Origin of the sequence: Pararhodobacter sp. (assembly GCF_034676075.1) — a bacterium.
In the GTDB taxonomy this organism is placed as follows: Bacteria; Pseudomonadota; Alphaproteobacteria; order Rhodobacterales; family Rhodobacteraceae; genus Pararhodobacter.
Map to the genome: position 1 here is coordinate 1 of NZ_JAUCCQ010000026.1, position 42,837 is coordinate 42,837.

The following is a 42,837-nucleotide window of genomic DNA, read 5'->3' on the forward strand; positions in this document are numbered from 1 at the left end:
CCGAACTTCACCCCGAGATCACCGCCTGGCGCCACGATCTGCACGAGAACCCCGAACTGATGTACGACCTGCCGCGCACCTCGGGCGTGGTGGCGGCGAAGCTTACGCAGTTCGGCTGCGACGAGGTGGTGCCGGGGATCGGCGTGTCGGGCGTGGTCGGTGTGATCCGGGGCCGCAAGACCGGCTCGGGCAAGGTGATCGGGTTCCGCGCCGACATGGATGCGCTGCCCATCACCGAGGCGACGGGGCTCGATTTCGCCTCGAAGACCCCGGGCAAGATGCATGCCTGCGGCCATGACGGGCACACGGCGATCCTGCTGGGCGCCGCCAAGTATCTGGCCGAGACGCGGAATTTCGACGGCACCGTGGTGCTGGCCTTCCAGCCCGCCGAAGAGGGCGGGGCAGGGGGCAAGGCCATGGTCGACGACGGGCTGATGGACCGCTGGAACGTGCAGGAGATCTATGGCCTGCACAACATGCCTGGCGAGCCGGTCGGCAAATTCGCGATCCGCGAGGGGGCGCTGCTGGCCTCGGCGGATGAATTCGAGATCAAGGTGACGGGGCGGGGCGGCCATGCGGCGATGCCCCATGCGGCGATCGACACCACGCTGGTCGCCAGCCATATCGTCATCGGCCTGCAATCCATCGTCGCCCGCAACATCGACCCGCTGGGCTCGGTCGTGGTGACGGTGGGCAGTTTCCACACCGATTCGGTGGTCTCGAACGTCATTGCGCACGAGGTCACGCTCAAGGGCACGGTCCGCACGCTGGATCCCGAGCTGCGGAAACTGGCGCACGAGCGGATCATTGCGCTGGTGCCGATGACCGCCCAGGCCTATGGCGCGACGGCCGAGGTGGATTTCCGCTGGGGCTATCCGGTGACGATGAACCACCCAGACCAGACGAAGTTCGCCGCCGATTGCGCCGCCGAAGTGGTGGGCGAGGCCAATGTCGACCGCGACACCAAGCCGGTGATGCCCGCCGAGGATTTCGCCTTCATGCTCGAGGCTCGGCCCGGCGCCTATATCTTTCTCGGCAACGGCGACACGCCGATGTGCCACCACCCTGCCTATCGCTTCGAGGACGAGGCCATCCCGGTGGGATGCTCGTGGTTCGTAACCCTTGCCGAACGCCGGATGCCCCTGGAGTAACGCTCATGCCCGTGAAGAACCGCTTCGCCGACTGGCTGCCTGAGATCGCCGCCTGGCGGCAAGATTTCCACGCCCATCCGGAATTGCGCTTCGATCTGCCCCGCACCGCCGGGCGGGTCGCGGAACTTTTACGCAGCTTCGGGGTGGACGAGATCACCGAGGGCGTCGGTCAGTCCGGCGTCGTCGCGGTCATCAAGGGGCGCCAGACCGGCTCGGGCCGGGTGCTGGGTTTCCGGGCCGACATGGACGCGCTGCCGATCCATGAGGCGACGGGCCTGCCCCATGCCTCGACCGAGGCGGGTAAGATGCACGCCTGCGGTCATGACGGCCACACCGCGATCCTGCTGGGCGCCGCCAAGTATCTGGCCGAGACGCGGAATTTCGATGGCACGGTGGTGCTGGCCTTCCAGCCGGCCGAGGAAATGGGCGGCGGCGCCAAGGCCATGGTCGAGGATGGCTTGATGGAGCGCTGGGGCATCCAGGAGGTCTACGGCCTGCACAACCGCCCCAACCAGCCGCTGGGCTCCTTCGCGGTGAAGCCGGGGCCGGTGCTGGCCGCGGCCGATTTCTTCGAGATCGCGGTGCGCGGCAAGGGCGGGCACGGGGCGATGCCGCATCTGGCGGCGGACACCACGCTTGCCGCGGCCGCCGTGGTCATGGCCCTGCAACAGGTCGTGGCGCGCAATGTCCCGGCGCTGCAACCGGCGGTGCTGTCGGTCACCGGCATGGCGACCGATACGATGGCGCATAACGTGATCCCCGATGCGGTCAGGCTGACCGGCACGGTGCGGACCTTCGACGTGCCCACCAAGCAGCTGATCAAGGAGCGCATCGCGCGCATTGCCGCGTCGACCGCCGAGGCCTATGGCGCCACCGCCACGCTCACCTATCAGGACGGCGTGCTGCCGACGATCAACTCGGGCCCCGAGGCCGAGGTGGCGCTGGCCGCCGCGCAGGCCGTCTCGGCCGAGATCGACACGGCCTTCGAACCCTCGATGGGCGGCGAGGATTTCGCCGATATGCTGGCCGTGCGCCCGGGCGCCTTCGTCTTCCTCGGCATCGGCCCCTCGGCCGACCTGCACCACCCGGAATATGAATTCAACGACGAGGCGATCCCGGCCGGCTGTTCCTGGTTTGCCACGCTTGCCGAACAGCGCATGCCGCTTTCGGCCTGAAAGGAGAGAGAGATGCCCGTCAAAAACCGTTTCGCCGAATTGCTGCCCGAAATCACCGCCTGGCGCCGCGATTTCCACGAGAACCCCGAACTGCTGTTCGACACCCACCGCACTGCCGGAATCGTTGCCGAGAAGCTGCGCGACTTCGGCTGCGACGAGGTGACCGAGGGGATCGGGCGCACCGGCGTGGTCGGGGTGATCAAGGGCATGGCCCAGGGCTCGGGCAAGGTGATCGGGCTGCGCGCCGATATGGACGCGCTGCCGATCTTTGAGGCGACGGGAGCGGAACACGCCTCGAAAACGCCGGGCAAGATGCATGCCTGCGGCCATGACGGGCATACGGCGATGCTGCTGGGCGCCGCCAAATACCTGGCCGAGACGCGGAATTTCGACGGCACCGTGGTGGTGATCTTCCAGCCCGCCGAAGAGGGCGGCGGCGGCGGCAAGGTGATGTGCGACGAGGGGCTGATGGAGCGCTGGGGCATCCAGGAGGTCTATGGCATGCACAACATGCCGGGCCTGCCGCTGGGCAGTTTCGCGATCCGCGAGGGCGCCTTCTTCGCCGCCACCGACACGTTCCGCATCGAGGTCGAGGGGCTGGGCGGCCATGCCGCGAAACCGCATGAGACGATCGACACGACCGTGGTCGCGGCGCAGATGGTGACGGCGCTGCAGACCGTGGCCAGCCGCAACCATGATCCGGTGAAGAACCTCGTCGTCTCGGTCACCTCGTTCCGCACTGAATCCGAGGCGTTCAACGTCATCCCTCAGCATGTCGAGCTGAAGGGGACGGTGCGGACCATGGATGCCGAGACCCGCGCCATGGCCGAAAAGCGTATCACCGCGCTCTGCACCGGCGTCGCCGAGGCCTTCGGCGCGGTGGCGCGGGTCGAGTATATCAAGGGCTATCCGGTGATGGTGAACAGCCCCGAACAGACCGAATTCGCGGCGCGCGTGGCGACCAAGATCGCGGGCGACTGCGCGCCCGCGCCGCTGGTCATGGGCGGCGAGGATTTCGCCTTCATGCTCGAGGAACGGCCGGGCGCCTATATCCTGGTCGGCAACGGCGACACGGCGATGGTGCACCACCCGAAATACGATTTCGACGACAATGCGATCCCGGCGGGCTGCTCGTGGTGGGCGGAGATCGTCGAGCAGCGGATGCCCGCCTGAGGCCGCGGGAGGGGGCGGGCTGGCGCGCGCGCCCAGAGAAACTAAAAGGGCGGGGGGCCAGCCCCCTCGGCCCCCTGCCGCGCCACGGGCGCGGCGTTCGCGGCTGAAACGCGCCACTGGCGCGTTTCCGAGACGCCGCTCACCCCCCGCCAAAGGGGACCCTCGGGCCCCCTTTGGAAACCCCCGAGGATATTTTCAGAACAAAGATGAAGATTAAGAGGGCGTTAACCTGCCATCTTTGTTCTTCAAATATCCTCGGGGGTGAGGGCCGCCCGGACGAGGCGCCGGTGGCGCGTCGTCAGGCCCGAACGCCCGGAGCGCAAGCGCAGGGCCGGACCAGCCCGCAGGGCAGAGGGGGCAGAAAGCCCCCCTTCCTTTTCCTCAGCGTCCGACGAATTCGAACGAGAATTGCCGTTGCGCGCCCTGGGGCGGGGCGGGGAAGGGCGCGGCGCGGCGGATGTGGTCGAGCGCCGCCTGATCGAGCGCCGCGCTGCCCGAGGCGCGGGCGATCTGCACCCCCGCCAGCCCGCCACCCGGCGCGATGGTGAAGGCCACGACCGCGGTGCCGCGCGCATTGACCCGGGCACGACGGACCCTCTGGATGCGCTGCATCACCTGGCCCGGGTAGTTCGAAGCCGCGGCATTGCCGGGGGCGGCGGCGGCCGCCTGCCGGGGCGCGGCTCGGGCGGCCGTGGCCTGTTGCTGGCCCTGGTCCGAGCCGCGCCTCGCGTCGCGGTCGGAATCGCCCGCGGCCTGGGCGGCGCTGGATTGTTGTGGCGGGCGCCGGGTCTCGGGGTCGGGGCGGCGCTGCGGGCGGGGGGTGTCGGCGGCGGCCATCTGGACCTCGACCTCGGGCGTGGGGGCGGTGGTCGGCGGGGTGACGGGCGCGGCGGCGGCGAGGGGAGTGGCTTGGGTCGCGGCGGGCGGTGTGGCGGACGTGCTTGCCACCGGCGTCGCGGCGGGGGCGGCGGTCAAGGTGGGGGTCTCGCTGGCCGGGGGGACGGCCTCGGGCGCGGTTTCGGTCAGGGTCCGGGGCGCGGCGACCGGGGGCGTCGTCGGGGCCTCGGCCGCCTCGGTCGCGGCCGGGGGCGTGTCGCTGGCCGTGGCGCGCGGCGCCACCGGCGACGGTGTCGGGGCGGCTTCGGTCGGGGTTTCCGGCACGGCCTCGGCCGCCTGCGAGGGCAGGGCGCCGCGGGTGAAGTCGCGGAAATCATTGCCGAGCGCGGCGATCTCGGCCACGCCGCCGCCTTCGATCATCAGCGACTCGCCGCGCCCGGCGAAGCCCGCCAGCACCGCGGCATGGGCGGCGAGCGACAGGGCTCCGGCGACGATCAGCGCCGGCCAGGCGGGTTCGGTGCGGGCAAAGCTCATTCGAGGGCCCTTTCTCCCAACAGGACCACCCGTTCCGCCCCGGCGCCGCGCAGCCCCTCGGCGAGGGACACGACCAGCGCCGCGGGCGCCGCCCGGTCGACCAGCAGGCGGGCGACGCGCGGCTCGGGCAGGGTTTCCAGATAGGCCAGCGCGCCCGCTTCGGGCGTGTCCGGCCAGTCGATGCCGTCGATGCGCAGCCCGCCCTCGGCGGTGATGACCAGCGCCTCGGGCGGGGCGCGGGTTTCCAGCTCGGCGATGCTGACCAGCGTCACCGACGGATCGGGCGAGGGGGCGATGGTCCCGGCGATCAGGAAGAAGATCAGCATCAGGAAGACGATGTTGATCAGGCCGATGGTCGGCTCGCCCTTGCTGCGAGTGGGCGTGGCGGCTCTCATCCCAGCACCCGCACGGCGAAGGGCGCCCCGCGCAGCGCGGCCAGGATATCGACCAGGCGCTGTGCCTCGACCCCCTCGGCCAGCGCGATGAGCGCCGTGCCCTCGGGTCCGGCAAGCTCGGTCAGCGCGGCGCGGAGGTCCTCGAGCGGAATGTCGCGGGCATTGAGGCGCAGCGACTCGGGGCCGAGCTGGACGAAGGCGGGCGGTGTGTCGGCGCTGCCCGCGCCTTGCGGCGCGGCGGTCAGTTCCAGCTCGCCCAGCTTGGTGAAGGTCGAGGTCAGCATGAAGAACAAGAGAAGCAGGAAGATCACGTCGATCAGCGAGGTGAGCGACAGACCGCGCCGTCGCGGCGCGGGCGTCAGGCGGCTGTCAGCCATGGCCGAGGCCGGCGCAGAGGGCGGTGTCGATGATCCGCTCGGACATCGCCGCCTCACGGGCGATGCGGGCGTCGAACCAGGCCAGCACCAGCGAGGCGGGCATGGCGACGGCCAGGCCCACGGCGGTGGTCAGGAGCGCGACCCAGATCCCGCCTGCCAAGGCCGAGGGGTCGACGGCGGCGCCCGCCGATTGCAGGCCCTGGAAGGCCTCGATCATGCCCAGAACCGTGCCGAAGAGCCCCAGCAGCGGCGCCACCTGCGCCACGGAATCGAGCAGCCTGAGCCCGGCCGAGAGCCGCGCCAGACGGGCCGCGGCCTCGCCCGTGAGGCGGGCGCGGAGCGCGGCCTCGTCGTGCTGGCCATCGCCCGCGGCATCGAGCGCGAGCAGGGTCACCGGCCCCAGATGGCTGGGCGCGGCCTTGGCCTGCTGGCGCGCCTCGGTGGCGGCGCCGCGGTCCCAGGCGGTCAGCGCCCGGTCCAGCGCGCCGTGGCGTCCGACGCCGAGGCGCAGGAATTGCCAGATCTTGGCCAGGATCAGGGCCAGCGCCACCAGCGACATGGCCAGCAGCACCATGACCACCGGGCCGCCCAGTTCCGCGACATTGGCGACGGCCTCGAACAGCGCGTTCATTGCAGCACCTCGATCGGGGTGACGGAGCGGGCTTCGATCGCCGCGCCGCAGCCCTCGGGCTCACAGCTGCTGACGCCGTTGATCAGGAGCCGCGAGACGCCCTCGCAGGTGATCCCGCCGATCTCGAAACTGCGGACCCGCATGCGGCCCGCGGGCAGGTCCTGCAGGTCCAGCAGCGTCATCGTCGCGACCCGCCCCTCGGTGTCGAAAAGCACCGCCTCCAGCACCAGCCGGTCGATATCGGCTTCGGTCCCGTTCTGGCCGACCAGCACGAACTGGCAGGCGCCGTCCCGGGGGTGGATGGCGTTCAGCTCGACGCTGACCGCCGGGGCGGCTTGATCGGGGGTGGATTGGGCGAGGGCGCTCTGCGCGGCGAGCATCAGCGCGCCGCAGAGGGCGGGGAATCGGACAGCCATCATGACCTCGGCTTGCAGGGTAAAGATCTGGCTGGCGCGATGGCTGGCGGGGACCGCGGAAACGAATTTTCCGCTTGCATGTTTCGGCTAGGATACCTAACAGATTTTGTCAAGTAACCGCGCCCTCTTCGGCGCGACCGCGCAATCCAGCCTTTCGCCAGACGCGCCTGCCCCCGCTGCCTTGGTCATGAAAGGGATTGCCATGTCCAGCCTTACCGCCCCCGACCTCACCTCCGAGGTGACCGCGCTCGACCGCTCGCCGCAGGGCCTGCGCGATGCCCGCGCCGGGAATCCGAAAAGCCGCATCCGCGATCTGGCCGAGCAGCTGGGCGTGAGCGAGGCGCATCTGGTGGCCTCGGGCGTCGACGGCAAGGGTGTGGTGCGCCTGACCTGTGACATCGACCGGCTGTTCCCGGCGCTGGGGAATCTGGGCCCTGTCATGGCGCTTACCCGCAACGAGCATTGCGTGCACGAGAAGGACGGCGCCTATCTGGACTATCACCCCGGGCCGCATGCGGCGATGGTGCTGGGTCCGGATATCGACCTGCGGATCTTCCCGCGCCATTGGGTGCACGCTTTCGCGCTGAGCGACGGCGACAAGCGCTCGATCCAGATCTTCGATGCGGCGGGGGATGCGGTGCACAAGGTGCATCTGCGTCCGGCCACGAATGTCGCGGCCTTCGAGGCGCTGGTTGCCGATCTGCGGGCCGAGGACCAGTCGGACGGGATCGAGACCCAGCCGCGTTCCCCGGTCGAGGCGGCGAAATCCAACGCCGAGAAGCGCGACATCCTGCTGAAGGAATGGGACGCGCTGACCGATACGCACCAGTTCCTGCGCCTCACCTCGAAGCTGAAGATGAACCGCCTTGGCGCCTATCGCATCGCCGGGGCACCCTATGCCGTGGCGCTGAAGCCCGAGGCGGTCGATGCCGCGCTGCGCGGTGCGGCCGAGGGGCAGGTTCCGGTGATGATCTTCGTCGGCAACATGGGCTGCATCCAGATCCATGGCGGCCTCGTCCACCGGATCGAGCAGATGGGCCCCTGGCTGAACGTGCTGGACCCGGGCTTCAACCTGCACCTGCGCTCGGACAAGATCGCCGAGGTCTGGCTGGTGCGCAAACCGACCAAGCACGGCATGGCAGTGTCGATCGAGTTCTTCGACGCCGACGGCATGGTCATCGCCCAGATCTTCGGCCAGCGGGCGCCGGGCAACGAACGCTCGGAACCCGCGCCCGAGGACAACAGCGGCCCGCTCCCCGGGACCGAGGGCTGGGTGGCGCTGACCGATGCGCTCGCCCAGACGCACGGGATCTGAGCCATGCGTGGATTGTTGGTTGTGGCGGCTCTGGCCGCCACGCCCACCCTGGCGCAGGACCGCGTCGTGGTGGCGGGCTCGGCGCTGTGCGAGGTGGTCGCGGCTTTGGGGCAGGTGGATCGGGTGGTCGGTCGGGATACGACCTGCCTCTACCCCGAGGTTTTCGCGGAACTGCCCGATGTGGGCTATCTGCGGGCGCTGTCGCCCGAGGGGCTGCTGTCGCTGGATCCCGATCTGATCCTCGCCGATGTCGATGCGGGCCCGCCCGCGACGATGGATCTGGTCGCGGCCAGCGCCGTGCCGGTGGTGCGGATCGCGGCCGATTTCACCGAGGCCGGTGTCATCGCCCGAATCGAGGGGGTGGCGGGGGCGCTCGGCGTCGATCCGGCGCCGCTGGTGGGGTCGGTGACCGAGGGTTTCGCCACCCTGGCCGAGGCCCGCGCGGCGGCTGAAAGTCCCCGGGTGCTGTTCATCCTGTCGGCGGCTGGCGGCCGGGTGATGGCGGCGGGGCAGGGCACCGCGGCGCAAGGCATCCTGACGCTGGCCGGGGCGCAGAACGTGCTCGACGGGTTCGAGGGCTATCGCCCCCTAACCGACGAGGCCATCGCCGCCGCTGCGCCCGACGCGATCCTGATGATGGACCGCTCGGGCGATCATGCGCTGGACGATGCGGCGATCCTGGCCCATCCGGCGCTGGGGCTGACGCCCGCGGCGCAGAACGGGCGGATCGTGCGGATGGACGGCGCGCTGCTGCTGGGCTTCGGCCCGCGCACGCCCGAGGCGGCGCTGGCGCTCATCCGGGCGCTGGAGGGCTGAGCCGATGGTGGCGCTGACCCCTCCGGTCCCGTCCGGCGACCGCGCGCCCCGGGCGCAGAAGGTGACGCTGGCGCTGGTGGCTCTGCTGCTGGCGGCGGGCGTGGCCTCGCTGGCGGTGGGCGCGGCGGGGGTCTCGCCCTGGGCGGTGCTGGGCGACTGGCTGGCGGGTGAGGCCATCGGGCTGCGTGAGCGGGTGATCCTGTTCGACATCCGCTTGCCGCGGCTGGTCACCGGGGCGCTGGTCGGCGCCTCGCTGGCGGTGGCCGGGGCGGTGATGCAGGGCCTGTTCCGCAACCCGCTGGCCGATCCCGGCATCGTCGGGGTCAGCGCGGGCGCGAGCCTCGGTGCGGTGCTGGTCATCGTGCTGGGCGGTCTGCTGCCCGCCGGGCTGCTGGCGCTGGCGGGGTCGCATCTGGTGCCGATCGGCGCCTTCCTCGGCGGTTGGGCCAGCACGCTGCTGCTCTACCGGATCAGCACCCGGGCCGGGCGTACTTCGGTGGCGACGATGCTGCTGGCCGGGATCGCCATGGCGGCGCTGGCGGGTGCGGGAATGGGCGTGCTGATCTTCCTCGCGGACGACGCGCAGCTCAGGGACCTGACCTTCTGGAACATGGGCTCGCTGGCCGGGTCCAGCTGGACCCGCCTTGCCGCCGCGGCGCCGGTGATGATCCTGGGGCTGCTGGCGGTGCCCTTCATGGCCCGGGCGCTGAACGCGCTGTCGCTGGGCGAGGCGACGGCCATGCATCTGGGGATCCGGGTGGAGCGCGCCAAGCGCCTCGCCATCCTCGCCGTTGCGGCGATGACCGGGGCGGCGGTGGCGGTCTCGGGCGGGATCGGCTTCGTCGGCATCGTCGTGCCGCACCTCTTGCGCCTCGCCATGGGGCCGGATCACCGCTTCCTGCTGCCCGCCGCGGGCCTGCTGGGCGCGGCGCTGCTGATCGGCGCCGATATGGTCGCGCGCACCATCGCCGCGCCTGCCGAACTGCCCATCGGCATCGTCACGGCGCTGGCGGGCGGGCCGTTCTTCCTGTGGATCCTGCTGCGCAAGCGCGGGCTCGTGGACCTCTGACATGCTGGACGCCGAAACCCTTTCCGTCACGCTGGGCCGCAAGCCGATCCTGAAGGGCATCGACCTTGAGGCAAGGGCCGGGACGCTGACCTGCATCGTCGGGCCGAACGGCTCGGGCAAGACGACGCTGCTGCGCGCGCTGACGGGCGAGGTGGCCTCCTCCGGGCGGCTGTGCCTTGACGGGCAGGACCTGCGCAGCCTCAAGCCCGAGGCGCTGGCGCTGCGCCGGGCCGTGCTGCCGCAATCGGTGCCGCTGGCCTTCCCCTTCACCGTGCTGGAAATCGTGCGGCTGGGCCTGACCGGCGTGCCGGGGGCCGAGGCCCGGGCGCTGCCCTCGCAGGCCTTGCACCGGGTGGGGCTTGGCGGCTACGAGGGGCGGCTTTTCCAGGAGCTGTCGGGCGGCGAACAGCAAAGGGTGCATCTGGCGCGGGTCCTGTTGCAGGTCTGGACGCCGGTGGTCCATGGCCTGCCGCGCTGGCTGTTCCTCGATGAACCTGTGGCTGCACTCGATATCGGGCACCAGCTGCAGGTGATGCGCATCGCCCGGGATTTCGCCGAAGCGGGCGGCGGGGTGATCGCCGTCATGCATGACTTGAACCTCACCGCCATGGTCGCCGATCAGGTCTGGCTGATGACCGCGGGCCGCATCGCCGCGCGCGGCAGCCCGGCCGAGGTCTTCACCGATGCCACTCTTGCCGCCGCCTATGGCTGCGCGATCCGCGTGTCCACGCCGCCGTCCGACGGCACCCCCTTCATCCTGCCGCAAGCCGCGGCCTGATCCATCCAACTGCCAGCCCCTCGCCAGCATCAACAACAACAACCAAACGAGGGACCCATGTCACCCACCATCCGCCGCCTCGGTGCGGTCTCGACGCTGGCGCTTGCCACCGCGCTTTCCACCCCCGCCGCCGCGCAGGCCACCGGCGAGGGCGTCTTCACGCTGCTGGGCCGGATCATCCTGTCTGCGGGCCGTGCCCGGGTCGCCATCGACACGCCGCAGGCCGTGACCGCGCTGGAACAGGAAGACCTGGACCGCGAACAGGCCACCACGCCCGGTGAATTGCTGCGCGCCGTGCCCGGCGTTCAGGCCTTCGGCGGCGAGGCGATGACCGGCCAGTTCCTGAACATCCGCGGCGTCGGCACGCAATCGGCCTCGGATGAGAATCGCATCGTCGTCACCATCGACGGCGTGCAGAAGTACTTCGAGCAATACCGCGTGGGCTCGCATTTCGGCGAGCCGGACCTCTATCGCCGCGTGGAAGTGCTGCGGGGGCCGGGCGCGTCCCTGCTCTATGGTTCGGGCGCCATCGGCGGCGTCGTCGCCTTCGAGACGCGCGAGGCCTCGGACTTCCTGACCGGGGACGAGAACACCGCGCTGCGCTTCCGCCTCTCGGGGCAGTCGAACGCGGGCTTTTCGGGCTCGGCCATCCTCGCCCATCGCTTCAACGAGCGTTTCGAGATCCTGGCCGCGCTGACCACCCGGCAGGAGCAGGATTACGAGGCGGGCGGCGGCGTGCCGGTCGCCGGCTCGAACCTGTCCAGCCAGTCCGGGCTGGTCAACGCCACCTGGCGGCCCTTCGACGACAGCGAGCAGAGCCTGCGCTTCACGCTGTCGCGCTGGACCACCTCGGGCGTGCAGGTGCCCTATTCGGCCTATGGCAACTTCTCGGTCTTCGGCAATGTCGACCGGGTGGTGACCGATGACACGGCGCAGATCACCTGGGAGAACCCGGCTTCGGACAATCCCTGGCTCGATGCCCGGGTGCAGCTGAGCTATTCGCGTTCCGAGGTCGACCAGTCGAACGCCACCGGCTATCCCGGCTGGCCCTTCTCGCCGCCCTATTCGATCTTCCAGGATTCGGTCTATGCCTACGAGACCCTGTCGCTGAACGCGCGCAACACCATCACCATGGAAGGCGCCAACTGGCAGAACTACCTGACCTTCGGCGCCGAGGCGGCGCAGCGCGAGCGGGTGCAGATCTCGGGCGCCTCGACCCTGACCTCGCACCCGGCCGGGCAGAGCGATACCTGGGGCGTCTTCGTGCAGAACGAATTCGTGCTGAACCAGGACTTCACGCTGCTGGCCTCGCTGCGGCATGACCGCTCGCGCATGGTGGCGACGGCCGGGGTCGATCCGGCCTATCTGAACGTGCCGGTCACGCATTCGGGCACCGCCGCCTCGCTGTCCGCGCAATACCGGATCAACGAGGCCTGGTCGGTCTTCGGCACCCTGGCCGAGACGACGCGGCTGCCGTCCCTGGACGAGGTCTTCGACAGCGGCACCTCGGGCGGCGTCTCGTCGATGGGGCTGCGGCCGGAACACGCGCGCACCGTCGAGCTGGGCGTCGCCTGGCAGGGGCGGGGCCTGATCACCGAGGGCGACGGGCTGGACCTGAAGCTCACCGCGTTCAACAACCAGTTCCGCGACCGGATCGAGCGGGTCGGCATCGTCGGCCAGCCCAGCTTCCAGAACATCGGCCGGGCCCGGATCCGTGGCATCGAGCTTGAGGCCTCCTACCAGTCCGACCTGTGGTTCGGCCGCAGCGCCGCCAGCTGGATCGAGGGCATCGACCAGAGCACGGGCGACCGCCTGGCCTCGACCCCGGCGCCGGAGCTGATGCTGGAGATCGGCCGCCGCCTGCCGCAGCAGAACCTGGAAATCGGCTGGCGCGGCACCTTCGCGGGGCCGGTGACGCTGGCTTCGGGCGACCGGTTCCCGGGCTATGCGGTGCATGACCTGTTCCTGACCTGGCGGCCGCAGAGCGGGGCGCTGCGCGGGATCGATGTGCAATTCGCCGTCAACAACGTCTTCGACCTCAACTATTACAACGCGCTCGACGGCTCCTATGCCACCTCGCTGCCGCGCCGGGGCCGGGATTTCCGCCTGACGCTGGGCCGCACGATCACCTTCTGAACCGTCGTCACCCTGTTTGATGGCAAAATGGCCGGGCGCATCCCTTGCGCCCGGCTTTTGCGTCTTGCGGCTGAAAGCACTGACTTTTTGCCGAATGTATACATTCAGAGGTTTGCGTTGGTTGCGACACTCGGGCGCCGAGCTAGTCGCTGGATGCAAGGCTGCGTCCTAGGCATCTGAAAAAAATATAGGCTTCTCCCGTGGTGGCGCGGTTTCTTGCTGCTTTGCAGCATCAGAAAACCGTCTTTCGCGGTGTCAAATCTCTTGAAATGTATCCGGGGCAATGCATCATGGCGCTGCCTTGTCGTCTGGGGAGGTTGGGCAGACAGGGTCCGTTGCGCGGGGCCGGCATCCATCTGGATGCCCGGCATTCCGGGGAGGAGGCCGGCGGCGACGCCGGGTCGGAGCGAACGGCGGCCACAGGGCCGACAACGATGACAAAGGGGAGATGTCACATGTATCGCAGAACGTTCACGCAGCTTGCGGCTGCCGCCGTCGCGCTGGCGGCCGGGGCCGGGATGTCCCTGGCGCAGGATACCATTCGCATGGGCGCCGCCGCGCCGCAGACCGGCCCGCTGGCCGGGGGCGCGACCGTCACCCACTGGCCGGCGGTGCGGCTCTGGGTGCATCAGACCAACGAGGCGGGCGGGCTACAGGTGGGCGATCGCCGCATGACCATCGAGCTGGTGGAATACGACGACCAGACCAACCCGCAGCAGGCCATCCAGGCCGCGCAGCGTCTGGCGACGCAGGATCAGGTCGATTTCATGGTCGCGCCCTATTCCACGGGCATGAACCTGGCCGCAGCGCCGATCTTCGCCCAGCTCGGCTATCCGATGATCACCGGCACCGCGGTCACCGACCAGCAGCCGGCGCTGGCGCAGCAGTTCCCGAACATGTTCTTCGTGCTGGGCCGGACCTCGATCATGGCCGAGGATACGGCGCATGTGCTGGTCGGCATGCGCGACCGGGGCGAGATCGGCAACCGCGTGGCGCTGGTCAACGTGGCCGACGCCTTCGGGATCGAGATGGCGGGCATCTCGCGCGGGGTGCTGGAATCGAACGGGTTCGAGATCGTCTACGAAAGCTCGTATCCCCTGGGCACGCAGGATCTGGCGCCGGTCATCGACGGGGCCAAGGCCGCGAACCCCGATGCCTTCATCGCCTGGTCCTATCCCGGTGACACCTTCGCGCTGACCGATCAGGCCATCGTGCAGAACTTCGCGCCGCATGTGTTCTTCACCGCCGTCGCCACCGCCTTCCCGGGCTATGCCGCCCGTTTCGGCGACCAGATCGAGGGGGTGATGGGCATGGGTGGCGTCAATGCCGATGACCCGGCCTTCCAGGCCTTCGCCGAGGCGCATATGGAATTCGCCGGTCAGGCGCCCGATTACTGGGCCTCGGCCGCGACCTATGCCACGCTGGAAATCCTGGGTCAGGCGATCGAGGCCACCGGCTCCATCGACCGCGCCACGGTGCTTGCCTATCTGCAGGACCGCTCGCACGAGTATTCGACGATCCTCGGCCCGGTGAACTTCAACGAAAACAACGACAACGAGCGGTACTGGACCGTCGGCCAATGGCAGGGCGGCGTGTTCCGGGGCATCGCCGCGCGGGGTCGTGACGGCGCCGTGGCCGCCGAGCTGTTCGACGGCTGGAACTGATCCCGGCGGGCGGCGCGTGTCCTTGCGCGCCGCCCCCACCGGCAAGACGGCGGATCTGACCCGATGTTCATCCTGATAACCGGCCTGTTGCTGGGCGGGACCTATGCGCTGATCGCGCTGGGGCTCAACCTGCAATACGGCGTCGCGCGGATCATGAACCTGGCGAATGGCGAGATGCTGGTCGCGGGCGGGTTCGCCGCTTTCTGGCTCTATACCGCGGGGCAGATCAACCCGGTGGCGGCGCTGATCGTCATCGCGCCGGTGGCCTTCGTGGTCAACTGGCTGGTCTACCGCTTCATGCTGCAACCGCTTGTGAAACGGGCCAAAAGCCGCGGCGCGCTGGAGGTCGATTCGATCCTGGCGACGTTCGGGATGTCCTTCGCTTTCGTCGGCATCATGACCTGGGCCTTCGGCGGCGGCTATTTCAACTATGCCTTCCTCGCCCAGCCGCTGGAGATGTTCGGCAGCTCCTACGCCCAGAACCGCGTCGTCGCCTTCGTGCTGGCGGTGGTGATCGGCGGGGCGCTGTGGCTGTGGCTGACCTATTCCCGCGTCGGCCTGAACCTGCGGGCGGTGGCGGTAAACCCGGCCTCGGCCTCGCTGGTGGGTGTCGACGTGCGCCGTGCTTCGGCGCTGGCCTTTGCTTTGGGCGGGGCCGTGACGGCCACGGGCGGCGCGCTGGTGTCGATGTTCTTCACGCTCGATGCCTCGGTCGGCGTCCTCTTCACCATGAAGGCGCTGATCATCATCATCATGGGCGGGGTGGGCGACATCCGGGGGACCATCGTCGCTGCCGTGATCCTCGGCATCGCCGAGACGGCGGTGGCGCGGCTGGTTGATCCGGGCCTGACGCTGGCCGCGGCCTATCTGCTCTTCCTGCTGGTGCTGCTCTTCAAGCCCGCGGGACTTTTCGGAAAGGCCCGGGGATGAGCGGCACCGACTGGCGCAATCTGGCCATCTCGGCCGCCCTGCTGGGTCTGGCGGCGCTGCTGCCGGTCTATGGCAGCCCCTATTGGCTGACCATGGGCACAACCATGGCGATGTTCGTGGTGCTGGCGACCAGCTGGGCGCTGTTTTCGGGCCCCACGCATTACATCTCGCTCGCCACTGCCGCCTTCTTCGGCATCGGCACCTTCGTCACGGGCCTCGGGTTCCAGAGCCTGCCGTTCTGGGTGCTGCCGCCCTTGGCCGCGATCATCGGCGCGGTGCTGGCGGCGCTGGTCGGGCTGGTGACGCTGCGCCTGTCGGGCGTCTATTTCGTCATCTTCACCCTCGGCCTGGCCGAGATGGTGCGGCAGGTCGTGACCTGGGTGCAGAACCAGACCGGCCATCGCGGCATGTATGTCCTGACCTCGATCACTGAGCGCGAGATCTACTGGATGCTGGTGGGTCTGGGGGCGCTGGTCTTCCTCGCGGGCTGGCTGATCGGTCGCTCGCGGCTGGGTTTCGCGCTGCGCATCATCGGCAATGATGAGACGGTCGCGAAACACGCCGGCATCGACACGGCTCTGGCCAAGGTCGCGCTTTTCATGGTGCCGGGCGCCGTGGCCGCCGCGACCGGGGCGATCCTCGCGCCGCGTTACATCTACATCGAACCCGCCACCGCCTTCGCACCTCTGCTGTCATTTCAGGTCGTCATCATGGCGCTTCTGGGCGGGACCGGGCGGCTCTGGGGGCCGATTGCGGGTGTGATCCCCTTCAGCCTGCTGTGGGAGGCCATCACGCGGCAGGCGCCGAACCAGACGCTGCTGCTGCTGGGCATCGCCTTCCTGGTTATCGTCTACCTGCTGCCCGGCGGTTTCGTCGGCCTCTGGGACCGCTTCCGCCGCCGCTTCGGAGGCCGCTCATGAGCCGGATTGTCCTGCAGGTGAGGAACGTGACCAAGCGCTTCGGCGGGCTGGTCGCGGTCCATGACGTGAGTTTCGACGTGACCGAGCATTCGGTCATGGGGCTGATCGGGCCGAATGGCTCGGGTAAATCCACCATGATCAACATGATCTCGGGCAGTTTCGCGCCGACCGCGGGCTCGATCCGGCTGGAGGGGCATGAACTGGCGGGCAAGCCCGCGCACAAGGTGGCGCGGCTGGGGGTGGGGCGGACGTTCCAGCTGGTGCGGCTGCTGCCGGAACTGAGCGTTCTGGACAACGTCATCGCCGGCGCCGCCTTCGGCCATCGCCGCCGCTGGGGGGCCGAGGCGAAGGCGCACGCCCTGACGCTGATCGAACGGCTGGGGCTGAGCGCCGTCATGGGGATGCCCGTCTCGGCGCTGACCTATATCGACACCAAGCGGGTGGAACTGGCGCGGGCGCTGGCGGGCGACCCGGAGGTGCTGCTTCTGGACGAATGGCTGGCGGGGCTGAACCCGACGGAACTGGGCACCGGGATCGCGCTGATCCGCTCCTTGCGCGACGAGGGGCGGACGATCATCCTTGTCGAACACGTCATGGACGCGATCCGCAGCCTCTGCGACCGCTGCGTGGTCATGTCCTCGGGTACCAAGATCGCCGAAGGGACCCCGGCCGAGGTCCTGTCCGACCCCGAAGTGATCCGCGCCTATCTGGGGGATGACGATGCTTGAGGTTCACGAACTCGCCGTCCGCTACGGCAAGCATATCGCGCTGGCGGGCCCGTCGCTGAAGGTCAGCCCGGGCGAGATCGTGGTCATTCTGGGGGCCAACGGCGCCGGGAAATCGACGCTGCTGAAGGCGATTGCCGGGGTCTGCGAGGGGCAGGTCTCGGGCGCGGTCAGCGTGAGCGGCGAGCCGGTGATCGGCCTGGCGCCGCACAAGGTGGTGGAACGCGGGATCGCGCTGGTGCCCGAGGGGCGCGGCATCTTCGGCGAGCTGACGGTGCGCGAGAACCTGATGCTGGGCGCCAATCCCCAGCGCGCCCGCGAAGAGGTCGAGGCGCGCTACGAGCAATTGACGCGGCTCTTCCCCAAGCTCAGCGACCGGGCGCGGCAGGTGGTGCGCACCATGTCGGGCGGCGAGCAGCAGATGGTCGCCATCGGCCGGGCGATGATGTCGAACCCGGAAATCCTGATGCTGGACGAGCCGAGCCTCGGCCTTTCGCCGCTGCTGGCCAAGGAATTGTTCCAGACGCTGAAGAAGGTGCGCGAGACGGGGCTGGGGATTCTGGTGGTCGAACAGAACGCCAAGCTGAGCCTCGCCATCGCCGACCGCGGCTATCTGCTGGAGAACGGCCGCATCCTGCGCGAGGACAAGGCCTCGGTCCTGTTGCACGATCCGGCGGTGCAGGCGGCCTATCTCGGCGGTGCGGCGGGGCATGCCACGGGACCGGCCAAGGCCCCGGCCGCGCCGGTGCTGCAAACCAGCGTGCCCGCGCCGCCGACGCCGCAGGTCCGCGCCAAGCCGATCCGCTCGGTCCCGTCCTCGGAAATCTCGGGCCTCGACATCGACGCCATCGTCGCCGGCGCTGCGCGCAAGGCGCCGGGGGTCACGGCGCCCCGGACCCTCAGCCCCGGGGCAATGCAGGCGGCGGTGAGCCAGCGCTCGGCCGCGCTGAAAGCCTCGCTCGACGCAATCGAGGCCGCCGCGCGGCAGGCCCGGTCGCGTCCCGCCGCCAGCAGCCTGCCGCCCTTGCGCCCGACCGCGCGGCCCGCGACCCCCGCGCCGACCGCCCCCGTCGCCGCCCCGGCGAGTGCGCCGGAGGCTCCGCCGATCCCGGCCTCGGGCGCCCGGGTCGAGGTCTATACCCGGCGCCCCGGCACCGCCCAGTTCAGCAGAAGCGAGGTCTGACATGCTCGATAGCCCCGTCACCAAGACGATCCGCGGCCAGTACATCAACGGCCAATGGGTGCGCGCCGCGCGGACCTTCCCCGATCTCAACCCCTCGACCGGCGCGCTGTTTGCCGAGGCCCCGGACGGCAGCCGCACCGATGCCGCCGCCGCCATCGAGGCCGCGCATGCCGCCTTCACGGCCTGGGCGGCGATGAAATTCACCGAGCGTGCGCATCTGATGCACCGGATCAGCGACATCTGGGAGCGCCGCGCGCCCGAATACATCGCCCTCAATCAGGCCGAGGGGGGCGGCTGGTTCGGCAAGGGTGCGTTTGAGGCGCATTACGTGACCGAGGTCTTCCGCTCGGCCGCCGCCATCTGCTACCAGCCGCTGGGGGAGATCATGCCGTCGGAATACGGCAAGATGTCCACCGCCGTCCGCTCGCCGATGGGCGTCATCTCGGTCATCAGCCCGTGGAACTTCCCCGGCATCCTGACCGCGCGGGGCTTTGCCTTCGCGATGGCCGCGGGCAACACCATCGTCCTGAAACCCTCGGAAGACACGCCCTTCATCGGCGGGCTCTATTTCGCCGAGATCATGGAAGAGGCGGGCGTGCCGCCGGGCGTCTTCAACGTCATCTCCTGCTCGCGCGAGAACGTGGCCGGGGTGGGCGACGAGATGATCGAGCATCCCTTCGTCAAGGGCATCTCCTTCACCGGCTCGACCCCGGTCGGCCGGGCCATTGCCGCCAAGGCCGGGGCGCATCTCAAGAAGGCCTGCGTCGAACTCGGCGGCAAGGACAGCCTGATCATCCTCGAAGACGCCGATCTGGAGCGCGCCTCGCAGGCGGCGAACTTCGGCAGCTTCATGCATCAGGGCCAGATCTGCATGTCGGTCGAAAAGGTGCTGGTGCACGAGAAGATCTACGCCGATTTCCTGCCGAAATTCGCGGCACGGGCGGCGAAGCTGAAGGTCGGCGATACGGCGGACAAGTCGAACGTGATCGGCCCCCTGATCAATGACCGGCAGGTCGCGCGGGTCAAGGCGCAGCTGGAGGATGCCATCGCCAAGGGCGCCAAGGTCGTCGTCGGCGGCGGCATCAACGGCCGCTTCGTCGAGCCGACGATCCTGACCGGCGTCACCCCCGACATGCTGATCTACCGCGACGAGACCTTCGGCCCGGTGGTTCCGGTGATCCCCTTCCGCACGGACGAGGAAGCCATCGCCATAAACAACGACACCGAATACGGGCTCTCGGCGGGCGTCTTCACCAAGGACGAGGCGCGGGCGCTCTCCATCGCCAAGCGGCTGGAAACCGGCATGTGCCACGTCAATTGCTCGTCGGTGAATGACGAGCCGCATGTGCCCTTCGGCGGCTCCAAGGCCTCGGGCCTCGGGCGGCACGGCGGGCGCTGGTCGATCGAGACCTTCACCGAAACCCGCTGGATCACGCTCGACCGTGGCGGCCGGCCCTATCCGCCGGTGTTCTGACCATGGCGCTGCCCCTCCTTGCCGGCAAACGCATCGCGGTTCTGGGCTCGGCCTCGGGGCTGGGGCTGGCCGTGGCCGCCGCGGCCGAGGCTGCCGGGGCCGAGGTGCTGGGCATCGACGGGGCGGCGCGGTTTGACCATCTGAGCGCGCTCTACCGGATCGAGCCGGGCGAGGCGGGGGCGGCCGAGGCCGTCGCCGCCGCGCTGCCCGAGGGGCTGGATGGCCTCGCGCTGCTGCCCGCGATGCCGGAGGGGCCGCCCGCACGGCAACTGGCGGAGGCGCTGGCGCTGCCGCGGCTGCTGGGCGACCTTCTGGGGCCGCGGATGGCGCCCGGCGGGGCGATCCTCGTGCGGGGCGCAGCCGATGACGGCCAGCGCGCCGCCGCGCTGGGGGCGATCCGGGCGGGCGTCAGCCTCAGGTCGGGGCAGGGGGCGGAATTCGCCACCCGCTGGGGGCTCGATACCGAACCCGGGACAACGCCCCGCATGATCGGCTGGGCGATGCAGGTCTGGGCCCTGGGCCGCGCCACCCGCTGGCCGCGCATCCGGGTCAACGCGCTGCTCCCCGCCGCGCCCGATGGCCGCCTGCCCACCGCGCAGGCCGCGGCCCTGGGCCTCGATCCTTCCGCGGGGCCGGCGCTTGCCGCCCGCGCCGCCGTTTTCCTTCTGTCGGACCTCGCCGCGGGTCTGACGGGGGCTTCGCTCGCCGCTGATGGCGGGGCCGGGGCCCAGATCAAAACCAGCCTCGAAGGGCTTTGAGGCATCCCGAAAGGACCCACGGATGAGCACCATCTTCTGGATCATCGCCTTGCTGGTCGTCCTCGCCGCGCTGATCGCGCTGGCGGCGGCCTTCTATCAGCGCGCGACCAACGCGGTCAGCCTGGTGCGGACCGGCATCGGCGGGCGCAAGGTCGTCATCGACGGCGGCGCGCTGGCCTTGCCCTGGTTCCACGAGGTGAGCCGGGTCAACATGCAGACGATCCGGCTGGAGGTGCACCGCAACGCCGAACGCGCGCTGATCACCCGCGACCGGCTCAGGGTCGATGTGGGGGCGGAATTCTACCTCTCGGTCCCGCCGACCGACGCCAGCGTCGCCCGCGCCGCGCAGGCGCTGGGGCGGCGCAGTTTCCAGCCGGACGAGCTGCGGGCGCTGATCGAGGGGATGCTGGTCGACGCCCTGCGCTCGGTCGCGGCGCGGCACACGATGGATGAGCTGCACGAGGGGCGGGCGGAGTTCGTGGCGGCGGTGAAGGCGGCGCTGGCGGAGCCGATTGCCCGCTATGGCCTGCAACTGGACGCGGTGTCGCTGTCGGCGCTGGACCAGACGCAGTTCACCGCCCTAGACGAGAACAACGCCTTCAACGCCGTCGGTCTTCGCAAGCTGGCCGAGGTGGTCGCGCAATCGAAGAAGGAGCGGGCGGAAATTGAATCCGACACCCAGGTCTCCGTCCGCCGTGCCGCGATGGAAGCCGCGCGCCGCAAGATGGAGATCGACCTGGAGGAACGCCGGGCCGAAATCTCTCAGGCCCAGCAGATCGAGGCCTTGATGGCCACGCAACTGGCCGAGGTGGCCCGCGCCAAGGCCGAGGCCGAGCAATCCGCCGCCGCCTCGCGCATCCGCATGGAGCAGCAGATCCAGGCGGCGGATATCGCCCGCGAACAGGCGATCCGCGAGGCCGAGATCCTGCGCGCCCGGGCGCTGGAAATCGCCGAGCAGGAGCGCGCGGTGCAGGTGCTGGCGAAAAGCCAGGAGGAAAGCCGCGCCCAGGCTGAGGCGGATCTCGCCCGCGCCGAAGCGGTCCGCGCCCATGAGGCGATCGAGACCGCCCGCGCCGGGGCCGAGGCCGAGCGCCGCCGCGATCTGGGGCTGATCGCCGCCGAGGCCGAGGCCATCGCCGCCGGTCGCCGGGCCGAGATCGCCGCCGAAACGGCGCGCAAGGTGGCGGGCGAGAAGCTGGAACAGGCGAAGCTCGACGCCGAGGCGGGGCTGGCGATGCGCCGGGCCGATGCCGAGGCGCTGACGGCGCGGATCGCGGCCGAGAACACCCGCTCGGGCGCCGTTCTGGCGCATGAGGCGGAACTCGCGCGGCTGGAAGCGATGCCGAAGATTATGGGCGAGATGATGAAGCCCGTCGAAAAGATCAAGGAAATCAACATCAATCAGGTCGGCACGGTCGAGGGATCGCGCGGCGCGATCCTGCAGGCGCTGGAATCGGTGCTGGATCAGGCCGTGCAGGCGCCCAACCTGCACAAGGTGCTGGACCGGCTGACCGACGACATCCGCGACGGCGATCTGGACCGCAAGCGCCGCCGCGACCGGCGCGAGGATTAAGGCCCGACCATGACTCAGCCCCTCAAGGCCCCCGACAGTTTCTTCATCAACGGCGAATGGGTCCGGCCCCGGCACGGGCGGATGCTGGAGGTCGTCTCGCCGGTGACGGAGGAGGTGATCGTCCGCTATCCCGAGGCGCAGCCCGAGGATATGGACCGCGCCGTGGCGGCGGCCCGGGCGGCCTTCGACCACGGACCCTGGCCTCGGATGGCGCCTTCGGAGCGCGCGTCCTATCTGCGGCGGGTGGCGAGCCTGATCGAGGCGAGGCTTGAGGAAATCGCCTGGGCCTGGACCCGGCAGGTCGGGGCGCCGATCAGCCTGACCCGCAAGCTGGTGCCACAGAACGCGACGCTGTTCCGCTATTACGCCGAGCTGATCGAGAGCTATCCGTTCCGCGATGACCGCAAGCGCGACGATGGCGGGGCGGTGCGGGTCTTGCGCGAACCCGTGGGCGTCTGCGCGGCGATTTCGCCCTGGAACGCGCCGATGGTGCTGCTGACCTACAAGATCGCGGCCGGGCTGGCGGCGGGCTGCACGATGGTCGCCAAACCCTCGCCCGAGACGCCTTTGGAGGCCTATATCCTCGCCGAATGCATCGAGGCGGCGGGTCTGCCGCGCGGGGTGTTCAACCTCGTGCCGGCCGGGCGCGAGGCGGGGGATCATCTGATCCGTCACATGGACGTGGACAAGGTAGCCTTCACCGGCTCCACCGCCGTCGGCAAGCATATCATGAAGGTCTGTTCCGAGCGGCTGGCGCGGGTCTCGCTGGAACTGGGCGGCAAGTCGGCGGCGGTGCTGCTGCCGGATGCGGATTTCCAGAAGGCGCTGCCCTCGCTCATGGTCTATTCCATGCCGATCTCAGGACAGGTCTGTTTCTCGCTCACCCGGCTTCTGGTGCCTCACAGCCGCAAGGACGAGTTTCTGGACCTGTTCCTGCCCGCCGTGAAGGCGCTGAAGGTCGGCGATCCGGGCGATCCCGCCACGCAGATGGGGCCGCTCGCCATGGCCCGGCAGCGCGAGCGGGTCGAGGGTTATATCGCCGCCGGGCGGGCCGGAGGGGCGACCTTGGCGTGCGGCGGCAAACGGCCGGTGGGGCTGGACAAGGGGTTCTACGTCGAGCCCACGGTGTTCAGCGACGTGACGCCCGACATGAAGATCTTCCAGGAAGAGATCTTCGGCCCGGTCGTCTCGGTCATCGGCTATGACGACGAGGAGGACGCGGTCAGGAAGGCCAATGCCACGCGCTATGGCCTGAACGGCGCGGTCTATTCGCGCGACGTGGAACGCGCCTATCGCTTTGCGCAGCGGATGCGCACCGGGGGGCTGACCATCAACGGGCTGATCGTCGATCCCAAGCACCCGTTCGGTGGCTACCGCGAAAGCGGGATGGGTCGCGAGGGCGGGCCGGAGGGGCTGGACAATTACCTCGAGGTCAAGACGATCCACATCGCCTGAGGCGCTCTGCCGGGCGTTGCCGCTGCACTGCCGTCGCGCCATAGTCGCCCCGGCACGGCAGGGGGGAGGACGGCATGACGGGGCTTTATGCGGAACGGGGCGGGCAGGGTGCGCGGCTGATCGTGCTCTTGCACGGGTTGGGGGCGACCGGGGCCGTCTGGCAGGGCGTGGCGGCCGGGATCGAGGCGCGTGGCCACCGCTGGATCGCGCCCGATTTCCGGGGGCATGGCCACTCGCCTGCCGAGGGGCCCTTCGGTTTCGGTGTGCATGCCGCCGACCTGGCGCGGCTGCTGGCCGACGAGGACCCCTCGCAGATCACGGTTCTGGGGCATTCCTTCGGGGGCGTGGTCGGGGCGCTGCTGGCCGGAGGGCTTTTCGGTCCGGTCCCGTCCCGGCTGGTCACGCTGGGGGTCAAGCAGGTCTGGAGCGCCGACGAGATCGCCGGGGCGCAGGCCATGGCCACCCGCCCGGGCAAGATCTTCGCCACCGAGGCCGAGGCCTGGGACCGCTACGCCAAGGTTTCGGGCCTGCAGGGGCTGGTTTCGCCCGGCGAGTCGGCGCTGGCGCGGGGGGTGCGGGCGGTCGAGGGCGGCTTCGCGCTGGCCATGGCGCCCGGGGTCTTCGGGGCGGTCGGCCCCTCGATCGAGGCGATCCTGCGGGGCGTGCAGGTGCCCCTGCGGATGGCGGCGGGGTCGGGCGATCCGATGGTGACGCTGGAGCAGATGCGGGAAATCGACCCCGGGGCGCTGCTGCTCGACGCTCTGCCCCATAACGCGCATGTGGCGGCGCCCGAGAGGGTGCTGGCGCTTCTGGACTGAGTTTCAGGATTCCATCGGCGGGCGGATATGGCCATCCTCGGGCCGGGCCTCGACCGCCGGGTCGCGCACCAGATGGTAATGCAGGCGCAGCGGCACCGAGGGGTCGATCAGCGCGCGCAGACGCTCGGTCATCTGCGCCTCGGACACCGAGCGGCGCAGATGCATGCGCTGCATGTCGAGCCAGGTCGCGGTCTTGAAACGCTCGGTCCACAGCTCGGGGTCCAGCAGGTCGCGCGACAGCGTCCAGCGCCGGGCGCCGCGCCGCAGCCGGGCCTGCCGCCGCTCGGCCATGGCGGCCAGGAAGGCGTCCTCATTGGCGACGGGCACGCGGTATTGCGTCTCGCACAGGATCGGGCCGCTTTTCGGCAGGATGTCGAGCCGGGTCTCGGGCGCGGTCCAGGGGGCGTGGATATCGACGGTGGCGGCGTCGAAGTCGCGCAGTTTCAGGACCAGCCCGGCGACGGCGCCAAGGCCCATGACCACGGCCGAAACGGTCAGGCTGAGCCGGAGCGAGCCATGATCGGCGATCAGGCCCCACAGAAGCCCCCCGGCCGCGCTGCCGCCGAAGATCGAGGTCTGGTACAGCGCCAGACAGCGGCTGACGATCCAGCGCGGCGAGGACATCTGCACCGTGGTGTTGAGCGTCGACAGCGTGACCAGCCAGCAGGCCCCGGTCAGCATCGCCGAGAGGATCGAGAGCCAGAGCCACGGGCTTTCCCCCAGCCCGAAGGTGCCGAGCGCGAAGAGCGCGAAACCCAGCCGCACCCGCCATTCGGGGCTGAGGCGGCGCGACAGGCGGTTGGCGGCGAAGGCGCCGCCCACGGCGCCGAGGCCGAAGGCGCCCAGAAGCAGGCCATAGGTCCGCGAATCCCCGCCCAGAAGGTCGCGGGCAACCAGCGGCATCAGCGCCATGACCGAGATCCCGGCGAAGTTGAAGATCGCGCCGCGCGCCATGACCACCAGCATGTTGGGCGACAGCGCGACGAAGCGCAGCCCGGCCAGGATCGCGGCGCCCACGGGTTCCGGCGGCAGGCCCGCCTTGCGCTCACCCGCCGGCCAGCCGCGGGCCACGAACACCACCCAGAGGTTGGCGATGGCGTTGACCGCGAAGGCGGCGAAGGCGCCGACGGTCGCCACCAGCACACCCCCCAGCGCCGGGCCCATGGTCCGCGCCAGGTTGAAGCCCACCGAGTTCAGCGCGATGGCCTGGGGCAGTTGCGCCCGTTCGACGATCTCGGAGACCATGCTCTGCCAGCCCGGATGGCTCATCGCCTTGGCGCTGCCGATCAGGAAGGTGAAGGCCAGAAGCGACCAGGGCGAGAGCAGGTCTAGATAGGCGGCGACCGCCAGCACGGCCGAGACGAGGAACAGCGCCAGCTGTGCCCAGATGATGATGGTGCGCTTGCCGAAGGCGTCGGCGACGGCGCCCGCGGGCAGCGCGAACAGCATCATCGGCACGGCGATCGAGGTCTGGACCAGCCCGACCATCGACGGGCTGCCGCCGATCGTCGCCATCAGCCAGGCGGCGCCAACGCTCTGGATCAGCCAGCCGAAGTTCCCGGCCAGCCCGGTCAGCCAATAGCCGCGATAGCGGCGGTTGGCGAAGGGGGCGAAGGCGGAGGGTGGCGCCTCGGGACGCAGGGTATCGGGCATGGTGAGTCGGTGCAGATCGTCCGGCGGCCGCATCGTGCGCGGTCGGGGGCAGTCGATCACTTCGGGGCGGGGGATGCAATCGGCCCTGTGGTGGAATGCCGCAGGGCGCCCCGGTTTCGCGGTGGTCAGGCCGGGGCGATCTCGACCGTCAGGCGCTGGTGATAGGGGCGGTCCGGGCCGCAGAGGATGCTGGGGAAGCCGGGGATGTTCGGAGCGTTGGGATAGCCCGAGGGCTCGATGCAGAGCCCGGCGGCGGGCGCCAGCGGACGGCCGGGCAGGCCGCCCTCGGCGAGGCCCATGCCGTGCCCGGTATAGAGCTGGGCGCCCGGCTGGTCGGACCACATCCTGAGCCGCAAGCCATTGGCGGCGCTCAGTTCCGCGACCGGCAGCGCCGGGTCCCGGGTCGGGGTGAACAGCAGGAAATCGTCGGCCGGGGCGGTGGCGGGGGCAAGCGCGCGGGCCGTGCGGTAATCCAGCGGGCCGCCGTCGACCGGGAGGATCGCGCCGGTCATGATCCCCGCCGGGTCGCGGTCCAGCACCCGGTCGGCATTGAGCCGCAGGTGCTGCCCCGCGATCCCGCCACCCGCCAGCGCATAGTAATTGTGCTGGGCCAGCGAGATCGGGGTCTCAGCCTCGGCCCTTGCCTGCATGTCCCAGGTGACGGCGTGATCCCTCAGCGTCACCGTGACGGTGAAGGTGACGGCGCCGGGGAAGCCCATGGCGCCGTCGGGCGAGCGATGGGCGAAGCGGGCGCTTTGCGGGCCGTCGGGCTCCAGCACCCAGTCCACCGCCCAGAGCCCGCCCGCGCCGCCGTGCAGCAGATGCTGGCCGTCATTGGCCTGCAAGAGCTGCGGCCCGCCCTCGCGCGGATAACGCGCGTCGCCGATCCGGTTCGCCACCCGGCCGACGATAGCGCCCATGAACCAGCGGTTGCGGGCATAGGCGGCGGGATCGGCATAGCCCAGGATCACCGGCTCGGGCCGCCCATTCAGGTCCACACGCCAATCCTGCATGGCGGCGCCGCGGCTCAGCAAGGTCACGCTGACCCCGCGGTCCCTGAGCACCACCTTTGACATCTGCCCCTCGGCCACGCCCGCCTCCGCCGTCTGTTGCCGGACCCTAGCGCAGGGCCGTGTCGGGCTCCAGCCCGGGCGGGTGTCGCCTCCGGCTAGGGCGCTAGTCCATTGCGGCGCAGGGGCCGCAGGAAGGTCTGGATGTCGGCCGCCAGTGCCTCGGGCTGTTCCATCGCCGCGAAATGGCCGCCTCGGGGCATCGCCGTCCAGTGCCGGAGGTCGGGGTAGAGCCTTTCGACCAGCGAGCGCGGCGGGCGGATGATTTCACGCGGGAAGGCAGCGACGCCGGTCGGCACCCGGATCGGCCGGGGCATGGGGAAGGGCCGCTGGCGGCGGGTGACATAGGGATGGAACGACGACCCGATGCAGCCGGTGAACCAATAGAGCGAGATCAGCCCCAGCATCCGGTCCATGGACAATGCGCTTTCCACCTCGCCGCCGCAATCGGTCCAGCTTCGGAATTTCTCGAACATCCAGGCAGCAAGGCCGGCGGGGGAATCGCTGAGCGCATAGGACAGGGTCTGGGGCTTGGTGCCCTGGATCCATTGATAGCCCGTCTCCTTGGCGGCGAAGACCTGCATCTCGGCGGCGTAGCGGGCCTCGTCCGGGGTCGGGTTTTCGATCGTCGCGGGATTGATCGGCAGCGCCGTCATGTTGAGGTGGATGCCGATCAGCCGCCTCGGTGCGTCATGGGCCATGCGGGCGGTGACGAAGGAACCCCAGTCGCCGCCCTGCGCGGCGAAGCGGTCATAGCCCAGCTCGGTCATCAGCTTGAGGAACAGGGTCGAGATCTCCTCGATCCCGTAGCGCGGCCCGTTGGGCGCGAAGGACAGCGTGTAGCCGGGCAGGGAAGGAACGACCAGCGTCACCGCATCCGCCGGATCGCCCCCGAAGGCCGCGGGATCGGTCAGCCGGGGGATGAGGTCGAGGAATTCCAGCACCGACCCTGGCCAGCCATGCGACAGCAGCAGCGGCAGCGGGTCCGGCCCCTTGCCTGGCACATGCAGGAAATGCAGGTCCAGCCCGTCGATTGCCATGCGGTAATTCGGCAGGGCATTCAGCGCGGCCTCGGTCGCGCGCCAATCGAAGCGCTCGCGCCAATGCGCCATGGCGCGGGTCATGAAGGCAAGATCGGTGCCATAGGTCCAGCCCGCGCCCGGCGCCTGATCGGGGAAACGGGTGCGGGCAAGGCGGGCCTTGAGGTCGAGGATCTCGGCCTCGGGGATCTGCAGGGTGAAGGGGGCGGGGGTCATGGTCACGGGCTCCTCGCGGTCACAGACCCAGCGCCTCGGCTTCGGCAATCGCCGAGAGGCCGCCGTCAAGCGCCAGCGCCTCGCCCTTGATCCAGCCGCTGTCGGGCGAGAGCAAGAAAGCCGCGACCGGGGCGATATCCGCGACCCGGCCCATCCGCGCGGTCCGGGCGGCGTTCCGGGCGATGGACTCGGCGCTCTGCAACCGGGCGAAATCCTCCAGCAGCGGGGTCTCCACCGCTGCCGGGCAGAGGGCGTTCATCCTGAGGTCGCGGGCGATCAGCGGCGCGGTCATCTGCCGGGTCCAGAGGATCAGCGCCTCTTTCGAGAGCGCATAGGCGCGGAGCGCGTCGATGCCCTCGCGCGCGCAGAAGCCCGCCACATCGTCATCCCAGTCCAGCGTCAGGGCGGCTTTGGCCTGCGTCAGGTTCTCGCGCCAGGCATGCCCCGCGCGCGAGGCGATGGTGACCACCGCGCCGCCGGGCGTCAGGCGGTCCAGCACGGCCCCGGTCAGGTGTTTCAGCCCGATCAGATTGACGCGGAGGAGTTGCGCCTCATTGCCCGGCCGGGGCGGCAGGCCCGCCGAATTGACCAGCCCGTCCACCGGACCCGTGATCGCCGCCAGCGCCCGGTCGATGCTGGAAGGATCGCCCTGATCCAGCGCGTGGCAGTCGGCTCCCGGCAGATCGACCGGCCGCAGATCCAGCGCGACGACCTGATGTCCGTCCGCCAGCAGCCGTTCGGCGATGGCCCGGCCGATCCCCGAGGCCGCGCCCGTGACGATGACCCGCATGATACCCCTCCCTGTTGCCGCGCGATCCTAGGGCCGGGCGCCGCCTCGCGACACCAGCGCGCGCGGGCTTGCCGCCAGGCGGCAAAGGCACGGCTCGGCGCTTCGGCCCGGGCGCCCGCCTGCTAGGCTGGGTGCGACAATCAGGGGAGGGCTCCATGCAGGTTCATTTCGTCGATACGACGTTCCGCGACGGCTCGCAGAGCCTTTGGGCCAGCGGCATGCGGTCGGGGATGATGGAGGCGGTGGCGGGCGACATGGACCGCGCCGGGTTCCGGGTCATCGAGGTCCCGGGAAATGCCATCTATTTCAAGAAGCTGGTGCGGGATCTGAAAGAGGATCCGTGGAAGCTGATGGCCCGTCTGGCGACGCTGATGCCGAACACCACCAAGGCCTGCATGGCCAGCACGCTTAACCTCAACCTCTTCGGCGTGCCGACGCCCTTGGTGCTGGGCAAGCTCTTCTTCAAGCGGCTCTACGAGATGGGGGCGCTGCAACGGGCCCAGCTGATGAGTAACACCCAGGACCAGATCGCCCGCGATTTCGCCGACCTTTTCGGGGCGTATCGCGAGATCGGCATCGAGGTGGTGCCGGACATCTGCTATTCCCTCTCGCCCCGCCACACTGTCGAGCATTTCCGCCGCAAGACCCGAGAGGTGGCGGCCTGGAAGCCCGAGGTCATCTACATCAAGGATGCGGGCGGGCTTCTGACCGTCGACCGGCTGCGCGAGATTGCGCCGGCGATCCTTGAGGAGGCGGGCACGATCCCGGTCGAGCTGCATTCGCATTGCACGACGGGCGAGGCGCCGATGGTCTATGCCGCGGCGCTGGAGCTGGGGATTGCCACGCTGCACACCGGCATCCCGCCGCTGGCCGAGGGCTCGGCCCAGCCCTCGGTCCTGCGGACGGCGCGGAATGCGATCTCGGCCGGGCATTCGGTGGGGCTGGATCTGGACCGGGTGCAATCGGTGTCGGACCGGCTGTTGGCCATCGCCCGGATCGACGGGATGCCGGTGGGGGCGCCCTCGGCCTATGACGCGGCGCAATACGTGCATCAGATCCCGGGCGGGGTGATTTCCAACCTGCGGCATCAACTGGCCAGCATCGGTCTGCAGGACCGGCTGGAGGAGGTGATCGAGGAAACCGTGCGGGTCCGCGCCGACATGGGCTATCCGGTGATGATCACCCCCCATTCGCAATATGTCTGCACCCAGGCCGCGCTGAACGTACAGGCCGGTGAGCGTTACAAGGTGGTGCTGGACGAGCTCTTGCTCTTCGCGCGGGGGCGGTATGGCGAGGATTCGGGCTATCAGGACATGGACGAGGGGCTGCGCGACCGGCTGCTGGAAAACCCGCGCGGCAAGGAACTGGCGGCGAAGACCGACCCGACGCCCCAGCGCGAGATGACGCTGGCCGAGGCGCGGGCGCTCTATGGCGGGGCCAATGTCTCGGACGAGGAGATGCTGCTTCGGGCGATGATGCAGGGCCAGACCGGCGATATCGAGGCGATGCGGGCGGCGGGGCCGTGGCGGCACTATGCCGGGGCGGATCCGGTGATCACCCGGGTGATCGAGCGGTTTGGGGCGTGCAAGAGCCTGCGGCATCTGGAGATCCGCCGGGGCGAGGATGGGTTGGTGTTGCAGCGGGGGTGAGCGGGCGGTGCGTGCGAGCACGCACCCTACTGCTGCTTGCGCGGGGGGTGGGATGAAATCCCACCCAACGGGGCGTATCCGTAGGGTTGGGTTTCACCCCACCATCCGACCCTTTCGGAACGCGAACGCTCCGCCCGTAGGGTACGTGCTCGCACGCACCATTGACGGCCATACAAGGTGGGATGAAATCCCACCCTACAGGGCTCATCCGTAGGGTGGGGTTTCACCCCACCATCCGCGAGGCCCCCTCAGGACGCCATCAACCGATCCACCAAGGTCGTGCTCACATCCCCCCGGGCGAAGGCGTCGTCGCTGACGATGCGCTGCACGAAGGGGATCGTCGTCTCGATCCCGCCGATCCCGAACCCGGCCAGCGCCCGGTCCATCAGGGCCAGCGCCTCGGCCCGGTCGCGGCCGTGCACGATCAGCTTGGCGATCATGGAATCGTAGAAGATCGGCACCCGGTAGCCCTCGAAGCAATGCGAATCGACCCGGATCCCCGGCCCTTCGGGCGGGGTCCAGCCGGTGATGCGGCCGGGCGTCGGGCGGAAGCCCTGCGCCGGGCTTTCGGCATTCACCCGGGCCTCGATGGCGTGACCCGTGAAGCGGATGTCCTCCTGCGAGAAGGCCAGCCGCTCGCCATTCGCCACGCGGAATTGTTCCTGCACCAGGTCGATGCCGGTGATCATCTCGGTCACCGGATGCTCGACCTGGATGCGGGTGTTCACTTCGAGGAAATAGAACCCCTCGCGCTCGGCATCGACCAGGAATTCCACCGTGCCCGCGCCCACGTAGTCGATGGCCCGGGCCAGCGCCACAGCGGCCTCCTGCAGGCCCCGGCGCAGGGCGTCGGAGAGCTGCGGCGCGGGCGCTTCCTCGACCATCTTCTGGTGGCGGCGCTGCGAGGAGCAGTCCCGCTCGCCCAGATGCAGCACCGTGCCATGGCTGTCCGCGAGGATCTGCACCTCGACATGGCGGGCCTTCGCCACATAGCGCTCGACATACATCGATCCGTCGCCGAAGGCCGCCTTCGCCTCGGCCGAGGCCGCCTGGAAGGTCTCGGCCAGCTTGCCAAGGTCGTGGACGATCTTCATCCCCCGCCCGCCGCCACCCGCCGCGGCCTTCAGCATGACCGGCACGCCGATCTCGCGCGCCTTGGCCAGCGCGTCGTCAGGCGACGCCACCTTTTCCGAGCCGGGCAGCACCGGGACGCCCGCGGCGATGGCGACGCGCCGCGCCTCGATCTTGTTGCCCATGCGGGTGATGTTCTCGGGCGTGGGGCCGACGAAGGTCAGCTTCTCCTCGGCGCAGCGGCGGGCGAAATCGGCGGATTCCGAGAGGAACCCGTAGCCCGGATGCACCGCGTCGCAGCCCGTCACCTCGGCCGCCATCAGCAGCGTCTCAATCTGGAGGTAGCTTTTCGCCGATTCCGCCGGGCCGATGCAGAGCACCCGGTCGGCCAGTCGGGCGGCAAGGCTGTCGCGATCGGCGTCCGAGACGACCTGCACCGTCTCGATGCCCAGCGCCTGACAGGCGCGGATGATGCGCACGGCGATTTCGCCGCGGTTGGCGATGAGGACGCGCTGGATGGCCATGGCTCAGGCCTTTTCGACGCGGAAGAGGGGCTGGCCGTATTCCACGACCGCCTCGTCGACGACCAGGATCTCGGTGATCTTTCCGGCGATGCCCGCCGGGACCGAGGTGAAGGTCTTCATCACCTCGATCAGGCAGATGGTGGTGTCGGCGGTCACGGTGTCGCCGACCTGGACGAAGGGGGCTGCGCCCTGTTCGGGCTTGGCGTAGTAGCGACCCATCAGGGGGGCGGCGATCACGTCGCCCGAGGCGGTGGGGACCGGGGCAGGGGCAGCCACAGGCGCCGGGGCGGTGGGGGCCTGCACGGCGGCCGCCGGGGCTGGAGCCGAAGCCGGGGCCGCCGGGACCGCCTGCGGCGCCCCCTTGCCCAGCGTCAGCTGCAACTCGCCGATATCGACCTTCATATAGTCGATGCCCGAGCGGTCCAGCGCCTCCATCAGGCGCTCGATGCGTGTGAGATCCGCATCCGTCAGGAAATCCGCGGTGCCTGCCATGTCCATCCTCCCGTTTTGCGTGTCAGTGGCCGCACCAAGCGGCCGGGGTCAGTGACCTGACACGAAATCCTCTTTCGCCTTGCCCAGCAGGTGCCGGGTCAGCTCGTCCTCGACCTCGTGCTCGTCATAGACGCCGAGCAGGATGCCGCGCCGGCGGCTGCGGCCGCGCATGCCGGCGATATCCGCCGCGGAGCGGGTGACGCGCTGGTTCATGCGCAGCGCCCAGCGGTGCAGATGCGCGTAAAGCCGGGCGCGCTCCGCCTCATGGGCCGGGTCGCGGCCGAGGTCGGTCAACTCATCGGGGTCATTCACCAGATCGAAGAGCATGGCGCCATGGCCGGGCCCCTCGGAATGCATCAGCTTCCAGCGGCCGTCGGTGACCATGGTGAGCCGCGCGTCCTGATCGGCGACGCCCAGCGTCGCCCGCATCGGCGTCACCGCGTAATCGTATTCGCTGATCGCCACCTCGCGCCAGTCCGCGGGCGTCGGGCCGTGCAGGAAGGGCAGCAGCGAGCGCCCCTCGACGATATGCGCAGGCACCTCGCCGCCCGCCATCTCGATGAAGGTCGCGGTCAGGTCGATCTGTTCGACCAGCGCGTCGCAGGTGGTGCCGCGGGTGGCGTCAGCCTCGGGGCTGGGGTCATAGATGATCAGCGGCACCTTGGCCGAGCAATCGTGGAACAGGTCCTTCTCGCCCATCCAGTGATCGCCCAGATAATCGCCGTGGTCCGAGGTGATGACGATCACTGTGTCCTTCATGCGGCCGGTCTCCTCCAGCCAGGCGAAGAGGCGTCCCATCTGGTCGTCGCATTGCTTGATCAGGCCCATGTAGGCGGGGATCGCCTTGTCGCGGACCTCGGCCCGGTGGAAGGCGCGGCCGATCAGGTTGCTGTGGAAGGTCTTGTAGACGGGATGCGGGTCCACGCGTTCGCTGTCGGCGCGGTTGACCGGCTGCACATCGCCCGGCCCGTACATCGCGTGATAGGGGGCGGGGACGATATAGGGCCAATGCGGCTTGATGTAGCTGACATGCGCGCACCAGGGGGTGTCGGGCGCCGCGTTCTGAATGAAGTCGATGGTTTCCGAGGTCAGCCAGGTGGTTTCGCTGTCTTCCTCGCGGATATTGGCGGGCTTGTCGGCATGGCGCATGAACCAGGCAGAGGCGATGTTGCCGTCCTCATCCCGCCCGGCATTGGCGTTCATGTTCCAGGGGTTTTCTTCCTGATAGCCCTTGGACTTCAGATAGGCGTTATAGGGCGAGGGCTTGGGGTCATAGAACCCGTCAGGCCCGTTGGGCCAGAGCCCGTCATCGCGGATATGAGCGTCGAAGCCGCATTCGGCCTGCCGCCGTCCGATCTTGCTGGCCGGGTCGATTCCCAGCCGGGCCATCCCCTCCAGATCCGCCTTCATATGGGTCTTGCCCAGCAGGAAGCAGTCCATCCCGTTGGCGCGCAGATGGTCGCCCAGCGTCATCTCGCCCACGCGCAGCGGATAGCCGTTCCATTGCGCGCCATGGCTGCTGGAATAGCGACCGGTATAGGTGCTCATGCGGCTGGCGCCGCAGACCGGGGATTGCACGTAGCATTTGGTGAACCGCACCCCCTGCGAGGCCAGCCGGTCGATATGCGGCGTGTGCAGCGTCTTGTGTCCGGCGCAGCTGAGATAATCCCAGCGCAGCTGATCGAACATGATGAACAGGATGTTCTTGGTGGCCATTGTCTTCCCCCCTTCAGGCGTCTCGGATCTCCCTGCCGGAGGGAAGCGGCCCTTGTGGGGTTTCTTCCAAGCGGGCAGGAAACAGGCAACGCGATTTGACAGGCTTTCCGCAGAGCGGTAAACACCCGACGCGCCGAAAGCGGCGGGAGGGCGGGCCATGTCCGATGCAGAGCAGAACAGATCGCTCGACCGGGGCCTGACGGTGCTGGAATGCCTGTCGCGTTTCGGGCCCCGCACGCTGAGCGAGGTGGCGCGCGACGCCGATCTGCCGATCACCACCACCCGCCGCCTGCTGACCACGCTGGTCGAGCGCAATTTCGTCCGCCGCTCGATGGCGGACGGGCGCTACCGGGTGAACATCATGTCCCGCACGGCGCTGGTCGACGCGCTGTCGCTGGAGGACCAGCGGTTCGTGGATCAGCTGATGGTCCGGCTGGCGGCGCTGACCCGGCGCATCAAATGGCCCTGCGACCTGCATGTGATGGATGACCTCTGCATGCGGTTCGTCGATACGACGCGGCCGCTGAGCCCGCATTTCATGGTGCCGGGGGTGGTCGACCGGCGCTTCAACGTCTTCGGCGCGGCCTCGGGTCAGGCCTGCCTCGCGCTCTGCCCGCCGTCGATGGTCGAGCATCTGATCGAACGGACGCGGGGCGATGCGGTCTTCGGCCTTGAGCGGTTCAACATGACCAAGGCTCGGCTTTACGACGAGATCGAGGCGACCCGCGCCCGTGGCTATGGCAAGCGGCTCTACCCCTATCTGGGCGAGACGGTGGCGGCCGATAACCTATCGGCCGTCGCGGTCGCGGTGCGCTCGCCCAACGGGACGCTGTTCGGCATCCCGCTGGTCTTTACCGGCGGGCTGATGTCGCCCGAAGCCTTCGCCGAGGCGCATGTCGAGGCGTTGCGGCAGGCGGCGCTGGGTTAGACGTCCAAGATCAGCGTCTTGGTCTTCGAGCGCGAGCAGCAGACGGTGATCGTGCGGTTTGCGGCCTTCTCCAGATCGGTCTGCACCAGATCGCGGTGATCCGGCATCCCCTCCAGCACCCGGGTCACGCAGGTGCCGCAGACGCCCGACTGGCACGAGACCTGCACCGCGATCCCGTTTTCCTCCAGCTTCTGGGCGATGGTTTCCCCCGGCGCCACCTCGAAGGATTTGCCCGAGCGCTGGGCGATCACCGTAAACGGGGCGCCATCGGTGTTCACCTCGGCCCCGAAGCGTTCGAGATGGACCTGCGCCTTGTCCCAGCCCTGCGCCGCGGCCGATTCGGTGACGAAATCCATGAAGCCGTTGGGGCCGCAGACATAGAGGTGCCGCCCGGCCTCGGGCCCGGCCAGCACGCGGGCGATGTCCAGTTTCTGCGCGTCCGGCCCGCTGTCCACATGCCGCTGCACCTTGTCGCCGAAGGCTGCCAGTTCCTCGGCAAAGGCCAGCCGGTCGGGGGTCCGGCCGCAATAATGCAGCTCCCACGAGGCGCCCTGAGCCTCCAGCGCATGGGCCATGCCCAGCATCGGCGTGATGCCGATGCCGCCAGCGAAGAGGATCGTGTGGTCGGCGGGTTGCAGCGGGAAGTGGTTGCGCGGGCGGCCGACGCGGATCTGCTGCCCCTCGGCAAAGCGGGCGTGGATCGCCGAGGATCCCCCGCGCGAGGCCGGGTCCAGCAGGATGCCCAGCCGGTAACGGCTGCGGTCGGCGGGGTCGCCGGTCAGCGAATATTGCCGGATCAGTCCGGATTGCACGTAGACATCGACATGCGCCCCGGCCTCGTAGGCGGGCAGGGGGCTGCCATCGGCCGAGACCAGCTCCAGCGCGATGATATCGGTGGCGGCCGGGCGGCGGCGGGCGATCGTCAGGTCGAGCCAGGGGTTTTCCACCGCCTGCGCCTCGGGCCGGGCCGAGGCCTCGGCCCCCAGCGTCACCCGCACCGGCATCGACTGATAACCGCTGATCGTGTTGTTCAGCGCCACGACCGGCGGGGCGGTCAGGGTGAAGGCCTCGACCCGACGGCGCAGCGCGTGGACCAGGCTCTGCATTTCCAGCCGGGCCAGATGCATGCCCATGCACATATGCACACCCTGACCGAAGCCCACATGGTCGTGCACGTCGCGGGTGACGTCGAAGCGGGCGGGGTCGGGGTATTTCGCCGGGTCGCGGTTGGCGGCGGCGAACATGACCAGCACGCGCGAGCCCGCGGGCAGCAGATGCCCGGCCAGTTCCGCGTCCTGCGCCACATAGCGGGTCCAGCCGCGCACCGGGGCGGCGATCCGCACGGCTTCCTCGATGGCGTTGTTGACCAGATCGGGGTTGGCGCGGACCTTGGCCCATTCGCCGGGGTTCTCGGCAAAGAGCTTGATCAGCTGGCCCGAGGTCGAGATCGTCGTATCGAGCGAGGGATTGATGTAGTCGCGCATCAGCTGCGCGCAGGTCTCGTAGGAAATACCGCGCTCGGGTCCGACCTCGAAGATCCGTTTGGCCCAGCCGCCGTCCTTCAGTTTTTCCGGGCGCCCGTATTCGCGCAGGAAATCGCGCAGATCCTTGAGGTTCTCATAGGCCTCGAGCGTGCGCTGGTTCTCGTCCCCGAACAGGTTGAAGGTGGCCGAGGCCCATTTCAGCATCTGCTCGCTATCGACGGCGGGCGGCAGGCCCACCAGTTCCGCAACGATGGTCACCGGCAGGTAGCGGGCGAAATCCTTCACCGCGTCGAATTCGCCCCGCTGGCAGAGCGTGTCGATGAGCCCGTCAGCAGCCTCGCGGATCCGGCCCTCGACCACGCCCAGCGCACCGGGCAGCAGGGGCTCGGCGGTGATGGCGCGGGTGCGGTCATGCGACGGCGGGTCCGAGTTCAGGGTCGAGCCGACGAGGATGTCGTTGACCTTCTGCAGGGGCGAGACGCCGCGCGCGTTCGAGAAGAACTCGGGATGGCGCAGGACATGGCTGACCTCGGCGTAGTTCGGCACGGCATAGAGGTCGTGCTGCGCCAGATAGACCAGCGGCCCCAACGCGCGGATTTCCTCGTAGACCGGATAGGGGTCGCGGATCGCCGCATCGGCGTAGTAATCGAGGGTCGAGACCGGGATCCCGGCGGGAATGGCGGCGCGAGTGTTCATGGTTGCACATCCTCCGGGCGCAGGCCGATGCTGCGCAGGTCCAGCGCATCTGACAGGTTGAACGCGCCCATGCCGCCGTCGATGGCGATGTCGGCGCCCTTGATCCAGCCCGAGGCGGGCGAGAGCAGGAAAGCGGCGGTCTCGGCCACTTCGCGCGGCGTGCCCGGGCGGCCGGCGCGGGCGATGTTGCGGGCGACAACCTCGCCAAAGGCCTTCTGGAAATCGCCGAAGATGCCGGTGGCGATGGCGCCGGGGCTGAGCGAATTCATCCGCAGGCCGCGGGCGATCATCGCCTCGGTCTCGGCGATCGTCCACAGGATCACCGCCTCTTTCGACAGGTTGTAGCAGCGCGTGGCGTCGATACCTTCCAGCGCGATGAAGCGGGCGATGTCGTCGCGGCGGCGGATCTCGCTCAGGCGGCGGACCTGCTCGACCCCGTCGCGCCAGCCCTGACCGGCGCGGCTGGCCAGATTGACCACCGAGGCGCCGGGCCGGAACCAGCGCATCAGCGCCCCGGTGAAGGCCCGGGTGCCGAGGTAATTGACCTGCAGGATCGTCTCTTCCAGACCCAGCCGGGGCGGCAGTCCGGCGTTGTTGCACAGCCCGTCCAGCGGTTCGCCGACGATGCGGGCGGCATGGGCGATGCTGACCGGATCGTTGAGGTCGAGCGGGATGAAACGGTCCAGATTGGCCGCAGTATCACGGATGTCGAAGCCCAGAACCCGGTGGCCCTGCGCCTTGAGGACCTGCGCCAGTTCCGCGCCGATCCCACTTGCAACCCCCGTGACCGCATAGGTCAACGTTGCCATGCTCTTCCCCCCTCTTGACGGCTGCAACCTAGGGGGGGCGGGCAATCACGAATAGTATTGCAGTTCCACTACCAATAATGTTCGCTTATCGCCATGCGTGTCCAACATATCCAGACCCTTGTCGCCATTGCCGAACACGGAAGCCTCAGGGCGGCCGCCAAGGCACTGGGCCGGTCGCAACCCGGCCTGACCCAGGCCCTTCGCCAGGCCGAGAGCGAACTCGGCCTGTCCCTGTTCGTGCGCACCTCACGGGGCGTTCGGCTGACCGAGGTCGGCGAGCGGATCCTGGCCCGCGCCCGCACCATCAGCTCGGAAATCGTGCGGATGGAGGATGAGGTGGCGCAGCTTCGCGGCGAACAGAAGGGCGCTGTGCATGTCTGCCTCTCGCCCTTGGCGGCGGTGCGGATCATCCCCCGGGCGCTGACCTTCTTTCGCAAATCCTATCCCGATATCGACGTGCGATTCACCTCGGGCCTGTTCCCGGGCGCGCTGAAACCGCTGCGCGAGGGGCGGACCGATATCGTCATCGGCCCGGCGCCGCCGGCCGGGATGGCCCGGGAAATCAACGTCGAACACCTGCTCTATTCGCCGATCATCGTCGTCACCTCTGCCGATTCCCCCTATCGCCACGCGCGCTCCATCGGCGAGCTGGTCGATGCGCAATGGGTGATGCTGGGCGTGCCGACCGGCCCCGGCGACGTGTTCCGCAAGCCCTTCATCGAGAACGGCTTCGTCCCGCCCCATGCCACGACCACCTCGGAAAGCTATTTCGGCGCGATCTCCTTGGTCGAGAGTCTGGGGGCTATCATGACCTATCCGGGGCTGCTGCTGGATGACCTGAAGAAGTCCTGGAACATCGCCGAGATCCCGATCCGCGAGCGGATCGAGCCCCTGTCCATCTGTCTGATGACCCGGGCCGGCCACCCGCTGACCCCCGCCGCCGACACCTTCGCGCAATGCATCCGGCGCCGCGTCGCCTCGATGATGAGCGATAAGGAGGCGGTATCGCGATAGGGCCTGTGCAATTGATTCCTTGGCGCGCTTGGGTTTACGCCAAGGGCCAGGCAGGTCTGCCGGTGTAAGGGAGGACACGATGACCATTCGCACGCCCGTTCTCGGGGCGCTCTTTTCCGTCGCGGCGCTGATCGCGCCCGTTTCGGCCCAAGCCGTGACCGAGCTGACCTTTTCCAGCCTGTTCCCGCCGAACCACTTCAGCTGGCCGGTGTTCCGCGCCTGGTCGGACGATATCGCCGCCGCCACCAATGGCGAGGTCCGCATCGTCTTCACGCCGCAATCCGTCTCGCCGCCGCCGGGCGTCGTCGATGCCGTCCGCAACGGCGTGGCCGATGCGGGCTTCATCTTCAACGGCTTCCTCGGGCAAAACTACCCGGGCGTGATGCTGACGCAGATGCCGTTCATCGACCTGGGCGACACCGCCGCCACCTCGCGCGTGTTCTGGGAGAATTACCAGGAGCATTTCGCCCCGGTCGAGCGGATCCGCGGGGTCGAGGTCGTCTCGGCCTTCCATCTGGGGCCGAACATCCTGTGCTCGACCACCGACGCGCCGCTGTCGACGCTCGAAGAGCTTCAGGGCCGCCGGGTCTGGGTGTTGCCGGGCACGATCTCGGAAACCATGGCCAACATGGGGCTGGCGATCACCGCCTCGCCCGCGGTGCAGGTGCAGGAGCTGGTCTCGCGCAACACCGTCGATGCGATCTTCGGCCTGACGCAGGAAACGGTCGTGTCGTTCGGCGCGGCGCCCTATGTCAAATCCTGCGTCGACATGTCGCCCGCGCTGCAATCGGCCAGCTTCCTCGTGTTCTTCAACCAGCGCGCCTGGGACCGGCTGTCGGACGAGCAGCGCGCGACGGTCATGGAATACTCGGGCTCGGCCTTTGCCGAACGGATGGGCGCCGCCGCCGCCGAGGCCGACACGGTGACCCGCGCGCAGCTCGAAGCCTCGGGCGTGACCTATGCGCCGGTCGATCCGGGTATCCTGGAAGCCATGCACAGCGCGTCGGACGCGGTGCTGACGCAATGGGCGGCAGCGGTGCAGAGCGCTTATGGCATCGACGGCCGCGCCCTGGTCGAGGAAGTCCGCGCCGAGATCGAGGCGGCCTCGGCCGAGTGATCCCCGGGCGCTGAGAAACTGAGGGGCGCCCGACCGGCGCCCTTCGTCGGCCGGAGGAGGAAAAGCTGATGATCCGCAAGGTGACGGTCGTACTCGGGGCGCTGTGCCTCGTGGCGATGATCCTGGCGACCTGCGCCGAGGTGGTGATGCGCTATTTCTTCGCGCATCCGATCTTCGGCTCGGCCGAGATGACGCAATTGCTGTTCGGCGTGCTGGCCTTTTGCGGCTTCTTCGCGGTGGGGCGCGACCGGGGGCATGTGAATGTCTCGCTGTTCGAGCCCTTCCTGCTGAAGCGCTTCAACCGCGGGTATCGCGCCATCTTCGACGTCATGTCGCTGATCGGCTCGGGCGCCATCGTCGGCATTCTAGGCTGGCGGCTGTGGGACCTTACCGAATACCCCGAAACCACCGTGGTGCTGCGGGTGCCGATGATCTGGATCGTCGCCATCATGGCGCTGCTGGCCCTTCTGGGTGTGGTCGGTGTCCTGGCCTCGATGCGGGACGAGCGGCGGGTGCCGCCGCCCCATTCCCCCCAAAGTTTTGAATGACAGGCTGATCCGGGATGACCTTGGCACTGACGGGCTTCGCGCTCCTGCTTCTTTTGGCCTTCATCGGCGTGCCGCTGGCCTTCGCCACGCTGGCCGTGGGCTTCTTCGGCCTGACCTATCTGCGCGGCTTCGATGCGGCGCTGGCGGTATCGTCGCAATGGATGGTCGATACGGCCACCAACTATAACCTCACCATCATCCCGCTCTTCGTGCTGATGGGCGCCTTCATCCACCGCTCGGGCATCAGCCGCGACCTGTTTGCCGCCTCCTACGCCTGGATGGGTCGCTTCCGGGGCGGGCTGGCGCTGTCGGGGATCCTGTCCTGCGCGGGCTTCGCCGCGGTCTGCGGCTCGTCGCTGGCGACGGCGGCGACCATGACCCGGGTCGCGGTGCCGACCATGCGCGAGTTCAAGTACAATGACGGCTTCTCGGCCGGGACCATCGCCGCGGGCGGGACCTTGGGCATCATGATCCCGCCCTCGGTGCCGCTGGCGATCTATGGCATCGTCGCGGGCGAGGATATCGCCCAGCTGTTCATCGCCGGCATCCTGCCGGGGCTGATGCTGGTCGGGCTCTTCATGCTGGCGGTGGTGATCATGACCTGGCTGCGGCCCGGCATCGGTCCCAGGGGCGAGGCGATGGGCCTGCGGGCGACGCTGCGCGCCTCTTATTCCACCTGGCCGGTGATCATCCTGTTCGGCGTGATCCTCGGGGGCATCTATGGTGGCATCTTCACCCCGACCGAGGCGGCGGGCGTCGGCTGCGCCGGGGCGTTCCTCTTCGGCGTGGCGCGGGGGCATTTCCTGGACCGCGCCAGCCTCTGGGCGGTGTTCTCCGAGACGGTCACCACCACGGCGATGATCTTCGCCATCGTCTTCTCGGCGCTGATCCTGGCGCAGTTCATCAACCTCACCGGCATGCCCTATGCGCTGCAATCGGCGGTGACGGCCTGGGGGCTGGGGCCGGTGGGACTGGTGCTGCTGATCTGCGCGATCTGCGTGCTTCTGGGGATGGTCTTTGAATCGATCGGCATCCTGCTCCTGATCATCCCGGTCTTCCTGCCGGCGCTGTCGGCGCTGGGGGTCGATCTGATCTGGTTCGGGATCCTGGTGATCATCGTCATCGAACTGGGCCTGATCTCGCCGCCCATCGGCATGAATGTCTTCACCGTGAAATCGGTCGCGCCCGAGATCCCGCTGACGGCGATCTTCCTCGGCGTCATGCCCTATATCGTGGCCATGGTGCTGGGCGGATTGCTGATCCTGATGTTCCCGCCGATCGCCACCTTCCTGCCCAATGTGATGCGCTAGGACCGGGCGGCGGGCACCGAGGGCCCGTGCCCCTCAGTGCCCGAAATAGGCGCGGTCCAGCGCTTGCGGATCGTCGCGGAGCGTCTGGGCCGGGCCGGCAAAGCGCAGCTTGCCCGAACGCAGCACCAGCGCCGTGTCGGCGACACCCAGCGCCAGACTGGTGAATTGCTCGATCAGCAGGATGCCGACGCCGCGGGCCTTCAAGCCTTCGACGAAACCCATCAGCCGCCTGACCACCAGCGGCGCCAGCCCCAGCGACATCTCGTCGATCAGCATATAGCGCGGGCGGGCCATCAGCGCGTGGCCCAGCGCCAGCATCTGCTGCTGTCCGCCGGACATGGTGCCCGCCAGTTGCTTCTTGCGCTCGGCCAGTTCGGGGAAAAGCGCGTAGGTATCGGCCAGCGTCT

General features: G+C 69.1%; 39 protein-coding genes. 24 read left to right on the plus strand and 15 right to left on the minus strand.

The window, feature by feature from the left end:
- The 3 genes from VDQ18_RS09975 to VDQ18_RS09985 form a co-directional block, all read left to right on the plus strand.
- On the plus strand, positions 1-1,151 hold a 1,151-nt coding region (locus VDQ18_RS09975), incomplete at its 5' end, for a M20 aminoacylase family protein (RefSeq protein WP_323020792.1).
- A gap of 5 nt (positions 1,152-1,156) precedes the next feature.
- Positions 1,157-2,326, plus strand: a complete 1,170-nt coding sequence (locus tag VDQ18_RS09980) for an amidohydrolase (RefSeq protein ID WP_323020793.1) — start codon at positions 1,157-1,159, stop codon at positions 2,324-2,326.
- Between the two features lie 12 nt (positions 2,327-2,338).
- Complete coding sequence (locus tag VDQ18_RS09985) at positions 2,339-3,499, plus strand: M20 aminoacylase family protein (RefSeq protein WP_323020794.1); 1,161 nt, start codon at positions 2,339-2,341, stop codon at positions 3,497-3,499.
- A 381-nt stretch (positions 3,500-3,880) separates the two neighbouring features.
- Here the strand turns inward: VDQ18_RS09985 and VDQ18_RS09990 are convergent, their stop codons facing one another.
- The 5 genes from VDQ18_RS09990 to VDQ18_RS10010 are packed head-to-tail and all read right to left on the minus strand — an operon-like array spanning position 3,881 to position 6,689.
- A complete protein-coding gene (locus VDQ18_RS09990; RefSeq protein WP_323020795.1) occupies positions 3,881-4,870 on the minus strand; it encodes a TonB family protein in 990 nt (329 codons plus the stop codon).
- Complete coding sequence (locus VDQ18_RS09995) at positions 4,867-5,265, minus strand: ExbD/TolR family protein (RefSeq protein WP_107750575.1); 399 nt, start codon at positions 5,263-5,265, stop codon at positions 4,867-4,869. Before VDQ18_RS09995 ends, VDQ18_RS09990 begins: the two co-directional genes overlap by 4 nt.
- Positions 5,262-5,642 carry an ExbD/TolR family protein gene (locus tag VDQ18_RS10000; RefSeq protein WP_323020796.1) on the minus strand — a complete coding sequence of 127 codons (381 nt, stop codon included), beginning with the start codon at positions 5,640-5,642 and terminating at the stop codon, positions 5,262-5,264. Before VDQ18_RS10000 ends, VDQ18_RS09995 begins: the two co-directional genes overlap by 4 nt.
- Positions 5,635-6,273 (minus strand): MotA/TolQ/ExbB proton channel family protein, encoded by a 639-nt coding sequence (locus tag VDQ18_RS10005; RefSeq protein WP_323020797.1) that lies wholly within the window; start codon positions 6,271-6,273, stop codon positions 5,635-5,637. Before VDQ18_RS10005 ends, VDQ18_RS10000 begins: the two co-directional genes overlap by 8 nt.
- Positions 6,270-6,689 carry a hypothetical protein gene (locus tag VDQ18_RS10010; RefSeq protein ID WP_323020798.1) on the minus strand — a complete coding sequence of 140 codons (420 nt, stop codon included), beginning with the start codon at positions 6,687-6,689 and terminating at the stop codon, positions 6,270-6,272. Before VDQ18_RS10010 ends, VDQ18_RS10005 begins: the two co-directional genes overlap by 4 nt.
- Before the next feature lie 202 nt (positions 6,690-6,891).
- On the opposite strand from VDQ18_RS10010, the gene VDQ18_RS10015 reads away from it, so the two are divergent.
- From VDQ18_RS10015 to VDQ18_RS10085, 15 genes are all read left to right on the plus strand, one after another.
- Positions 6,892-8,004, plus strand: a complete 1,113-nt coding sequence (locus VDQ18_RS10015; protein ID WP_323020799.1) for a hemin-degrading factor — start codon at positions 6,892-6,894, stop codon at positions 8,002-8,004.
- Between the two features lie 3 nt (positions 8,005-8,007).
- Entirely contained in the window at positions 8,008-8,820 is an 813-nt protein-coding gene (locus tag VDQ18_RS10020) for a heme/hemin ABC transporter substrate-binding protein (RefSeq protein ID WP_323020800.1), read from the plus strand.
- 4 nt (positions 8,821-8,824) lie between these two features.
- Complete coding sequence (locus tag VDQ18_RS10025; protein WP_323020801.1) at positions 8,825-9,889, plus strand: iron ABC transporter permease; 1,065 nt, start codon at positions 8,825-8,827, stop codon at positions 9,887-9,889.
- Position 9,890: 1 nt separating this feature from the next.
- Positions 9,891-10,667: a heme ABC transporter ATP-binding protein gene (locus VDQ18_RS10030; protein ID WP_323020802.1), complete on the plus strand. Its 777-nt coding sequence runs from the start codon at positions 9,891-9,893 to the stop codon at positions 10,665-10,667.
- A gap of 57 nt (positions 10,668-10,724) precedes the next feature.
- Entirely contained in the window at positions 10,725-12,803 is a 2,079-nt protein-coding gene (locus tag VDQ18_RS10035; RefSeq protein WP_323020803.1) for a TonB-dependent receptor domain-containing protein, read from the plus strand.
- A gap of 455 nt (positions 12,804-13,258) precedes the next feature.
- Complete coding sequence (locus VDQ18_RS10040; RefSeq protein WP_323020804.1) at positions 13,259-14,467, plus strand: amino acid ABC transporter substrate-binding protein; 1,209 nt, start codon at positions 13,259-13,261, stop codon at positions 14,465-14,467.
- 63 nt (positions 14,468-14,530) lie between these two features.
- Positions 14,531-15,397, plus strand: coding sequence for a branched-chain amino acid ABC transporter permease (locus VDQ18_RS10045; RefSeq protein WP_323020805.1), 867 nt, complete (start codon positions 14,531-14,533; stop codon positions 15,395-15,397).
- A complete protein-coding gene (locus VDQ18_RS10050) occupies positions 15,394-16,317 on the plus strand; it encodes a branched-chain amino acid ABC transporter permease (protein ID WP_323020806.1) in 924 nt (307 codons plus the stop codon). Before VDQ18_RS10045 ends, VDQ18_RS10050 begins: the two co-directional genes overlap by 4 nt.
- Entirely contained in the window at positions 16,314-17,045 is a 732-nt protein-coding gene (locus tag VDQ18_RS10055; RefSeq protein WP_323020807.1) for an ABC transporter ATP-binding protein, read from the plus strand. The genes VDQ18_RS10050 and VDQ18_RS10055 overlap by 4 nt, the downstream gene beginning before the upstream one ends.
- On the plus strand, positions 17,038-18,225 hold the full coding sequence (locus VDQ18_RS10060; protein ID WP_323020808.1) for an ABC transporter ATP-binding protein: 1,188 nt from the start codon (positions 17,038-17,040) through the stop codon (positions 18,223-18,225). Before VDQ18_RS10055 ends, VDQ18_RS10060 begins: the two co-directional genes overlap by 8 nt.
- Before the next feature lies 1 nt (position 18,226).
- Positions 18,227-19,699 (plus strand): aldehyde dehydrogenase family protein, encoded by a 1,473-nt coding sequence (locus VDQ18_RS10065; protein WP_323020809.1) that lies wholly within the window; start codon positions 18,227-18,229, stop codon positions 19,697-19,699.
- Between the two features lie 2 nt (positions 19,700-19,701).
- A complete protein-coding gene (locus tag VDQ18_RS10070; protein WP_323020810.1) occupies positions 19,702-20,457 on the plus strand; it encodes a hypothetical protein in 756 nt (251 codons plus the stop codon).
- 22 nt (positions 20,458-20,479) lie between these two features.
- Positions 20,480-22,030, plus strand: a complete 1,551-nt coding sequence (locus VDQ18_RS10075) for a flotillin family protein (protein ID WP_323020811.1) — start codon at positions 20,480-20,482, stop codon at positions 22,028-22,030.
- Positions 22,031-22,039: 9 nt separating this feature from the next.
- Complete coding sequence (locus VDQ18_RS10080; RefSeq protein ID WP_323020812.1) at positions 22,040-23,485, plus strand: aldehyde dehydrogenase; 1,446 nt, start codon at positions 22,040-22,042, stop codon at positions 23,483-23,485.
- A 74-nt stretch (positions 23,486-23,559) separates the two neighbouring features.
- Entirely contained in the window at positions 23,560-24,303 is a 744-nt protein-coding gene (locus VDQ18_RS10085) for an alpha/beta fold hydrolase (RefSeq protein ID WP_323020813.1), read from the plus strand.
- Between the two features lie 3 nt (positions 24,304-24,306).
- Here the strand turns inward: VDQ18_RS10085 and VDQ18_RS10090 are convergent, their stop codons facing one another.
- From VDQ18_RS10090 to VDQ18_RS10105, 4 genes are all read right to left on the minus strand, one after another.
- Positions 24,307-25,956, minus strand: a complete 1,650-nt coding sequence (locus tag VDQ18_RS10090; protein ID WP_323020814.1) for an MFS transporter — start codon at positions 25,954-25,956, stop codon at positions 24,307-24,309.
- A gap of 125 nt (positions 25,957-26,081) precedes the next feature.
- A complete protein-coding gene (locus tag VDQ18_RS10095) occupies positions 26,082-27,032 on the minus strand; it encodes an aldose epimerase family protein (RefSeq protein WP_323020815.1) in 951 nt (316 codons plus the stop codon).
- Between the two features lie 92 nt (positions 27,033-27,124).
- Positions 27,125-28,282 carry an epoxide hydrolase gene (locus VDQ18_RS10100; RefSeq protein ID WP_323020816.1) on the minus strand — a complete coding sequence of 386 codons (1,158 nt, stop codon included), beginning with the start codon at positions 28,280-28,282 and terminating at the stop codon, positions 27,125-27,127.
- Between the two features lie 19 nt (positions 28,283-28,301).
- Positions 28,302-29,072, minus strand: a complete 771-nt coding sequence (locus VDQ18_RS10105; RefSeq protein WP_323020817.1) for an SDR family oxidoreductase — start codon at positions 29,070-29,072, stop codon at positions 28,302-28,304.
- 155 nt (positions 29,073-29,227) lie between these two features.
- On the opposite strand from VDQ18_RS10105, the gene VDQ18_RS10110 reads away from it, so the two are divergent.
- Positions 29,228-30,721: a hypothetical protein gene (locus tag VDQ18_RS10110; protein WP_323020818.1), complete on the plus strand. Its 1,494-nt coding sequence runs from the start codon at positions 29,228-29,230 to the stop codon at positions 30,719-30,721.
- A gap of 248 nt (positions 30,722-30,969) precedes the next feature.
- On the opposite strand, the gene accC is transcribed toward VDQ18_RS10110, so the two are convergent.
- The 3 genes from accC to VDQ18_RS10125 are packed head-to-tail and all read right to left on the minus strand — an operon-like array spanning position 30,970 to position 34,524.
- Positions 30,970-32,316: an acetyl-CoA carboxylase biotin carboxylase subunit gene (gene accC / locus VDQ18_RS10115; RefSeq protein ID WP_323020819.1), complete on the minus strand. Its 1,347-nt coding sequence runs from the start codon at positions 32,314-32,316 to the stop codon at positions 30,970-30,972.
- A gap of 3 nt (positions 32,317-32,319) precedes the next feature.
- Complete coding sequence (locus VDQ18_RS10120; protein ID WP_323020820.1) at positions 32,320-32,808, minus strand: acetyl-CoA carboxylase biotin carboxyl carrier protein; 489 nt, start codon at positions 32,806-32,808, stop codon at positions 32,320-32,322.
- Positions 32,809-32,856: 48 nt separating this feature from the next.
- Positions 32,857-34,524, minus strand: a complete 1,668-nt coding sequence (locus VDQ18_RS10125; protein ID WP_323020821.1) for a sulfatase-like hydrolase/transferase — start codon at positions 34,522-34,524, stop codon at positions 32,857-32,859.
- Positions 34,525-34,681: 157 nt separating this feature from the next.
- Between VDQ18_RS10125 and VDQ18_RS10130 the strand changes: the two genes are divergently transcribed.
- Complete coding sequence (locus VDQ18_RS10130) at positions 34,682-35,452, plus strand: helix-turn-helix domain-containing protein (protein ID WP_107750550.1); 771 nt, start codon at positions 34,682-34,684, stop codon at positions 35,450-35,452.
- Here the strand turns inward: VDQ18_RS10130 and VDQ18_RS10135 are convergent.
- Both VDQ18_RS10135 and VDQ18_RS10140 read right to left on the minus strand, forming a co-directional pair.
- Entirely contained in the window at positions 35,449-37,632 is a 2,184-nt protein-coding gene (locus VDQ18_RS10135) for a cytochrome P450/oxidoreductase (protein WP_323020822.1), read from the minus strand. The two genes, VDQ18_RS10130 and VDQ18_RS10135, sit on opposite strands and share 4 nt — an antisense overlap.
- A complete protein-coding gene (locus VDQ18_RS10140) occupies positions 37,629-38,441 on the minus strand; it encodes a coniferyl-alcohol dehydrogenase (protein ID WP_323020823.1) in 813 nt (270 codons plus the stop codon). Before VDQ18_RS10140 ends, VDQ18_RS10135 begins: the two co-directional genes overlap by 4 nt.
- A 93-nt stretch (positions 38,442-38,534) precedes the next feature.
- On the opposite strand from VDQ18_RS10140, the gene VDQ18_RS10145 reads away from it, so the two are divergent.
- The 4 genes from VDQ18_RS10145 to VDQ18_RS10160 all read left to right on the plus strand — a co-directional run bounded on the left by VDQ18_RS10145 (position 38,535) and on the right by VDQ18_RS10160 (position 42,430).
- On the plus strand, positions 38,535-39,455 hold the full coding sequence (locus tag VDQ18_RS10145; RefSeq protein WP_323020824.1) for a LysR family transcriptional regulator: 921 nt from the start codon (positions 38,535-38,537) through the stop codon (positions 39,453-39,455).
- 79 nt (positions 39,456-39,534) lie between these two features.
- The gene (dctP, locus tag VDQ18_RS10150) at positions 39,535-40,572 is read left to right on the plus strand and encodes a TRAP transporter substrate-binding protein DctP (RefSeq protein ID WP_323020825.1); all 1,038 of its coding nucleotides are present in this window, start codon (positions 39,535-39,537) and stop codon (positions 40,570-40,572) included.
- Between the two features lie 68 nt (positions 40,573-40,640).
- Positions 40,641-41,120, plus strand: a complete 480-nt coding sequence (locus tag VDQ18_RS10155) for a TRAP transporter small permease (RefSeq protein WP_323020826.1) — start codon at positions 40,641-40,643, stop codon at positions 41,118-41,120.
- A 14-nt stretch (positions 41,121-41,134) separates the two neighbouring features.
- Entirely contained in the window at positions 41,135-42,430 is a 1,296-nt protein-coding gene (locus tag VDQ18_RS10160) for a TRAP transporter large permease (protein ID WP_323020827.1), read from the plus strand.
- A 33-nt stretch (positions 42,431-42,463) separates the two neighbouring features.
- On the opposite strand, the gene VDQ18_RS10165 is transcribed toward VDQ18_RS10160, so the two are convergent.
- On the minus strand, positions 42,464-42,837 hold a 374-nt coding region (locus VDQ18_RS10165), incomplete at its 5' end, for an ATP-binding cassette domain-containing protein (protein ID WP_323020828.1).

What these genes read in the sequence shown, in the direction of transcription:
- VDQ18_RS09980 (WP_323020793.1), top strand. Translation starts at nt 1,157, where the DNA reads ATGCCCGTGAAGAACCGCTTCGCCGACTGGCTGCCTGAGATCGCCGCC.
- VDQ18_RS09985 (WP_323020794.1), top strand. Translation starts at nt 2,339, where the DNA reads ATGCCCGTCAAAAACCGTTTCGCCGAATTGCTGCCCGAAATCACCGCC.
- VDQ18_RS09990 (WP_323020795.1), bottom strand. Translation starts at nt 4,870, where the DNA reads ATGAGCTTTGCCCGCACCGAACCCGCCTGGCCGGCGCTGATCGTCGCC.
- VDQ18_RS09995 (WP_107750575.1), bottom strand. Translation starts at nt 5,265, where the DNA reads ATGAGAGCCGCCACGCCCACTCGCAGCAAGGGCGAGCCGACCATCGGC.
- VDQ18_RS10000 (WP_323020796.1), bottom strand. Translation starts at nt 5,642, where the DNA reads ATGGCTGACAGCCGCCTGACGCCCGCGCCGCGACGGCGCGGTCTGTCG.
- VDQ18_RS10005 (WP_323020797.1), bottom strand. Translation starts at nt 6,273, where the DNA reads ATGAACGCGCTGTTCGAGGCCGTCGCCAATGTCGCGGAACTGGGCGGC.
- VDQ18_RS10010 (WP_323020798.1), bottom strand. Translation starts at nt 6,689, where the DNA reads ATGGCTGTCCGATTCCCCGCCCTCTGCGGCGCGCTGATGCTCGCCGCG.
- VDQ18_RS10015 (WP_323020799.1), top strand. Translation starts at nt 6,892, where the DNA reads ATGTCCAGCCTTACCGCCCCCGACCTCACCTCCGAGGTGACCGCGCTC.
- VDQ18_RS10020 (WP_323020800.1), top strand. Translation starts at nt 8,008, where the DNA reads ATGCGTGGATTGTTGGTTGTGGCGGCTCTGGCCGCCACGCCCACCCTG.
- VDQ18_RS10025 (WP_323020801.1), top strand. Translation starts at nt 8,825, where the DNA reads ATGGTGGCGCTGACCCCTCCGGTCCCGTCCGGCGACCGCGCGCCCCGG.
- VDQ18_RS10030 (WP_323020802.1), top strand. Translation starts at nt 9,891, where the DNA reads ATGCTGGACGCCGAAACCCTTTCCGTCACGCTGGGCCGCAAGCCGATC.
- VDQ18_RS10035 (WP_323020803.1), top strand. Translation starts at nt 10,725, where the DNA reads ATGTCACCCACCATCCGCCGCCTCGGTGCGGTCTCGACGCTGGCGCTT.
- VDQ18_RS10040 (WP_323020804.1), top strand. Translation starts at nt 13,259, where the DNA reads ATGTATCGCAGAACGTTCACGCAGCTTGCGGCTGCCGCCGTCGCGCTG.
- VDQ18_RS10045 (WP_323020805.1), top strand. Translation starts at nt 14,531, where the DNA reads ATGTTCATCCTGATAACCGGCCTGTTGCTGGGCGGGACCTATGCGCTG.
- VDQ18_RS10050 (WP_323020806.1), top strand. Translation starts at nt 15,394, where the DNA reads ATGAGCGGCACCGACTGGCGCAATCTGGCCATCTCGGCCGCCCTGCTG.
- VDQ18_RS10055 (WP_323020807.1), top strand. Translation starts at nt 16,314, where the DNA reads ATGAGCCGGATTGTCCTGCAGGTGAGGAACGTGACCAAGCGCTTCGGC.
- VDQ18_RS10060 (WP_323020808.1), top strand. Translation starts at nt 17,038, where the DNA reads ATGCTTGAGGTTCACGAACTCGCCGTCCGCTACGGCAAGCATATCGCG.
- VDQ18_RS10065 (WP_323020809.1), top strand. Translation starts at nt 18,227, where the DNA reads ATGCTCGATAGCCCCGTCACCAAGACGATCCGCGGCCAGTACATCAAC.
- VDQ18_RS10070 (WP_323020810.1), top strand. Translation starts at nt 19,702, where the DNA reads ATGGCGCTGCCCCTCCTTGCCGGCAAACGCATCGCGGTTCTGGGCTCG.
- VDQ18_RS10075 (WP_323020811.1), top strand. Translation starts at nt 20,480, where the DNA reads ATGAGCACCATCTTCTGGATCATCGCCTTGCTGGTCGTCCTCGCCGCG.
- VDQ18_RS10080 (WP_323020812.1), top strand. Translation starts at nt 22,040, where the DNA reads ATGACTCAGCCCCTCAAGGCCCCCGACAGTTTCTTCATCAACGGCGAA.
- VDQ18_RS10085 (WP_323020813.1), top strand. Translation starts at nt 23,560, where the DNA reads ATGACGGGGCTTTATGCGGAACGGGGCGGGCAGGGTGCGCGGCTGATC.
- VDQ18_RS10090 (WP_323020814.1), bottom strand. Translation starts at nt 25,956, where the DNA reads ATGCCCGATACCCTGCGTCCCGAGGCGCCACCCTCCGCCTTCGCCCCC.
- VDQ18_RS10095 (WP_323020815.1), bottom strand. Translation starts at nt 27,032, where the DNA reads ATGTCAAAGGTGGTGCTCAGGGACCGCGGGGTCAGCGTGACCTTGCTG.
- VDQ18_RS10100 (WP_323020816.1), bottom strand. Translation starts at nt 28,282, where the DNA reads ATGACCCCCGCCCCCTTCACCCTGCAGATCCCCGAGGCCGAGATCCTC.
- VDQ18_RS10105 (WP_323020817.1), bottom strand. Translation starts at nt 29,072, where the DNA reads ATGCGGGTCATCGTCACGGGCGCGGCCTCGGGGATCGGCCGGGCCATC.
- VDQ18_RS10110 (WP_323020818.1), top strand. Translation starts at nt 29,228, where the DNA reads ATGCAGGTTCATTTCGTCGATACGACGTTCCGCGACGGCTCGCAGAGC.
- accC (WP_323020819.1), bottom strand. Translation starts at nt 32,316, where the DNA reads ATGGCCATCCAGCGCGTCCTCATCGCCAACCGCGGCGAAATCGCCGTG.
- VDQ18_RS10120 (WP_323020820.1), bottom strand. Translation starts at nt 32,808, where the DNA reads ATGGCAGGCACCGCGGATTTCCTGACGGATGCGGATCTCACACGCATC.
- VDQ18_RS10125 (WP_323020821.1), bottom strand. Translation starts at nt 34,524, where the DNA reads ATGGCCACCAAGAACATCCTGTTCATCATGTTCGATCAGCTGCGCTGG.
- VDQ18_RS10130 (WP_107750550.1), top strand. Translation starts at nt 34,682, where the DNA reads ATGTCCGATGCAGAGCAGAACAGATCGCTCGACCGGGGCCTGACGGTG.
- VDQ18_RS10135 (WP_323020822.1), bottom strand. Translation starts at nt 37,632, where the DNA reads ATGAACACTCGCGCCGCCATTCCCGCCGGGATCCCGGTCTCGACCCTC.
- VDQ18_RS10140 (WP_323020823.1), bottom strand. Translation starts at nt 38,441, where the DNA reads ATGGCAACGTTGACCTATGCGGTCACGGGGGTTGCAAGTGGGATCGGC.
- VDQ18_RS10145 (WP_323020824.1), top strand. Translation starts at nt 38,535, where the DNA reads ATGCGTGTCCAACATATCCAGACCCTTGTCGCCATTGCCGAACACGGA.
- dctP (WP_323020825.1), top strand. Translation starts at nt 39,535, where the DNA reads ATGACCATTCGCACGCCCGTTCTCGGGGCGCTCTTTTCCGTCGCGGCG.
- VDQ18_RS10155 (WP_323020826.1), top strand. Translation starts at nt 40,641, where the DNA reads ATGATCCGCAAGGTGACGGTCGTACTCGGGGCGCTGTGCCTCGTGGCG.
- VDQ18_RS10160 (WP_323020827.1), top strand. Translation starts at nt 41,135, where the DNA reads ATGACCTTGGCACTGACGGGCTTCGCGCTCCTGCTTCTTTTGGCCTTC.